The sequence below is a fragment of the Parabacteroides sp. D25 genome, from assembly GCF_000307475.1.
GTDB lineage: Bacteria > Bacteroidota > Bacteroidia > Bacteroidales > Tannerellaceae > Parabacteroides > Parabacteroides distasonis.
Genome location: NZ_JH976500.1, coordinates 178873 through 236543, shown reverse-complemented (window position 1 = coordinate 236543; position 57671 = coordinate 178873). Strand labels below are relative to the sequence as shown.

46 protein-coding genes, 4 tRNA genes and 1 pseudogene (1 of these 51 running past the window's edge) are annotated in these 57671 nt (G+C 46.0%); 18 read left to right on the top strand and 33 right to left on the bottom strand.

Going from position 1 to position 57671, the window contains the following annotated elements:
* Both HMPREF0999_RS00935 and HMPREF0999_RS00930 read left to right on the top strand, forming a co-directional pair.
* Positions 1 to 1521, top strand: the 3' portion of a protein-coding gene (locus HMPREF0999_RS00935; protein ID WP_009274928.1) for a DNA topoisomerase 3. Its footprint begins 573 nt before the window's first position; 1521 of the gene's 2094 nt are visible here — the last part of the coding sequence; its start codon lies beyond the left edge, outside the window; the stop codon is at positions 1519 to 1521.
* 3 nt (positions 1522 to 1524) lie between these two features.
* Positions 1525 to 2016 (top strand): NUDIX hydrolase, encoded by a 492-nt coding sequence (locus HMPREF0999_RS00930; protein ID WP_009017132.1) that lies wholly within the window; start codon positions 1525 to 1527, stop codon positions 2014 to 2016.
* Between the two features lie 342 nt (positions 2017 to 2358).
* Here the strand turns inward: HMPREF0999_RS00930 and HMPREF0999_RS00925 are convergent, their stop codons facing one another.
* The 11 genes from HMPREF0999_RS00925 to HMPREF0999_RS00880 form a co-directional block, all read right to left on the bottom strand.
* Entirely contained in the window at positions 2359 to 3741 is a 1383-nt protein-coding gene (locus tag HMPREF0999_RS00925) for a DUF1080 domain-containing protein (protein ID WP_009274927.1), read from the bottom strand.
* 149 nt (positions 3742 to 3890) lie between these two features.
* The gene (locus HMPREF0999_RS00920) at positions 3891 to 5546 is read right to left on the bottom strand and encodes a DUF6377 domain-containing protein (protein WP_009274926.1); all 1656 of its coding nucleotides are present in this window, start codon (positions 5544 to 5546) and stop codon (positions 3891 to 3893) included.
* A gap of 113 nt (positions 5547 to 5659) precedes the next feature.
* A complete protein-coding gene (gene glmM, locus HMPREF0999_RS00915) occupies positions 5660 to 7048 on the bottom strand; it encodes a phosphoglucosamine mutase (RefSeq protein WP_009274925.1) in 1389 nt (462 codons plus the stop codon).
* Positions 7045 to 7620, bottom strand: a complete 576-nt coding sequence (locus HMPREF0999_RS00910) for a DUF4827 family protein (protein ID WP_009274924.1) — start codon at positions 7618 to 7620, stop codon at positions 7045 to 7047. The genes glmM and HMPREF0999_RS00910 overlap by 4 nt, the downstream gene beginning before the upstream one ends.
* A gap of 52 nt (positions 7621 to 7672) precedes the next feature.
* Complete coding sequence (locus HMPREF0999_RS00905) at positions 7673 to 8722, bottom strand: DHH family phosphoesterase (protein ID WP_005866290.1); 1050 nt, start codon at positions 8720 to 8722, stop codon at positions 7673 to 7675.
* A gap of 38 nt (positions 8723 to 8760) precedes the next feature.
* On the bottom strand, positions 8761 to 10047 hold the full coding sequence (locus HMPREF0999_RS00900) for a ComEC/Rec2 family competence protein (protein ID WP_009274923.1): 1287 nt from the start codon (positions 10045 to 10047) through the stop codon (positions 8761 to 8763).
* Positions 10048 to 10079: 32 nt separating this feature from the next.
* Positions 10080 to 10730 (bottom strand): ribulose-phosphate 3-epimerase, encoded by a 651-nt coding sequence (gene rpe / locus HMPREF0999_RS00895; RefSeq protein WP_005858155.1) that lies wholly within the window; start codon positions 10728 to 10730, stop codon positions 10080 to 10082.
* A 78-nt stretch (positions 10731 to 10808) separates the two neighbouring features.
* A complete protein-coding gene (locus tag HMPREF0999_RS22585) occupies positions 10809 to 10982 on the bottom strand; it encodes a hypothetical protein (protein ID WP_009274922.1) in 174 nt (57 codons plus the stop codon).
* Between the two features lie 75 nt (positions 10983 to 11057).
* Positions 11058 to 11651: an RNA polymerase sigma factor gene (locus HMPREF0999_RS00890; RefSeq protein WP_005858157.1), complete on the bottom strand. Its 594-nt coding sequence runs from the start codon at positions 11649 to 11651 to the stop codon at positions 11058 to 11060.
* 206 nt (positions 11652 to 11857) lie between these two features.
* Positions 11858 to 13468 (bottom strand): OmpP1/FadL family transporter, encoded by a 1611-nt coding sequence (locus HMPREF0999_RS00885; RefSeq protein WP_008779585.1) that lies wholly within the window; start codon positions 13466 to 13468, stop codon positions 11858 to 11860.
* A gap of 30 nt (positions 13469 to 13498) precedes the next feature.
* Positions 13499 to 14788, bottom strand: coding sequence for a hypothetical protein (locus HMPREF0999_RS00880; protein WP_008779584.1), 1290 nt, complete (start codon positions 14786 to 14788; stop codon positions 13499 to 13501).
* 287 nt (positions 14789 to 15075) lie between these two features.
* On the opposite strand from HMPREF0999_RS00880, the gene HMPREF0999_RS00875 reads away from it, so the two are divergent.
* On the top strand, positions 15076 to 17142 hold the full coding sequence (locus HMPREF0999_RS00875; RefSeq protein WP_009274920.1) for a cation:proton antiporter: 2067 nt from the start codon (positions 15076 to 15078) through the stop codon (positions 17140 to 17142).
* A 3-nt stretch (positions 17143 to 17145) separates the two neighbouring features.
* Here the strand turns inward: HMPREF0999_RS00875 and HMPREF0999_RS00870 are convergent, their stop codons facing one another.
* From HMPREF0999_RS00870 to HMPREF0999_RS00845, 6 genes are all read right to left on the bottom strand, one after another.
* Positions 17146 to 18141: an Acg family FMN-binding oxidoreductase gene (locus tag HMPREF0999_RS00870; protein ID WP_005858161.1), complete on the bottom strand. Its 996-nt coding sequence runs from the start codon at positions 18139 to 18141 to the stop codon at positions 17146 to 17148.
* A 114-nt stretch (positions 18142 to 18255) separates the two neighbouring features.
* A tRNA-Ser gene (locus tag HMPREF0999_RS00865) sits at positions 18256 to 18340 on the bottom strand.
* Positions 18341 to 18355: 15 nt separating this feature from the next.
* Positions 18356 to 18428, bottom strand: a tRNA-Lys gene (locus HMPREF0999_RS00860).
* Between the two features lie 116 nt (positions 18429 to 18544).
* Entirely contained in the window at positions 18545 to 19348 is an 804-nt protein-coding gene (locus HMPREF0999_RS00855) for an MBL fold metallo-hydrolase (RefSeq protein WP_005858162.1), read from the bottom strand.
* 49 nt (positions 19349 to 19397) lie between these two features.
* Entirely contained in the window at positions 19398 to 20462 is a 1065-nt protein-coding gene (locus HMPREF0999_RS00850; protein WP_005858163.1) for an asparaginase, read from the bottom strand.
* 22 nt (positions 20463 to 20484) lie between these two features.
* Complete coding sequence (locus tag HMPREF0999_RS00845; RefSeq protein ID WP_009274919.1) at positions 20485 to 21096, bottom strand: trimeric intracellular cation channel family protein; 612 nt, start codon at positions 21094 to 21096, stop codon at positions 20485 to 20487.
* Positions 21097 to 21268: 172 nt separating this feature from the next.
* Between HMPREF0999_RS00845 and HMPREF0999_RS00840 the strand changes: the two genes are divergently transcribed.
* Complete coding sequence (locus HMPREF0999_RS00840) at positions 21269 to 22750, top strand: DUF3943 domain-containing protein (RefSeq protein ID WP_005858165.1); 1482 nt, start codon at positions 21269 to 21271, stop codon at positions 22748 to 22750.
* Here HMPREF0999_RS00840 and HMPREF0999_RS00835 read toward each other — a convergent pair.
* Entirely contained in the window at positions 22747 to 24384 is a 1638-nt protein-coding gene (locus HMPREF0999_RS00835; protein ID WP_009274918.1) for an ABC-F family ATP-binding cassette domain-containing protein, read from the bottom strand. The two genes, HMPREF0999_RS00840 and HMPREF0999_RS00835, sit on opposite strands and share 4 nt — an antisense overlap.
* A 345-nt stretch (positions 24385 to 24729) precedes the next feature.
* Between HMPREF0999_RS00835 and HMPREF0999_RS00825 the strand changes: the two genes are divergently transcribed.
* Positions 24730 to 25278, top strand: a complete 549-nt coding sequence (locus HMPREF0999_RS00825; RefSeq protein WP_005858168.1) for a 30S ribosomal protein S16 — start codon at positions 24730 to 24732, stop codon at positions 25276 to 25278.
* A gap of 82 nt (positions 25279 to 25360) precedes the next feature.
* On the opposite strand, the gene HMPREF0999_RS00820 is transcribed toward HMPREF0999_RS00825, so the two are convergent.
* Together HMPREF0999_RS00820 and trxA are read right to left on the bottom strand one after the other, a co-directional pair.
* The gene (locus HMPREF0999_RS00820) at positions 25361 to 25693 is read right to left on the bottom strand and encodes a CGGC domain-containing protein (RefSeq protein ID WP_005866270.1); all 333 of its coding nucleotides are present in this window, start codon (positions 25691 to 25693) and stop codon (positions 25361 to 25363) included.
* Between the two features lie 84 nt (positions 25694 to 25777).
* Entirely contained in the window at positions 25778 to 26251 is a 474-nt protein-coding gene (gene trxA / locus HMPREF0999_RS00815) for a thioredoxin (protein ID WP_005858169.1), read from the bottom strand.
* Between the two features lie 192 nt (positions 26252 to 26443).
* On the opposite strand from trxA, the gene HMPREF0999_RS00810 reads away from it, so the two are divergent.
* Together HMPREF0999_RS00810 and HMPREF0999_RS00805 are read left to right on the top strand one after the other, a co-directional pair.
* Positions 26444 to 26528: transfer RNA gene (locus tag HMPREF0999_RS00810), tRNA-Ser, on the top strand.
* A gap of 1141 nt (positions 26529 to 27669) precedes the next feature.
* Positions 27670 to 27757: transfer RNA gene (locus HMPREF0999_RS00805), tRNA-Ser, on the top strand.
* 80 nt (positions 27758 to 27837) lie between these two features.
* Here the strand turns inward: HMPREF0999_RS00805 and HMPREF0999_RS00800 are convergent.
* Positions 27838 to 28713 (bottom strand): DMT family transporter, encoded by an 876-nt coding sequence (locus tag HMPREF0999_RS00800; protein WP_008779581.1) that lies wholly within the window; start codon positions 28711 to 28713, stop codon positions 27838 to 27840.
* A gap of 158 nt (positions 28714 to 28871) precedes the next feature.
* Here HMPREF0999_RS00800 and HMPREF0999_RS00795 point away from each other — a divergent pair, with 158 nt between their 5' ends.
* Both HMPREF0999_RS00795 and HMPREF0999_RS00790 read left to right on the top strand, forming a co-directional pair.
* Positions 28872 to 30221, top strand: coding sequence for an MATE family efflux transporter (locus HMPREF0999_RS00795; RefSeq protein WP_009274916.1), 1350 nt, complete (start codon positions 28872 to 28874; stop codon positions 30219 to 30221).
* Positions 30218 to 30808, top strand: a complete 591-nt coding sequence (locus HMPREF0999_RS00790; RefSeq protein WP_009274915.1) for a Crp/Fnr family transcriptional regulator — start codon at positions 30218 to 30220, stop codon at positions 30806 to 30808. Before HMPREF0999_RS00795 ends, HMPREF0999_RS00790 begins: the two co-directional genes overlap by 4 nt.
* A 64-nt stretch (positions 30809 to 30872) precedes the next feature.
* Here HMPREF0999_RS00790 and HMPREF0999_RS00785 read toward each other — a convergent pair.
* From HMPREF0999_RS00785 to HMPREF0999_RS00775, 3 genes and pseudogenes are all read right to left on the bottom strand, one after another.
* A pseudogene (locus HMPREF0999_RS00785) lies at positions 30873 to 31167 on the bottom strand (hypothetical protein); the annotation flags it as partial.
* A 237-nt stretch (positions 31168 to 31404) separates the two neighbouring features.
* Positions 31405 to 32364 (bottom strand): hypothetical protein, encoded by a 960-nt coding sequence (locus tag HMPREF0999_RS00780; protein WP_008779577.1) that lies wholly within the window; start codon positions 32362 to 32364, stop codon positions 31405 to 31407.
* 87 nt (positions 32365 to 32451) lie between these two features.
* Positions 32452 to 33096 (bottom strand): Crp/Fnr family transcriptional regulator, encoded by a 645-nt coding sequence (locus tag HMPREF0999_RS00775; RefSeq protein WP_005858175.1) that lies wholly within the window; start codon positions 33094 to 33096, stop codon positions 32452 to 32454.
* Positions 33097 to 33210: 114 nt separating this feature from the next.
* Here HMPREF0999_RS00775 and hcp point away from each other — a divergent pair, with 114 nt between their 5' ends.
* From hcp to HMPREF0999_RS00755, 4 genes are read left to right on the top strand one after another with little or no spacing between them, the layout of a single operon-like run.
* Positions 33211 to 34857: a hydroxylamine reductase gene (hcp, locus tag HMPREF0999_RS00770; RefSeq protein ID WP_009274914.1), complete on the top strand. Its 1647-nt coding sequence runs from the start codon at positions 33211 to 33213 to the stop codon at positions 34855 to 34857.
* Between the two features lie 55 nt (positions 34858 to 34912).
* A complete protein-coding gene (locus HMPREF0999_RS00765; protein ID WP_005858177.1) occupies positions 34913 to 35770 on the top strand; it encodes a pyridoxamine kinase in 858 nt (285 codons plus the stop codon).
* Between the two features lie 50 nt (positions 35771 to 35820).
* A complete protein-coding gene (locus tag HMPREF0999_RS00760) occupies positions 35821 to 36759 on the top strand; it encodes a ketopantoate reductase family protein (protein WP_009274913.1) in 939 nt (312 codons plus the stop codon).
* A gap of 11 nt (positions 36760 to 36770) precedes the next feature.
* Positions 36771 to 37343, top strand: a complete 573-nt coding sequence (locus tag HMPREF0999_RS00755) for a DNA-3-methyladenine glycosylase I (protein WP_005858179.1) — start codon at positions 36771 to 36773, stop codon at positions 37341 to 37343.
* 74 nt (positions 37344 to 37417) lie between these two features.
* Here the strand turns inward: HMPREF0999_RS00755 and HMPREF0999_RS00750 are convergent, their stop codons facing one another.
* On the bottom strand, positions 37418 to 38395 hold the full coding sequence (locus tag HMPREF0999_RS00750; RefSeq protein ID WP_005858180.1) for a type I phosphomannose isomerase catalytic subunit: 978 nt from the start codon (positions 38393 to 38395) through the stop codon (positions 37418 to 37420).
* A 22-nt stretch (positions 38396 to 38417) separates the two neighbouring features.
* Positions 38418 to 40436 (bottom strand): alpha amylase C-terminal domain-containing protein, encoded by a 2019-nt coding sequence (locus HMPREF0999_RS00745; RefSeq protein WP_009017118.1) that lies wholly within the window; start codon positions 40434 to 40436, stop codon positions 38418 to 38420.
* Between the two features lie 98 nt (positions 40437 to 40534).
* Here HMPREF0999_RS00745 and HMPREF0999_RS00740 point away from each other — a divergent pair, with 98 nt between their 5' ends.
* Together HMPREF0999_RS00740 and HMPREF0999_RS00735 are read left to right on the top strand one after the other, a co-directional pair.
* A complete protein-coding gene (locus HMPREF0999_RS00740) occupies positions 40535 to 42823 on the top strand; it encodes a cation:proton antiporter (RefSeq protein ID WP_008779573.1) in 2289 nt (762 codons plus the stop codon).
* A 29-nt stretch (positions 42824 to 42852) separates the two neighbouring features.
* The gene (locus HMPREF0999_RS00735) at positions 42853 to 43437 is read left to right on the top strand and encodes a nitroreductase family protein (protein ID WP_008779572.1); all 585 of its coding nucleotides are present in this window, start codon (positions 42853 to 42855) and stop codon (positions 43435 to 43437) included.
* A 2-nt stretch (positions 43438 to 43439) separates the two neighbouring features.
* On the opposite strand, the gene HMPREF0999_RS00730 is transcribed toward HMPREF0999_RS00735, so the two are convergent.
* The gene (locus HMPREF0999_RS00730; protein ID WP_009274912.1) at positions 43440 to 46421 is read right to left on the bottom strand and encodes an AAA family ATPase; all 2982 of its coding nucleotides are present in this window, start codon (positions 46419 to 46421) and stop codon (positions 43440 to 43442) included.
* Positions 46418 to 47668 carry an exonuclease SbcCD subunit D gene (locus HMPREF0999_RS00725; RefSeq protein WP_009274911.1) on the bottom strand — a complete coding sequence of 417 codons (1251 nt, stop codon included), beginning with the start codon at positions 47666 to 47668 and terminating at the stop codon, positions 46418 to 46420. Before HMPREF0999_RS00725 ends, HMPREF0999_RS00730 begins: the two co-directional genes overlap by 4 nt.
* A 295-nt stretch (positions 47669 to 47963) precedes the next feature.
* On the opposite strand from HMPREF0999_RS00725, the gene HMPREF0999_RS00720 reads away from it, so the two are divergent.
* The gene (locus HMPREF0999_RS00720; protein WP_009274910.1) at positions 47964 to 49214 is read left to right on the top strand and encodes a TonB-dependent receptor; all 1251 of its coding nucleotides are present in this window, start codon (positions 47964 to 47966) and stop codon (positions 49212 to 49214) included.
* Positions 49215 to 49261: 47 nt separating this feature from the next.
* Here HMPREF0999_RS00720 and HMPREF0999_RS00715 read toward each other — a convergent pair whose 3' ends face one another.
* The 3 genes from HMPREF0999_RS00715 to HMPREF0999_RS22835 form a co-directional block, all read right to left on the bottom strand.
* Positions 49262 to 50182 (bottom strand): sensor histidine kinase, encoded by a 921-nt coding sequence (locus HMPREF0999_RS00715; protein WP_010184961.1) that lies wholly within the window; start codon positions 50180 to 50182, stop codon positions 49262 to 49264.
* Positions 50183 to 50583: 401 nt separating this feature from the next.
* Positions 50584 to 50907, bottom strand: a complete 324-nt coding sequence (locus HMPREF0999_RS22840; protein ID WP_228002668.1) for a DUF4469 domain-containing protein — start codon at positions 50905 to 50907, stop codon at positions 50584 to 50586.
* Positions 50873 to 51310: a DNA-binding domain-containing protein gene (locus HMPREF0999_RS22835; RefSeq protein ID WP_229058993.1), complete on the bottom strand. Its 438-nt coding sequence runs from the start codon at positions 51308 to 51310 to the stop codon at positions 50873 to 50875. The genes HMPREF0999_RS22840 and HMPREF0999_RS22835 overlap by 35 nt, the downstream gene beginning before the upstream one ends.
* Before the next feature lie 366 nt (positions 51311 to 51676).
* Between HMPREF0999_RS22835 and HMPREF0999_RS00700 the strand changes: the two genes are divergently transcribed.
* Positions 51677 to 52030, top strand: coding sequence for a hypothetical protein (locus tag HMPREF0999_RS00700; RefSeq protein ID WP_009274905.1), 354 nt, complete (start codon positions 51677 to 51679; stop codon positions 52028 to 52030).
* Between the two features lie 161 nt (positions 52031 to 52191).
* On the top strand, positions 52192 to 52371 hold the full coding sequence (locus tag HMPREF0999_RS00695; RefSeq protein ID WP_083865942.1) for a hypothetical protein: 180 nt from the start codon (positions 52192 to 52194) through the stop codon (positions 52369 to 52371).
* Positions 52372 to 52700: 329 nt separating this feature from the next.
* Here HMPREF0999_RS00695 and HMPREF0999_RS00690 read toward each other — a convergent pair whose 3' ends face one another.
* Both HMPREF0999_RS00690 and HMPREF0999_RS00685 read right to left on the bottom strand, forming a co-directional pair.
* Complete coding sequence (locus tag HMPREF0999_RS00690; protein WP_010184970.1) at positions 52701 to 54332, bottom strand: SusD/RagB family nutrient-binding outer membrane lipoprotein; 1632 nt, start codon at positions 54330 to 54332, stop codon at positions 52701 to 52703.
* 24 nt (positions 54333 to 54356) lie between these two features.
* Positions 54357 to 57575, bottom strand: a complete 3219-nt coding sequence (locus HMPREF0999_RS00685; RefSeq protein ID WP_009274903.1) for a SusC/RagA family TonB-linked outer membrane protein — start codon at positions 57573 to 57575, stop codon at positions 54357 to 54359.
* Positions 57576 to 57671: the final 96 nt, after the last annotated feature.

Sequence of the window (57671 nt, the reverse complement as noted above, 5' to 3'; positions counted from 1 at the left end):
GTGCAAACCCCAACGCTCGCCTTGATCGTAAACCGGCAAGCCGAGATCGACAATTTCAAGCCGGAACCCTATTGGGAATTAAAGACCATTTACAGGAATACGACTTTCTCCACCACGAAAGGTAAGTTCACGAAGAAAGAGGAAGGCGAGGCTTTTCTGGAGAAGGTAAAGGAACAGGATTTTACTGTTACCAGTATCACCGAGAAGAAAGGGAAGGAATTCGCCCCCCGCCTATTCGACTTGACCTCGTTGCAGGTGGAATGTAATAAGAAATTCGCGTTTACGGCGGACGATACGCTAAAGTTGATCCAATCGCTCTACGAGAAGAAGGTGACAACCTACCCACGTGTAGACACGACTTTCCTTAGTGATGATATCTATCCGAAAGTTCCCAATACCTTGAAAGGGTTGGTGGATTATACGGAGCTTACCGCTCCTTTGATGAATCAGAAATTGCCGAAAAGCAAGAAAGTGTTTGACAACTCGAAGGTTACCGATCACCATGCGATCATCCCTACCGGAGTCCCCGCCCGCAATCTTACGGATACGGAACGGAAGGTGTACGATTTGGTAGCCCGTCGTTTTATCGCCGCCTTTTATCCGGATTGCGAGATATCGACCACTACGGTCTTAGGTCAAGTGGATAAGGTAGAATTCAAGGTGACTGGAAAGCAAATCCTCAAACCGGGTTGGCGTGTCGTATTCGGAGCCGAGCAGAAAGATCCGGAGGCTGAACCCACCGAGGAAGAAGGCGTATTGCCCGATTTCGTGAAAGGAGAAAGTGGCCCGCATAAACCGATCTTGAAAGAGACTTGGACCCAGCCTCCGAAACCTTATACGGAAGCTACTTTATTGCGGGCGATGGAAACCGCCGGTAAATTAGTGGATAATGACGAGCTGCGGGATGCCTTAAAGGAAAACGGTATCGGCCGTCCTTCTACCCGTGCGGCGATCATCGAGACTTTATTTAAGCGTAATTATATACGAAAGGAACGTAAGAATCTTTATCCCACCGCTACCGGTGCGGAATTGATCGGCACGATCCATGAGGAACTGCTGAAAAGCGCAGAGTTGACGGGGCTTTGGGAAAAGAAACTACGCCAGATTGAACGAGGGACTTATGAGGCCCGTACTTTTCTGGATGAGTTGAAGCAGATGGTAAACGAGGTCGTCATAAACGTCCTTTCCGACCAAACCCGGCGAACGATTACGATTGAGGATACGTCTAAAGCAGCTAAAGAAACTCCCAAAGACGAACCCAAGGAGAAAAAGGAAAAGAAACCTCGTAAGCCTCGTGCCAAGAAAGAGAAAGCAGAGGCTACTCCCGAATTGGAGCTTCCATCAACGGATAAGCCCGTTTGCCCCATCTGTCACAAAGGCTCTATCCTCCGGGGCAAAACCGCTTATGGCTGCTCTGAATACAAGAATGGATGTACGTTCCGCTTGGATTACGCTACGTATGGAAATAATTTAACGGATGAGGAGTTAGGTACGGTTATCAGTAAATTAAAGTCTATTTAAAATATGAGAACAGAATGGTTTCCTCTGGTAAACGAGGAAGGTGAGACGATCGGAAAGGCTACTCGCAAGGAATGTCATAGCGGAAGGAAGTTGCTACATCCCGTAATCCATTTACATATCTTTAATAAGGATGGAGATCTATATCTCCAAAAACGTTCCATGAACAAGGATATACAACCGGGAAAGTGGGACACGGCCGTAGGTGGGCATATTGATTATGGAGAAAGCGTGGAAGAGGCCCTGCGCCGTGAGGTTCGTGAGGAATTGGGCATTACTGATTTTACGCCTGTCTTCATCAAACGTTATATATTCGAGTCTTCCATAGAGAAGGAATTGGTAAACAGCTTCCGGACCACTTACGATGGCCCCATCACCCCCGATCCCGAGGAACTGGACGGAGGACGTTTCTGGCCGATCGAGGAGATCAAAGAGAATCTGGGGAAAGGCGCATTCACCCCGAATTTCGAAAAGGAATTCACCGCTATTTTCCTATAAGATAAAACGCTACACTTCAGCTAAAATAGTTATTCAAGAGCCTGTTCATTCTTCGTAAGATACAGTTACATTCTACAAACTACGGCGTGAACCGTACAGACCACAGCATGGTTTGTATAATTCACGTCGTGGTCTGTACGGTTCACGTCGTGGTTTGTGGAATGTAACTATATATGATTATCTTTATATATAGTAAATAAGATGTTTTGTCCTATAGTAATCGACCTATTATATTATAACTGTAACTCCATATGTATCTTACCTCGAAACCTAACAATCTTTGCCTAAAGCACTAATACCTCTACCTTAAATCTAATGTTTGTTCAGACCTTAAAACTAATCTTATATATTAATGTGTGGTTTATACATATCTTGCGCCGTCAAACCGCATTCCTTTTTCATACGGATGCAATAATCGAGCGTTCCTACCTCCGGCGTGATATTGTTGGAACCGAACGTGAACTTTACACCCGCGGCTTTCGCTTTCTGAATGATCGCTTTATTCGGAATATGATAAAGCTCGTTTATCTCCAAAGCCTTTCCGCTTTTTGCCAAGGCATTCACGAAACGGTCGATACGCTCTTCTGTCCAAAACATATCATATCGGTCACTCATCGCATCGGGAAGGAAACAGGAATTCACGTACATATCGACCGGCTCTTCCAAGACAGAACAGATACGGTCCAACATCATATCCATATATGCTTGCTCATCATCGATAATCACTTCCTTGTTTACCCATAGGTGCGTACGCCGCCCCTTATGATCCAGAAACGTCATGGCATCGGTAAACACATAGTCAAAGCTGTTGCGGGCCGCCTCCGAAAAGGTTGTTACCCACTCACGTCCTTCCGCTTGCATAGCCAAGATAAAGGGTTGGGTACGCATGGTATCCAGATAATTATACAACTCCGTATCGTTCGTGATCGAGAAGCCGATGCCACAATTGATAGCCAAGCCATAATTAACACCCGTCTGGCGTGACTGCCGTGCGGCTACTTCCTTCGTCAATCCACCTTTTAAATGAACATGATAATCAAGCACGGGGAAGTCCTCTTGGTGCAAACGAATAATCTCGTCCGTCTGCTCATCCACGGCATTCGCCCATTGAGCGGGAATGTCTATTCCTTTCGCGCTGAACGCCTCTAAAGAGATATTCTTAAACTGAAGATTTCCACGTCCCGTACCCACCAGCGAGATAGTACCTTGGGATAACAATGCTTTAGCGTTCTCCTTCAAACGGAAAGGTTTGGAAGGCTCTATATATTCTACGACAGTCTCACCATTAATCCGCACCCGGACAAGCCGTCCTTCTACCCGGATATTCATCTTGAACCATTCGTTCTCTTTCACGAAACTCTTCGTCAGGTTCCGGACCGACACCAAGCTACCCGTCATCCGCCACCAAACCGGATCTTCCCGATCGTTGTTCAAGGCGATACGGTATCCTTTACGATCCGTAGCGTCCGTATGGATACCAATATAACCTTTGCCACCGGTCGTGGTACGTACATCCATATCTAACTCGAAGTTCGTATAGCCTTTGCCATCGTTCAACAAAGCACGGGCGTTGGAACCGGCCAACGTAAAGACATCATTTTGTATGACCACGACGCCGGATGTCTTCCATGCGTTGTGATCGACCGTATCGGATACGTTCTCTTTCGTAAATCCCGTGAACACCAAACAGGCGATCACGACGGCAATCATTAATTTAATCTTCATGGCATCTCTTTTTAAAAGTTATGCCGCAAATGTATCCGGGAATAAGAAGCAAAAAGAAGATTGATATAAAAATGTAGACAGTATGATCCGCTATCCTATTAAATACAAATCAGTTAATAAAGATCACCATCCTAAAAAATGTAGATTGATTATAACGGATTCCGGTTAATCCCGATCCTCATCACCCAACCTTCAAACTCATCACGAGGCACTAACGCCTTATTACGTACCTTGGTCCGGTAGTTATAGATCGTACTCAACGAGCAACGAAGAAAAGCGGCTATCCTTACGCTGTCCGTAACCCCCAACCGCATCAAGGCGAATATACGAAGTTCCTTATTCAACAGATCCTCCGATTTCAAAACGATACGTTCCTCGGGCTGCAACAAAGCGTTGAAGTCCTTGACAAACGTAGGATATAATCCAAGAAAGATTCGATCGAAGTTAACATAAAGCGCTTCCACCTCATTCTCCACCATACGGGTCGAACGGAGCATCTTGAATAACTCGTCCAACTGTTTATTCATCGCCTTCTTCTGTAGCGATTTCTGGTAATCCTCCAGTTTATTAATATAGGTGGAGCAGAGATCGAGGAAATGAGCGATGTATTCCTCCTTGATATGGTTTGACTCCGATAGCTGTATATTTCGCTCTTGCAATAAATCATTCGTCTCGCTTATCTCTCTATTCAACTTTACCAAACGGGCATTGGTATTAACCAACTCTTCTCGTATCGCTGAGATCTTCCGCATCTGCCTATACACATAGGCAAGAGAAAGGATCAGAAAGAGCGTCAATAGGCTGATCGACAAGAAATAAGTCATCAATTGCCTTTTGCCCTGAGCTTCCCGTGTCTGATAGGAAGCATTAATGATAGGATAGAATTTAGATATCTCATTCATGCGGAACTGTATATTGCAAGTAACGGCACCTTCTATAGCTAGCTGCGCATATTTAAGGGCATTGGATAGATCACCACTTTCATAATAATTCAACGCCAGCTTTTGGATAGAACCACTATCCAAGAAGGCCCTCTTGATATCGGCGATAACCGACAAGGTATAATAGTCTCGGGCGAGATCGGTACGCCCATCCATATCATAAACATCTCCCAGCAGATAAGTGATCATCGCGAAATTCGGGTTATACCGCTCCTCTTTCTCCAATAAAGGGATGAGCACCTTCTCCGCAGACCTCGCCTGTCCGTGAGCCAGATATTTCTGCGCCAGATTTATCTTATACCGATAAGAGACCGTATCTAAGACAGACAATAACGAATCCTTGTATAAATCAAGTTGTTTCCTATATTCAAAAGAATCCAGATTCGTACTGTAATAAGAGAAAAACGAATAATAAGCCTCATAGAAATCCTGTTTCTGCTCTTTAGACAGCAATTCACGGTCTATGCTTCGCAACAGACTTTCCGACTCACGGTACATCCCGGAGAAAGCATAAAGCGTAGCCAGTCGTAAGCGGGAAGTATAGATGCGTGCCGTATCCTTCATAAATGACGCTATCTCCATATTCCGCTTTATGTAATAGATGGCCGAGTCTTGTTGTATTTTCTTGAATTCCTCGTATAATTGGTGGTTGATCTCATATTCCTGCCACAACGATATCTTGCTCAAGAGAAACATGTCCTTTAGCTGCGTGATCCGTTGCTCCCGTTGCTGCAGATAAAAAGATCTATTCAAGACAGCTTCATCCAGCTCCTTGGCCAACGTGTCCCCTCTCAGCCCTCCCCATGCGAAGGCTTGAACCATCCCGACAATTAGAAATAAGATTACCTTTATTAGTTTATTCATTACACGAACCGAGAATTATCCAAAAGAAAAGGGTTCAGTCAAATCAACAGAGCATAAATAGCTTACCTCGGCTGAAGACTGAACCCAATATTTTAAAACGCCCCGAAAGGGTGTTATTTACACATCTCGTTGATGATCTGTATTAATTGACCGCCTAATTCCTCGGCTTCCTCCATCGTATGGGCCTCAGAGTAGATACGGATGATCGGTTCCGTATTGCTTTTACGCAAATGAACCCATTTATCCGGGAAATCGATCTTCACTCCGTCGATATCCGTAATATCATATTGAGAGAACTTCTCTTTTACTTTCGCTAAGATAGCGTCCACGTCGATCTCCGGCGTTAACTGGACTTTTTGCTTGGAGATAAAATACGGAGGATAGGAAGCCTTCAACTCGCTCGTCTTCATCTTCTTCTTTGCCAGATGAGTCAGGAACAAGGCGATACCTACCAAAGCGTCGCGTCCGTAATGGCTGGCCGGATAGATCACTCCACCGTTGCCCTCACCACCGATCACGGCATTCGTAGCCTTCATCTTGGCAACCACATTCACCTCGCCTACAGCGGCGGCATTATATTCGCAGCCATGAGCACGGGTAACGTCGCGAAGCGCACGGCTGGAGCTCAGGTTACTTACCGTATTACCCGGAGTATGGCTTAATACGTAATCACTGACAGCGACCAAGGTGTATTCCTCGTTGAACATCTCGCCATTCTCGCAGATAATCGCCAAACGGTCTACGTCCGGATCTACTACGAAACCGACATCCGCTTTCGCATGTCCCATCAAATCGGAGATCTCTGTCAAGTTTTCCGGAATGGGTTCCGGATTATGAGAGAAGTTTCCATGAGGAGCGCAATGCAGCTTGAAGATTTCCTTCACGCCCAACGCATATAATAAATCAGGGATCACGATACCGCCTACGGAGTTCACGCAATCGATAGCTACACGGAAATTAGCGGCCTTAATAGCCTCCACGTCCACGAGATCCAGATTCAAGACGCTCTCGATATGTTTTTGCTTATAAGTCGTATTCGGGATTACCTTGCCCAAATGATCCACGTCGGCGAACTCGAAGTCCTCGGCAGCGGCGATACGTAATACCTCAGCCCCCTCAGCGGCATTCAAGAACTCACCTTTCTCATTCAAAAGCTTCAAGGCATTCCATTGCTTCGGATTATGACTGGCGGTAAGGATTATACCTCCGCAAGCCCCTTCCATAGCTACGGCTAACTCGGTTGTCGGGGTCGTGGCCAGATCGATATCCACCACATCAAATCCCATACCGGTAAGCGTTCCTAGGACGACTTGTTTTACCATCGGACCGGAGATACGTGCGTCACGCCCTACAACGATCTTATTGGTCTCCACTTTTGTGTTTTTTCGGATGAATGTAGCATAAGCGGCTACAAACTTAACAATAGCTAACGGATTCAATCCGTCTTCCGGGCTACCGCCTATTGTACCGCGAATACCGGAAATAGATTTAATTAGTGTCATAAGTTTTCTTCAAATATATATTCTAGAATTTCGTAATAAGCAGGCTCACCGTTTGATTGGTCGTTATAAGTACCTCGCTTAAACGGGACTATAAGTTTTACCTTAGCCCGATCTCCGACGTACTTTAAAGGCTCTTGCAATCCTTCACTCACTAAATACGGATTGGCTTGACTGGCATAATCTCCATATGTAAACTCCCAAGGACTAGTTCCGTTACTATGGGGACCATAGTTCTGGATGTAATAAGGAGTACTATTTATATAAGCAGAATCCATCGGATAGGAAACATTACATCTGTATAGAATCTTTGTCTTGTACTGAACAGCTCTTTGGCTTGTACCCTTTTCAATTATATTCAGATATGTACCATTCTCCAATTCGACAAACTGATTTTCCTTAAACACACTATCCTCCGGAAAATCTTTCAGAATCTCAAAATCATTCTCATCAATCAATCGATTGATTGCCTTTTTCTCATCTTTCAACATATCCGTGTACGACTTTGTCTTGCTACAAGAGATAGCAACTAATGCGGCACACAGAATCAACAGGATATTAAAACCTTTCTTCATTTGTTAGTCTTTAATTGAATGAATCGCAAATGTAAATAATCTTCGTCAAACCTTACGCATGTTTGCCTAAATCTTCTGATTTATTAGGATTAAATTCCTGTAAACCTTTCTCAAACACGGCTACGGCCTCAGATAAAGAGCCATAGAACTCACCTCCGGACGCATTTTTATGTCCACCTCCGTTGAAATAAGTAGAAGCAAACTGATTGCAAGGAAAATCGCCCACGGAGCGAAGCGATACCTTTATGTAATCGCTGTCCTCACGAATAAAGACACTAAAGCTTACGTTCTCTATGCTTAACGGCAAGTTCACGAAACCTTCCGTATCTCCAGTCTGGTACTGAAAACGATCCAGTTCCTCTTTCGATAACGTGATAAGAGCCGCCTGTTGTTCCGGATAGACCCTCATCTTCTCATACAACACATATCCCATCATACGTAAACGACACTCGGAATAGACCTGATTCACCTTACGATAGATCAAATCCTTATCAATCCCCTTCTTGATCAATTCGCTGACGATCGTATAAATCTCCGGTTTATTCGAATTATAGGTGAACGATCCCGTATCCGTCATCATACCCGTATAGATACAAGCGGCGGCATCCCGATTCAATAAATCGAACATCCCCATACGACAAATAAAACGGAAAATCATCTCACTGGTAGAAGACATCTCCGGATACGACATCGTCACACGGCAAAAATCCGCGGGGTTCAAATGATGATCAATCATCACCTTGCGGCCTTCTGAGGCGATCACCGCCGGAGCCAGTTTCTCGATACGTTTGGGTTCATTGAAATCGAGGCAGAAAATAACATCCGCTTCCTTGATCAATTTCTCGGCGAAATCCGGATATTTCTCATGTATCACGACATCCTTAGCGCCCGGCATCCATCTATAAAAAGAGGGAAATGCATTCGGTACCACTACCGCTACATTATCCTTACCGTAAGCGGATAGGAAATGATATAAACCAAGGGATGAACCTAATGCGTCGCCGTCTGGTGAGACATGCGTCACGATAACAAAACTCTCGCCTTTCTCTACGTATTTTTTGGCTTTCTGAATCTTCTCTTCTTGAATGATTTTAGTGATCATATAATCTTTTTGTTTTCACCTCCAAAGGTACGACTTTTTTAGTTTCCGGCTATCAAAAAAAGTTCAATAAGGATCTTTACTGATATTATTAACAAAAGGGTTAAGGCGGCTAACAAAACTTTTGGTTCCCGTATCTTCATATATATCAAGCATAAAACAAGAAACCCATAACCTCCTAGCATCTCAAAGAAGCTAAAACGACCCGTAATCGTCGCATAAGGCATAACGCTAAACACGTCCACTACCCTTACCATGCCATGAACCAGCCCTTCTACGATCTTCTGTATCCAGTCATATCCATAGAAATCCACCGGATAGCCTAACCACAAAAAGGCAAAAGGAATCAAAAACATAGCCAAGAGAGTGACCGGTAGATTCGTAAACAAGAAAACTGTCGAAAATTGTCCAAAATAATAAAAACAGAGCAAAGCAGTACCTATCTGTGCAGCAATAGACACCGTAATCCATTCCCAAGGCATGGCCAACAAAGGATTTCTCACCACTATCCATTCCTTGAAACGAGGCACTAGGAATAAAATAAAAAACACAGCCAAATAGCTTAACTGAAAACCGACATCAAACAGATAATACGGATTATAGGCCAGCATACAGAAAGCGGCGGCGGCCAATGTATTATATCCATCCGTAACACGCCTAAGCGCCCTTCCTGTTAAATATAAAGATAGCATCAAGGCTGCCCGTACCGCCGAGGGCGCTAATCCTGTGATAAAGACAAACCCCCAAAGACTTCCCACCAGAATGATATAACGAATCCAACGTCCTATCCCCCATCTAGGCATAAACGAGCAAAAGAAAGATAAGAATCCACAAATCACGGCAACATGAAAACCGCTCACCGCTAATATATGAGACACGCCCGCCAAAGAGAAGCGCCTTTTCGTATCCCGGCTCATCGCTTTCTTATATCCCAATGTCAATGTAGCCAAAATAGATTTCTCCTCATCAGATAAACGCAAACGATCAAATGTATTTACCAAAGAATATTGAGCCTTGGTAGCCAATAAATCTAAAGAAGAAGCAGGCTCATTTACAAGCGCTATACGCCGGTCACTATACCAACAGACCTCAACCGCCAAACATACAATCAAAACGGAGACTATAGCTCCCCATATCCAACGGGAATCGTATTGCAACTCAGCATGCCCTTGCCCCCACGAGAACCCCAAAAAAAGAAAAACCAAAGCAGATAAAACCCCTAAAACATATAGGAGCGAAGAGGCAGGTAAAAACGCATAGCATAAAATTCCGGTTATCCATAAAAAAAGCGGCCGTACAAAAGGCCGCTTTTGTATTTCCTCAATCATGATAGTTAGGTTTTGTGATATATTAATGTGTTCTACAAAGCTTTCAAGTCTTTAATTGTTTGTATCGGATCTGGAGATTTGAATACGAAGTTACCGGCGACTAACACATTGGCACCGGCGTCAACCAAGCGCTTCCCCGTCTCTAAATTCACCCCGCCATCTACCTCGATCATAGTACTCAATCCCTTCCGGTCTATCATTTCTCGTAAACGAGCCACCTTATCTACGGAATGCTCAATGAAACGTTGACCACCAAATCCCGGATTCACGGACATCAATAAAACCATATCCACATCTTGGATAATATCTTCTAATAAGCAGATGGGCGTATGCGGATTCAAGGTGACACCCGCTTTCATGCCCGTTTCCTTAATAGCCGCTACCGTCCGATGCAAATGGGTACATGCCTCATAATGCACGTTCATCATATAGGCTCCCGTAGCCGCCACTTCGGGGATAAACTTCTGGGGCTCCACGATCATCAAGTGCACATCCATCGGCTTCTGGCATATAGGCTTTAATGCGTTAAGTACCGGGAAACCAAACGAGATATTCGGCACGAATACCCCATCCATAATATCCAGATGCAACCAATCGGCGTCACTTTTATTTATCATCTCCATCTCCTTCCGCAAATCCAGAAAATTAGCGGAAAGCAGGGAAGGCGCTATCAAATGCTTCATAATCTTGTCTTTTGTTTTTACAAAAGTACACAAAAAAAGAAAGAGAACCTAATAATATAGATTCTCTTTCCGTAATTCTTAGTTCAACACATACCCGCAGAGCTCCGGATGTACAGCCGGTTCCGCTTGATAAGCCCTCGCAAACTGTTTCAAGAAATCCATCGTTTGCTTCCGAGGCGAACTTTTCGCCTCCGGGGCACTTTTCACTTTTTTCTCCAAATCATCCATGCATTGCGTAGAAAGCTTCCTCATAGGCACCTCTATTTTTATCTTGTTTGCTAATAAAACGTAGGGACCTAAGACTTATTGCATGGAAAGAAAATTATTTTACACCATAGATAGCTCGATACGGTTCTCATCGGCCATACGACGCATATTCAAGATAGCGTAACGCATACGCCCTAAGGCCGTATTGATGCTAACCCCCGTGATATCGGCGATTTCCTTAAAACTAAGGTCTTGATAGTAACGCATCTCCAACACTTCACGCTGGTTATCCGGCAAATGCTTTACCAATTTCTTCACGTCAGACAATACTTGATGGCGCACGATATTATCCTCTATCGTACCATCGCAAAGCTTGATATTATTAAATAAGTCGATTTCTACCTCATCATTCGAGATCGTGTTTTCGCAACGTTCTTGACGGAAATTATCGATAATCAAGTTATGGGCAATACGAGTAATCCATGCCTTAAACTTGCCGTTCTCAGTATAGCGACCTTGTTTTATAGTCATGATAACCTTCACGAAGGTCTCTTGAAAGATATCCTCCGTAAGCTCTTTGTTACGTACTATGAAATAAATGTAAGAATGAATGCTACTTTTGTATCGATTTAATAAAATATCGAAAGCGGCATTATTACCTTCTGCATAAAGGACAACCAATTCCTCGTCGGTCATCATTTTTAAAGTCTTCATTACTTTCACATTTTTAGTTTATTCGAGTAATGTTTATGCTATAGGCGATGGGGTTTTAACTGTTATACAATGTTATTTATGGAAGCAAAAGAACGAAAAATATTTTAAACCAACAAACATTTTATTTCAAATTATAAAAAGAATGTCCCCTGCCCGCACCTTTAACGTACGAACAGGGGACTTTACTGATCTAAAATATATGTATATTAGAACTTGTATCCCAATGTCAAAGCTACACGAGTCGTGTTTGTTTTCATCGTGGCGGGTTGGGCTTCGAGGAATGGTTTCGGATCATCTCCCGCAAACATATTAGAGAACGCATAAACATCTTCCTTATGCGTACGGAATACACAAGCCAAGTCCGTATAGAAGTTCGGGGTGAAGCGATAACCGATACCTACCGTATAATTCATGACCCCTTTATCGATCGTATAATTAGGAATCGTACCAACCGTAAAGACCTCTTTCTCTCCATTCTTCAGTTTATCCTTGATCGGACTATCGCTGTAGGCGACACCTGCTCTTACGGCAAATTGAGGAGTAACCTTTACCTCCGCACCTACACGGATCGTATTCATTGACTTGAAATTATCCGTTATATCTTGGTTAGTATACACGTTACTGCTACCATCCGTTTGATACATACGCATATTCTTATAATTCATCAACTCGTAATCAACGCTTATCAAAGCGGTCGTACCCAAGATAGCGGCGGCACTAAAGATCCATTTATCCGGAGAACGGAATTCATAGTCATAATAAGCATTATTAGGGGTAGCGGCATCTAGTTTACGCTCTTTCATCTCCCCTTTATCCATAAAGGTCAGATAAGAACCGGCCTCACCATAATAACGATCTGTCATCTTATACCACGTAGGTGAATTATAAGCCACACCCAAGCGAAGAAAATCGGCGGGACGGACGATAGCACCCACATTAAATGAATACCCGGTACCATCCGTATCCAAGTAATTATCTAAGTATAAATTATTGCCGTTCGTAAATTCCTCATCATACGATGACTGATATCGATAGTTCAGATCCGTAATCGCAACCGTAGCGCCAAGCATCACAAGTTCCGATATATTTATACCGAAAGCCAAATCATATTGATCCACGGAACCTCGCTCTGAAACTTTTAATTGACCTCCTTGCAATAAATATGGACTCCATTGCCCATCCGCATTATTATCTCCGAACGCACTATAATACTCTTTATCATTATCGTTATATGAATCCATATAACCGGCATTGTATCCTAGAATAGATAGCCAATCACCCAAGTCTTGATTGTTATAAGGATTATAGTCCTTATCCTCCCCTAACAGTCCGCTAGGCATTCCTGCCGCACGCATGGCCACATAATCAGAAAGAGAAGTATTCAAATCACCTCCTGTAGCCATCGTATAATTCCGGCTATAATTCTTCAAGCGATTATAAGAGAAACCAACGTTCCAGCTCACGATACCCTCATCATTCGCTGTCGGGAAATATCCTACGTAAGCGATATTATCGAAACTCACCTTCGTACGGCTGTTATCCACCTTCGAACCAAGCCAATCGGTCTTCGCCGAGGCCGAAGACAAACTCAATGTCGTAACCACCTCCGAGCTTTTATAAATCGCCAAGCCTGCCGGGTTCGTATTCATAGCGGAAATATCACCACCTAACGCACCAAAAGCACCACCCATTCCTAAATAACGAGCCGTACCATTCAACTCCGTCTGGGAATACTTAAAGGCATCCAACTGTGACTGCGAAAAAGCGGTGCCGCCACACAGGGCAAGCACCGACATTATAATTCCTATCCTTTTCATCGTATCTCTAATTTTATCAACCTAACACTTTTACCTGCGACCACCACCGGCACGGCCACCTCCGCCACCAACAGAGCCTCCACTAGAACGACCTCCACCGAAGCTACCGGAAGAAGAACCTACCGAACTACTACGAGAAGGAGAGGAACTTCTAAATTGACTGGAAGAAGAGCGACTATTTGAGAAATCGCTACTGCTCCTAGAAGAGGAACGTGTTACCGGAGCTGAATATTGACGTCCGGAAGAAGATGCGGCTCCAGAACTACTTCTGGAAATCCTTGTTCTCGCCGAGCTATTACTTATGCCCGAGCTACTTCTTGTCGTTGCCGAATTTCTAACAGAAGAAGAGGAACGACGTCCCGCACCAGAGGATATAGCAGATTCCCTACGGGTAGATCCCGCACGTCCATTGCTCAATGAACTTGAAGACGAAGGTCTTGTAGTCGATCCTGAATTTCTCAAGGAAGAAGAGCCACTGCTCCGCCCACCTGTATAACCGGAACCTCTGCCACTCGCATAAGAGCGATTATCTCGATAAGAGGAACGTCCGTTTGAATAATGTCTACTTGGAGTCGAGTAGTAACCGGGATAGTAATGGTGATGATGTCCCCAATGGCCACCCCAATAGCCTCCACCCCAGCCCCAAGACGGGCCATACCATGGATCGTACCACGGACTATAATAGCCGGCATAAAAGCCTCCCCAGCCCCAGCCGAATCCCCAAGACGGGCCGTAGAAGCGAGATGAATAAGTCCACCAAGGGCTATAGCTATAGAACCAAGGATCGTACCAACCTGTATACCAAGGCGAGCCCCAGCCGTTGCCGACATTGATATTAAAATTCACGTTCGCGCTACCGTTCGAATAATCCGTATCATAGCCGTAACCATAATATCCGTCACTCAGATACAAATCGACTTGATCCGCTCCGGCGATCGTAATCTTACTCGGCGAATGATAACGAATGATACGTTCCGTATATTCAGTATCCGAACGACGCTCGGAAGAAGACTCATTCTCATCGCTATCCTCATAGATAACGGAATCATCCTCACGATAAGGCTCCTCTACCTCGACTGATGTATAACGACGGTTATATTCATCCACATCCCGGCTGTCTGAAGAAGCTGGGCTCTTGGCTGTAGCGACCAGGGCCCTAGACTCCTGTTTCGGCTGAACAACCTTTTTCTCTTCAACCTGTTCTTTCTTTTTCTTGTTTTTGGAAGAGAAATACACATCATCAAAGAACTCCTCCTGAGCCGCGGCACTAAACGCGATCAGAAGCATCATCACTAAAGATGTTAATTTCATGGGTTTCATATTTGTTTCTCCTCTACATTAAATAAATATTTTTCTCTTTTCATGTTTGACACCCTTTTATGCAAAGGGTTTAAACGCTTTTTAGTTTTATAACAATAAACTCAATGCAATGTATGTACAAATATAATCGGTTCACGCTAATGTCCCAAGATTTACATATACTTTAACTTATAAAACTCACACATTCATTGTTATCTATAAAAGAAGATGCAAAGTTGGCGTAAACGCTGCAATCTCCGCAAATTCTTATTATTTTTGTTTCAAATTATAACGAAAAAATTACGCATATGGTATTAGCCTCGACAATAGATTTCACATTGCCCTTAGCGGACCCGGTATTAAAATTTCTCTTGATTCTTTTAATTATCCTGGCCGCTCCCCTTTTATTAAACAAGCTGAGAATCCCTCACCTGCTTGGACTGATCATTGCCGGCGCAATTATCGGACCGCACGGCTTTAATCTCGTATTACGGGATAGCAGCATTATCTTGTCCGGGACGGCGGGATTGCTTTATATCATGTTTCTCGCCGGATTGGAAATCGATATGGCGGACTTTAAGAGAAATAGTACGAAAAGCCTAGTATTCGGCATGTACACATTCCTCATTCCGATGATCCTAGGAACGGTTGTCGGAATATGGGTCCTGCGATTCAACGTATTGACCTCCGTTTTACTCGCCAGTATGTTCGCCTCCCATACATTGATCGCCTATCCGATTATCAGCAAACTGGGTATCAGCAAAAACAAAGCTGTCAGTATCACCGTAGGAGGAACGATGATCACTGATACCTTGGCATTGCTCGTCCTAACGATCATTGTCGGCATGGCCACCGGACAGGTCAACGATATGTTTTGGATTCGTCTGGGCGTTTCCATCTTGATATTCGCATTAATCGTATTATTCGGTTTCCCTTTCATTGGGCGTTGGTTCTTTAAGCATGTACACGATAATATATCACAGTATATATTCGTGCTGGTGATGGTATTTCTGGGATCTTTCCTAGCTCAGGTAGCGGGTATGGAGGCGATCATCGGGGCGTTCTTATCCGGACTAGCCCTAAATCGCCTTATCCCGCAAAGCTCACCCTTGATGAATCGTGTAGAGTTCGTAGGAAATGCCATATTCATCCCATTCTTCTTGTTGGGCGTAGGTATGTTAATAGATTATCGTACGTTCTTTACCAGTTTCGAGACCATTAAAGTTGGGCTTATCATGATTATCGTAGCTACGGCCGCCAAATACATAGCCGCTTGGATGACCCAAAAGACTTTCCATCTGTCCACGGATCAGCGAAGCGTTATTTTCGGCCTAAGTAACGCACAAGCCGCCGCTACATTGGCCGCCGTGATGGTCGGATATAACGTAATCACCGGAACAGACGCTAATGGGGAACCAATCCGGTTATTAAATGAGAGCGTGTTGAACGGTACGATCCTGATGATACTTGTCACTTGCACCATCGCCTCTTTCGCCGCCCAAAAAGGCGCTCATAACATAGCGGCCCAAGATATATCCGATAAGGAGGAAAACAAAAAAGAATCAGAGCATATCTTGATACCAGTCAGCAATGAAGAGACCGTGGAAGAGCTGGTCAACCTCAGCTTGGCGATCAAATCTCCCCAAAACAAGAACGGCTTGTTTGCCCTAAAAGTGATAGATAACCATCATTCAGACGAGAAAGCGTTAAAACAATCCCGCAGGGTTCTACAGACCGCAGTCAATACGGCTGCCGCCACGGATACCCGGATGAAAGATTTATTAAGATATGACTTAAGCGTATCGAATGCTATCGCCAGCGTGGTAAAAGAGCGGGAGATCACAGATCTGGTAGTGGGATTGCACAAGGAAAAAGATATACCGGCGGCCTTCCTAGGCCATATCGTGGAAAGTGTATTGGCGGAAAGTAGTGTAAGTACATTCATATACAAGCCCGCACAACCCATCTCTACCGTTAGACGGCATCTGATCATCATCCCGGAATTGGCCGAAAAAGAAATCGGTTTCAACCAAATCATCTTCCGGTTACGAAACGTGACCCAGAACACAGGTGCAGCGACAGTCTTTTACGGTTCGGAAGCGACCTTGAATGCCTTAAAGAAATTATTAGCCAAGAAAAGCGGAGAAGCCAGTTATATCGAATTCAACGACTGGGATGACTTCCTGATCGTTTTCCGGGATATAAAACCGGACGACACGATGTGGATTATCCTTAGCCGCAAGGAAGGACTTTCCTACGCTCCCGCCATGGCCCGTATCCCCAAGTACCTCAACAAATACTTCCAGGCAAACAGTTTCGTATTGGCATATCCCGTGCAGGCTGGCATGAACGAGGGTACTCGCTATCTGACTTAACCATTACGGAACCAGCCTCTCACGCCAAGACTTTCGAGGTGAGTACGGCATTTTCCGCTTGGCGTATCCCAGACGGAGGATCAAGGCTGGAATCTCGTTGGTGAAAGACAAGTCTTTCGCCAGCAAACCGGAAAGATCACGCACCTCACAAGGCTGGTTCAAAAAGGCGAAAGCGATATTCTTTTCCGTAGCTCTCAAAAGAAAACGTTGCAAACTCCGGCCTAGCGCAAACCATTCCGGTAGCGTATTTATCCGTAAGGCGAACAAGGCTAAATGAGAAGAAGAGTCCAGCTTCTTCTTGTCTCCCCTATTTTGTATGCCGGCTTTCAAGACACTTCCCATGATTGTCTCTGAGATAAGACGGGGAAGGTTCGGCGCCCCGAACACCGCATAACTCAGGCCGTCCGATGTAGCTCGTACATGATTCTTATTAAAACGCATCCATGATTTCAGCTCTCGCTTAAACAGACGATCGTTCATTTGCCGGTTATTCCCCGCAAATATATAAGAAGAAAGCGTATCGAACTCCCACTCTCCTTTCGACCACAAATGCAGACTGATATTTTCCTCCAAAGGCGTATTCCTCAAATAGCTCAGTTGATCCGATGGAATCATTTCCCCGGAATATATGCCTCGATTCGTCTGTCTCACCGAAATTTCCTCGATAAGCCCACTCGTCTCCTTAATCATCGATGCCTCCGACAAGAGTACGGTGATCTCCCCCGATCCTGAAAAAAACGGTAGCGGAGTATATCCTTTTGCCTCAGCCGCAATGCAAAGATTCTCGGTGGCGCATCCTAAGCTAATAAATAACTCACGGTTATCCGGATCTACGGCCGGAAGGGACTTACTCATATCCGGAAGAATCTGTATCCTATCCTTTTGCACACGAAACAACCAAGGTTGGGTATTATGCCCCGATGGGGCTTTCACGGCTTGTTCCATCATATAGATAAAATCCGGCCGTATATCACTTATCCGCAATGATCCTGTTTCCATATTATTATACACTTTCTCATTCTAGCGATGCCCGCTACCTCTTTCCGTTTGTGCCCGGACAAACGCCTCAAAAACAAAAAATCCCGTAAAGCTTTCGCCTTACAGGACTCTCTGCGGAAAGACAGGGATTCGAACCCCGGGAACCTCTCAGTTCAACGGTTTTCAAGACCGCCGCAATCGACCACTCTGCCATCTTTCCAATAAGTAAATCGTGTGACCTGGGAGGGGCTCGAACCCTCGACCCAATGATTAAGAGTCATTTGCTCTACCAACTGAGCTACCAAGTCATTCTGTTTCGCTATCGTTACTTTTTCAAACCACCGTTTGTTTCTCGATTGCGGGTGCAAAGATAGAGGTTTTATTTTTCCCCGCAAACTTTTCGACTACTTTTTTTCATAAAATTTTAATCAAACTCGTAAATATCCGAGGGTGTAGTCCGCTTCAACGCTACCAATGAGACATCTTTCCCTACCCTTATGCCCTCTTGGAAAAGACGTATATCCACTGTCTTATAGGCCAGTTCGGGATGGTTATTGTCCCGGCTGAGATGGCAAAGCCAGATATTCTTCAAACCGGTATTATAATGGGTCGCCAAGAACTCCGCGGCCTCCCTATTACTCAAATGCCCGGTCGGGCTCGCCACCCGCTCTTTCAAGAAAGCAGGATATGTACCGAAACGAAGCATCTCCTCGTCATAGTTCGCTTCCAATATTAAATGGTTCGCCATGCAGATATATTTCCCCACCGTGTCCGTGATATGGCCTACGTCGGTAGCGAAAGTGAATTTATGATTACCATACTCGATATGGTACCCCACATTATCAGTACTATCGTGAGGCACCTCGAAAGCCGTGATACGGAAATCACGGATAAGGAATGGAACTTCTTTTTCTATAACCTTGCGAGAGACACATAAGGTCTCCTCCACATACCGGCTCTTATCAATCCCCCGGTGCACGTCGGCTGTCGCATAGACAGGAATGCAAAGCTTCTCGCCCAAATACCCGACCGTCTTGATATGATCCGCATGATCGTGGGTAATCAACACGGCCACGATCTTGGTAAAATCGATCGACCGGTCCTTCAATACTTTCTTTATGGTCCGGATTCCGATACCTGCGTCAATCAGCATACCGAATTCCGAAGTCCCCAAATAATAGCAGTTCCCACTGCTCCCACTAGCTAAACTCAGAAATGATAGTTTCATACTCTCCTATTCCGCAACACTGCTTTTTTTCTGTTTTACATAGTATACACTAGGGGCGGAACGTCTCAGGGATCGATACCTCCCCGATCAACGAGCAGTTCATATGCTCCTTCACCTCGTCGGGTGTCAGCCCATGGCCGAAGAGGAACATTAGCTTCGTCACGGCGCTCTCCGTCGTACTATCGAAGCCGCTCGTCACGCCTGCCTCCAACAATTTGTGCCCCGTCTCATAACGGTGCATCTCCACACTTCCGGCCCTACACTGAGTAACATTCACGATAACGATACCACGGTCTACAGCCTCCTTCAACATATTCAAGAACCATTCCTCGCACGGAGCATTTCCGCTTCCGAATGTTTCCATCACCACACCTTTCAGACCCGGGATATTCAGGATACTTTCCACTACTTGCGGAGAAATTCCGGGGAATAGTTTTAGTATAGCGATATTTCGGTCCAACAAATAATGCGGCTTCAGCGGCTTACGCGATACCGGATGATATACCTGCGGCAGATCATACTTGATATAGATACCCGCATGAGCCAAAGCCGGGTAATTGTACGAACGGAACGCATTAAAATTATCTGCATTTATCTTACTCGTACGATTCCCCCTCAATAAATCATTCTCAAAAAAGATACAGACCTCCGGGACCAACGGTAAGCCGTTCTCCTTGGCAGCCGCTATCTCGATCGCCGTAATCAAGTTCTCCTTCCCATCGGTACGCAACATCCCGATCGGTAATTGCGATCCCGTAAGGATCACCGGCTTACTCAGGTTCTCGAGCATAAAACTCAATGCCGATGCCGTATACGACATTGTATCCGTGCCATGCAGTACCACGAAGCCGTCGTATTTCTGATAATTATCGGCGATGATTTTCACGATCTTCATCCACGAGTCCGGCCCCATCTCCGAGGAGTCCATCGGAGGATCAAACTGTATCGTGGCCACCGAATACCCCAGTTTCTTCAACTCCGGCATATTGTCCTTCAAATGCTGGAAATTAAACGACTCTAACACTCCAGTCTCCGGATTCTCGATCATACCTATCGTCCCACCCGTATATATCAACAGGATGGAAGCCTTTTCTTGTTGAGTATGCATGTCCATATAATTATGCAAAGTTAATAAATTATTCTTCTCCTTTCAACACCGGAACACTTATATGATATTTTACGGCGATTATACGTGCGAGGAACACGCTCAACGCCGATACGAACTGTATCATCGCCGCCGACATAGAAGTTTGCATACATATATAATATATCAAACCGCCAAAGACACAAGCCAACGCATAAATATCTTTCCGGAATATCAAAGGTTCCTCATTAATCAATATATCCCTCATCATACCGCCAAACGAGCCGGTTATGGTTCCCATCACGATCGCCACCCACATGGGGAACCCGAAATCCAAGGTCTTGGCGATACCTACCACCACAAACAACCCCAATCCGATAGCATCGAATATAAAAAATGTATTGTTCAAACGGATCACGTATTTTCGGAAAGCGATAACGAACAACAAAGCCAAGGCCGAGACAACCAAATAAGAGGCTTGTTCCATCCAAAAAGGCACCGCGTTCAATAAAATATCACGAATCGTACCTCCTCCTACAGCGGTCACGACACCCACCACATAGGCGCCAAACCAATCAAATTGTTTCGCAGAAGCCAATCTTATGCCACTTATGGCAAACGCAAAGGTCCCTGTATAGTCACAAAAGGTGATAAAATCTATCATTTTGTTTTTTTCGCAAAAATACGGAATAGTTCGCAAATAACAGCATTTATAGAAAGAATACCTAACAATAATTTAAACCAAACGAATCCCTTAATGTTTATTATATATAAGTTTGCGGAGTGGTTATAACCGTAACCTATTGATTTTTATTTACAAAAGAGAATTGAATTAGATGAGGATGAAAAAATGCATGTTGATCGGGTTGATCTGTCTGCTATCCAGCCAATGGATGTGGGGGCAACACTTCCCTCAGATGGATGCCCGCAATTACGTGAGCGACACGGCCCTTTTCATTCCACGCCGCCCTTGGTTGGCAGCAAGCGAGGTATTCGGAATGAACATGGCCGTCTGGACTTTCGACCGTTTCTTAATGAACGAGGATTTCGCGAAGATAAACGGACATACGATTAAGCAAAACTTCAAGACGGGGCCTGTTTGGGACACGGATAAGTTCTCTACCAATCTGGTGGCCCATCCCTATCACGGATCGTTATATTTCAACGCGGCCCGTAGCAACGGACTGAATTTCTGGCAATCCATTCCATTCGCGGCGGGAGGCAGCCTAATGTGGGAATTCTTTATGGAAACGGAACCGCCCTCCATCAATGACATGCTTGCCACCTCTTTCGGCGGTATAGAATTAGGTGAGATTACCTACCGGCTCTCCGACTTATTCATCGACAACCGCTCCCACGGGGCGGAACGTGTGGGACGGGAGATCTTATCCGGTTTGATATCTCCGATGCGGGCGATCAATCGTATCATCACGGGAGAAGCTTGGAGACACAGCAGCTCCAAGGGGCGTGTCTACACCTCGGTTCCCGTAAACTTCATCGTGGGTGTTGGTCCTCGCTTCCTTGCCGAGCAGGAAGGCTCCAAGCATGGCACTACGAGCATGCACGTATCCTTCAGGTTGGATTATGGAGATCCTTTCAATGATGATTTCTATTCGCCCTATGAATGGTTTCAGTTGAAGGCCGGGTTCGATTTCTTTTCGAGCCAGCCGCTCATCAGCCAAGTCAATGCCGTTGGGGCTATCTGGGGGAAACAGGTCTGGAGTAAAGGCCCTCGTAGTCTGGCCGCTGGAATCTTTCAGCATTTCGACTACTATGATTCCGAGTTAAAATCCAATAGTTCCCAAACGGTAGCTCCCTACCGCATATCGGAAGCGGCGGCGGTCGGTGGTGGATTGATCTATTACAAAAGAGGCACGCCGGACAATAAGGTAGATGTTTACGCCGAATTATACGGAACAGGAGTCGCCTTGGGCGCAAGCATCTCCGATTACCTCCGGCTGGAAGAGAGAGATTATAATCTGGGAAGCGGTTATAGCGTGAAAGCGTTTACCGGATTGGCCTACGATAAACGCTGGGCGTTCTTGATCGATTTGGAGAACTACCATATCTTCACATGGAAAGGATACGAGCCGGATATAGACTGGAATGCGGTGGACCCTACAAAGTTAAACGTACAAGGCGATGCCGGCAACGCACGTTTAACGGTATTTTCCACCACCTTAGCCTATATGTCCAAGCATAAATGGAATATTGCGTTGCGAAATCGTTATTTCTCCCGCCGTACCCATTATAAGTATCATAAAGATATAGATAGCTCCACGTATGATATTATGCTGACGCTTGGGTGGAGGATTTAATTCTTCCGCTCAAGCTCACGCAGATTCTCCATCTTCTTGCGCTGCATAAACTCATAGATGCCTTCCAAATGCTCCGTCACTTTTTGGTTTCCGAACTCATAGACCTTAGAGACCAGCCCATCCAAGAAATCACGGTCGTGGGATACGACGATCAACGTCCCGTCAAAGTCAAGCAACGCCTGCTTCAAGATATCCTTCGTCTTCATATCCAGATGGTTTGTCGGCTCATCCAGAATCAGCAAGTTCACAGGCTCCAACAATAGCTTAATCATGGCCAGACGTGTGCGCTCGCCACCGGAAAGCACCTTCACCTTCTTCGCCGAGTTCTCGCCGCCAAACATGAACGCACCCAGCAGATCCTTGATCTTATTACGGATATCGCCTTGCGCCACATCGTCTATCGTCTGGAAAACCGTAAGATTCTCATCCAGCAGGGAGGCTTGGTTCTGGGCGAAATAACCGATCATCACGTTATGCCCCAGCGTCAACGTCCCCTCATGCTCGATCTCTTTCATGATACACTTCACCAAGGTAGACTTACCCTCGCCATTCTTCCCGACGAAAGCGATCTTATCCCCTCGCTCGATCATCAGATTAGCGTTTCGGAAAACCGTATGATCGCCATACGCTTTCGAGACATTCTCGATCGTCACCGGATAAGAGCCCGAACGAGGCGAAGGCGGAAACTTCAAGCGCAAAGCCGAGGTATCTTCCTCATCCACCTCCAAGATCTCCAGTTTCTCCAGCATCTTCACACGGCTCTGCACCTGCAAGGTCTTGGAGTACGTGCCCTTGAAACGCTCGATGAACTCTCTCGTCTCGGCGATCATCTTCTGTTGCTCGTCATAAGCCTTCTGTTGTTGCTCACGACGTTCCTTCCGTAATTGCAAGTATTGGCTATAGTTTACCTTATAATCATAAATCCGGCCCATCGTCACCTCGATCGTACGAGTCGTGATATGATCCACGAACGCACGGTCGTGGCTGATCACCACTACGGCCTGACCGTTATCGATCAAGAAATCCTCCAACCACTGGATAGACTCGATATCCAAGTGATTCGTCGGCTCGTCCAGCAAAAGGACATCCGGTTTCTTCAACAGTAGTTTCGCCAGCTCGATACGCATACGCCAGCCACCGCTGAATTCACTGGTTTGCCGGTCGAAATCCTCCCGTTTGAAACCCAGTCCCAACAAGGTTTTCTCTATATCGGCGTCGTAATTGATCTCCTCTATGGAATAGAATTTCTCGCTCAAGGTAGAGACCCGCTCGATCAGCTCCATATAACTATCCGACTCATAGTCCGTACGAGTCTCCAGTTGCTTATTCAATTCGGCGATCTCCGCCTCCATCTCGTGCAGATGGGCGAAAGCCTGCGCCGTCTCCTCGAAAACGGTACGGCCATCCTCCGTCATCAAATGCTGCGGCAAATAAGCGATCACGGTATCTTTAGGGGCGGACACTTTTCCACGGCTTGGCTCCCGCACGCCGGCCAATATCTTCAACAAGGTAGATTTACCGGCACCGTTCTTACCCATCAAGGCGATACGATCTTTCTCGTTAATCACAAAAGAAACATCCGAGAAAAGGGCGCTTCCACCAAACTCTACTGTTAGTCCGTCAACTGAAATCATATGTTTATTTTAATACATTAATATAATGAAGCCGCGAAGATAAGAAAAATCCCTTTCATTAGGGATGTACAGGAGATTTCATACGATCTTTCCGGGGCAAGACTAGGAAGAAATTGGTTGCCGATGCCGTCGGCAATATTTTCGACGCCGTCAGCAATATTTCCGACAGCGTCAGCATTATTGCCGACGGTGTCGGCAACCAATTGCATAAGGGACTAATCCCTTAAACTACCTTTAAAAAAAGCAGAAGCATCCACATATTTTCCAACAAAACGCTTGTTTTATAAACAGAAACTCCTATCTTTGCACCCGCTAATACAAACAGCTTAAATTAATTATTCAAACATGGCAACAAAAATTAGATTGCAAAGACACGGTCGTAAAGGTTACGCCTTCTACCAAATCGTGATCGCAGACAGCAGGGCTCCACGTGATGGAAGATTTATTGAAAGGATAGGTTCTTATAATCCGAACACTAATCCTGCTACAGTAGATTTGAACTTCGAAAGAGCTTTGTATTGGTTACAAGTAGGTGCTCAACCTACAGACACAACTCGTAACATTCTTTCTCGCGAAGGCGTTTGCTTGAAAAAGCATTTATTGGAAGGTGTTAAGAAGGGTGCGTTCGACGAAGCCGCAGCTGAGGAGAAATTCCAAGCTTGGTTGAAGAACAAACAAGCTTCCGTACAAGCTATCAAAGAAAAAGACAGCGAAGCAGCTAGAGCAGAAGCTAAAGCACGTCTTGAGGCTGAAAAGGAAGCGAATAAGGCAAAAGCAGAAATCGTAGCTAAAAAGAAAGCAGAATTGGCAGCAGCTGAAGCTGCTAAGCAAGCTGAGGAAGCAGCCGCAGCGGCTCCCGCTGAAGAAGCTCCGGCAACTGAAAGCGCTGAATAATTCGTGCGATGCCAAAATAAAAAAGAGGACATTTTTCAATGCCCTCTTTTTTTATGCCTTTTCCACCAGCTACCGGATCTTCCTAATGCGTATAATCGATCAGCCGGATGCCATCGCCTAAATCGTTCTGGATAACATCCTTCATCCTTTTGGCGAAAGGACAGGCATAACCTATCGGCGTCCCTTTTTGGATACAGGAAGCAAAAGCGATACTATCCGCCCCTCTATTCACCAACTCCCTCGCCCTTAATACGGCCTTTTTTCCGGGACAACCTCCGCAATTGATAAACCCGATGATCTCAATATCTTCCTCTACGCCCTCAAAGGCTCCCTTTTTCTCACGGATCATCCTAAAATCAGTAGTACCGGGGCAAAAATCCTCTGTTTGCATACATCTGATAATTCCTACTTTCATAAAGCATCCCTCCCAATTAAAAAAGCCGTAAAATCTAAAATTCTACGGCTTTCCGATCTATAAATGATGATTAACTAAGTCGTGTTACTTCTTCTTCAACAAGAAAGTATCGATCTGTTTCACAAACTCCTCACGGGGAAGAGCTCCCATCGATATCTGAGGCTGTCCTTCCTTAGGGATAAACAAGAACGTAGGAATACTTTGTATACCGAAAGCGGCAGCCAACTCCTTTTCCTTATCCACATTTACCTTATAAACTACGATATCATTCTTATACAGGATAGCCAAATCCCTTAAAATAGGAGCCACTTGCTTGCAGGGACCACACCAGTCCGCATAAAAATCGATGATACAAGGCTTATCACCTTCATATACCCATTTCGTTGCGTTCTTCTCGTAATTGAATACCTTTTGCAAGAACTCTGCCTTGTTCAAAGTAACGACCTCTCCCTTGGAGGCGGTACCAGCCTCACTTGATTTATCTGATTTAGCGGACATCGAGCAGCTTACTAATAGCAGCACAACCGAAACCAGCCATAAACTTTTCAACTTTCTCATATAGAAACCTTTTACTTGATTGATAAATTATTTGCTACAAAAATAGCAATAAAAAGGGGATTCCCACACATTCTATTCTTAAAAGAAAAGAATAAACAAAAAGAAAAAAAGCGCATAAGACTCTTGTATATTCCAAAAGAATGACTACCTTTGCAAAGCAATTAAACGAAACGTTTGATCGCAAAACATATTGGAAAGATGGCAGAGTGGTCGATTGCGGCGGTCTTGAAAACCGTTGAACCGAGAGGTTCCCGGGGTTCGAATCCCTGTCTTTCCGCAGAACCTACTGAACAAAACAAGAGAGTAAGTGGACAAAAACCTACAAATCGCTGATTTGTAGGTTTTTTATTGCCTATAAGTCTTGTGTCCAATGCCTTATCAGAAGAAAATTCGGCTCACCTGATAATCAGTGGGGGTATCTTCAGGCTCATCTATATTTCAGCCGGCAACCTAAGACAAGTCGACCTACAGAAATATAGAAGTCGGCCAACAGATGAGATCATGGGATAACCATTGCCATATAAATCGCTGTCTTATATCCTGTTAATCAACAGGCCAACTCACTTGAGAAAGGCTTCCCAAGTGAATAACTAACCACTTCCAGACTCGTAAGCTTACGGCTACCCCCAGCCGTAAGTTATTCACTTGACAAGCCGTAAGTTATTCACCTGACAAGGCATAAATTATACATTAACCGTCTCTCCCCCGATGGTTATCGGGAAATGGCAGAGGAACTATAGATACAAGTGCCCCATTTGTCTTTTTGACAACTTGTAATCTGAAGTCCCGGAGAAACGATTATTCCGTACCCAAGTGCGTCTCGCTTCCAAATTCGAGAGAAAAAAACAGCAATTCTCTGTTTGATAGCTGTTTGCTGAAAAACGGCCTTTCGTTCCAGCCGAAATAATTCACCCTAGTTCATGTTTTACGGTCGTAAGGCGGTAATAATGCCCAACGCTACCGCATGTGAGGGCCGATACCTATATATGTGTAGGCTTACGCCACTATATGTGTTGCTTGACGCGACTATATGTGTGGGTTAACACTGCTATATGTGTGAGCTGATACAGCCATATGTGTAGGTTGATACGTATATATTCGTTAAAAAGCGACGCTTATCGTGTTAAAAAGCGGTGGTGGCAGCTTGTTCGCGCTCCCCGTTTACGCCCGTTGGCTTTTATAGCCAGAGAGCCGTGTCGTGAAAAAGAAGGCATTTCAATCAAAAAGATACCATTCATCGCATTAAGCTGACATCCGCGATTCTTGTCTTATCCCTTTGAATTAAGTCTGTCCCCAATAAATATCGGGTGAGCCAAGTAATCGCATCCAGACATTGCATCTCTATGTAAATTCGCAAGCGAAACTCTTGCATAATCAAAAAAAATCAATACCTTTGCACCCGGTTTCAACAAGACCTTGGAGAGATGCTCGAGTGGTTGAAGAGGCACGCCTGGAAAGCGTGTAAACCCCTAAAGGGTTTCGCGGGTTCGAATCCCGCTCTCTCCGCAGAACTAACCAGATAATGAACAGTCAAGTCCCACAAATCCAACGATTTGTGGGACTTTTTAGATTTTTTGTTACCTACACTAAATCTTCTTGTTTGATCGAATAACACTTAGTGTTTGTAAGATGACAGACAATATTATTACCCCTAGCCCTATATAAAAAGCGGCGTTCAACTCTTTAGCCTCACTAAAAAGAAGCATAGCCAAGATAATGCTATAAATAGGTTCCAGATTATAACTCAAGTTTACCGTGAACGCAGAGATCTTTTTCAAGACTTGTATCTGAAGTAAATACAAACCAATCGTACAAACAGAAGCTAAAAGCAATAAATAAGTAAAATCTAATAGCCCGGGAACAATCGTCGATACAGGAATATATCGCAAATAGAACGGTAAAATACAGGAAAGCCCGATAAAGCCACCTACCATTTCATACAAGAGCATGGTACTTGTTGAATAATTATTTCCGATCTTCTTATTCGTGATCGTGAACAAAGCCGCTAAAGCGGATGATATAATACCCAAACCTATTCCTAAACGATAGCGAGTATCGAAATGGAAAATCAGTACCACCCCAAATAAAGTCAACAAACTAAAAACAACCTCCTTGAAAGACACTCTATGACAATTAATCAATGGCTCTAGAAAAGCCGTAAAGAAACCTACCAGAGAAAAACAAACCACTCCAATAGACACATTCGAAGCCTTTATACTCCCATAAAAGAAAACCCAATGCAATCCCAGCAATAACCCTACTCCCCCTATTCTCAAGGCATCCCCGAAAGAAATTCGATTCAATCTTTTGCTGACGGATAAAACGAGTAAAAACAACAAAGACGCAAGCATCATACGATACCAGACCAATAGGGCTTCATTCAAGCTAATCAATTTTCCAAATATGCCCGTCGCACCTGCCAAAATAATAGATATATGCAGTTTTATAAATGCGTCTTTCATTATGTCACTATAATATTTAATTATGGACAAATGTATAAAGGAAATATAAGCTATCGAATTCAAACTTGATAAATACTCCGTTTTTTACCCTAATGGTAACTTTTTTCTAAATGGAGAAGCCTACTTTTGTGCCGCAAAAATAAAAAGAAAAGAAACTGATGATGCAAGACAGTATTGATTTTGGAACAATGAACATTCCGAAGTTGTTCCGTATGATGTTTATCCCTACCTTATTAGGTATGATCCTTTCCGCCACTATTAATATCGCCGATGGAATATTCGTAGGAAGAGGCGTAGGAAATGACGCCTTGGCTGCGGTAAATATCGTGGCTCCTTTTTTCATGTTAGCAACCGGAATCGGGCTTATGTTCGGAGTAGGCGCTTCTATCGTCGCCTCGATCCACCTTTCACACCAGAAAGTCAAGGTAGCGAATATTAATATCACGCAAGCGCTTTCGATCTCATTATGTATTATGTTATCGCTTTCCTTGTTAGTGATGACATTCCGTGCTGAGGTCGCTCTTTTATTGGGTAGTTCCGAGCAATTATTGCCCTCCGTATTGGAATATATGAACTGGATCGTCCCGTTCCTTGCCTTTTACATGTTATTGAATATCGGGTTATTCATTATCCGGTTAGACGGATCACCTACATACGCCATGTTATGCAGCGCTATCCCGGCCCTGATAAACCTAACATTAGACTATATTTTCGTTTTCCCATTGCATTGGGGATTAATGGGAGCCGCTTTAGCTTCCGCTATTTCCGTAATCGTAGGAAGTATTATGATCGTGGTTTATATCGTAGGTTTTTCTAAAGTATTACATCTTTACCGCCCTAAATTCTCGCTTAAAAGTATCTTATTGACAATCCGCAATATCGGATACATGGTAAAGCTTGGTTCTTCCGCGTTCTTAACTGAGGCAGCTATCGCTTGTATGATGCTGGTGGGTAATTATATATTCATGAGATACCTTGGGGAAGACGGGGTTGCCGCCTACAGTGTAGCCTGTTATTGCTTTCCTATCGTATTCATGGTGAACAATGCGATCGCCCAGTCTACCCCGCCGATCATAAGCTACAACTATGGCATACAGCAGTGGAAAAGAGTACGGCAGGCGTTTAAGTTAGCCCTGCTATGCGCTGTCGTGTGCGGAGGACTCGCCTGCGTGGGTACTATTTTATTCTGCCCGGAAGTCTCCTCCTTATTTCTCGGTAATCATGGCAACGCTTACGAGATAGCGGTCTCCGGCATTCCCTATTTTTCTTTGGGATATGTCTTTTTCGCTCTCAATATCGTTTGTATCGGGTACTACCAGAGCATAGAACGTTTCAAACCCGCTACGCTATTCACTATTCTACGAGGAATCGTGATTATCACCCTAAGTTTCATGTACCTACCTGTTGTCTGCGGAATTAAAGGTATTTGGCTGGCCGTACCTTTGTCGGAATTAATTACTTTTGTAATCATTGTGGTATACTATCTATTGAAACGTACAAGAGCATGAAAGAGGAAGTTCGCCAGAAAGTGATGGAACGGTTTTCAATCTCTGAGCAGGCCATGCGGTTATTGCTGGAAAGCGCAGAGATGATGTCGTTTGTCCCCAAAGATATAATCGTACATGAAGGTGAGATAAACACGAATATGTATATCTTATCCAAGGGAATCTGGCGGGCTTATACATTTAAAGATGGGACGGAAGATACCTTTTGGTTCGCCGTGGAGAGCGAGATCGCACTCCCGGTATGGGGATATACTTCCGGCTCTCCTTCTCTTTATACCATAGAAGCCGTTACGGAAAGCGAGGCGTATTGCCTATCCAAACAGAAACTAGAAATCCTATTTCAATCCTCCGTGCAATTAGCAAATATCGGAAGAAGGATTCTAGAGAATTTTATGCTTGAGATCGAGACTTCATGGTTAAGTTCTTACAAACGAACCGCCATTGAACGTTACGCCATTCTATTGGACAAGCAGCCCGAAATCATCCAATCCGTCCCCCTAAAATATATAGCTTCTTATCTAGGTGTCACGGCTCAATCCTTAAGTAGAATCCGGGCGAAATTAGCTAGTTCTTTAACCTTTATCGTGTAAAGCCTCTTCATTTTTATAACGCATCGATAACCAACCTCTGACTTTTCATAAAGTCAATACGTTAAATCCGTAAATAACGATCAATAATCTCATAATAACTTTCTATCGCATTAGCGGATCGGAGCAAGTTCATATCGAAAGTCACTCTATTATACAAGTGATTTCCTATGATCTGATCCCAACTTACAGGAAATTTGCGCAACCTCATCAATCGTAAAAGCGACCTCCCCACGAAGCCTGCGGTACACCGCCTCTCTCCCGATACATAAAGTATCCGTCAAGAAATTAGCAAGATTTTGTCCGGGAGGAAGCCTATCTTTCATTGCGGTTATCAATTCATTTACAATACTATCTTTCATTGCCTTATACCTTATTTCCAACTATTAATATTCCTTAATACATTTGGCAAATGTAAAACATGTAAACGATAGTTTTGTACGATAAAGCAAGCCTATGAGAATTGTTCCTTTTCTAATTAAAGCAAACACAGACAGAAAAAGATAGAAAACGAAATTAAACTAAAAAAGCACCTATAAATTTCGAATCGCGCAATCGGAAGATCTAGGTTGTTTCATTTATCGAAACAGGTTCAAACCCTAAAGCGTATTTATAATCTCCCTTTGTCTATTGAAAAACTGGATACGTTGCATCTCTCCACTCTCGGAGATCATGGTAGAGAACTTTTTTAAAGATTGAATCCAGTCTTTCAAGCTATTAAACATCTCAGTATCCTGTGTCGTAATAGAATTTATCGAGTAAACCCGTATCATACTTAACTGCAAAGAACTTGTTTCCAGATAACTATACGTAGCCTCAAAGTTAATATGCGATACATAAATTCGTACACTATTGCCAGCCTCGGTCTTTCCTCTCATGGCAAGTTCTTCCAATTCATCCACCAACACTAATAACTCCTCTTTGATACGTTGTATATCCTCACAGGAAATAAGATGGATATCGGAGAAATATTTAATGTCATTGACCAAATGATGGAAGATCATATTATCCCAAATATAATCCGTAGAATGGATATACTGTGTCAACGATACAAATTCTCTTTGGGTATCAACCAGTTTTTCCGGCATCTTCAGATTCTCAAAATGATTGCATTGGATATGCTTATTCTGATACATCCACTTAAATAAACGAAACTTTGACAAAAGGTCATGCTTCAAATAAAGGGTCTGAGGAATAGTATTGGAAGAGGTACCCAAAGCCGTAGTAGGATCATCCTGAAAGGCCCTAAAGATCTTCACATATCTAGACAAGATCGTAAAATAAGCATTAAAAGGATCATCGTGATCTACCACATTCAAGTCGAACACGGCATTGGCACTAAAACTAACCCCTACTATTTTATCCAATGACACACCCAATTTCCTTGAGATAAGAGCTGCCTCTTCCAAGGTGAAAGGAACCTCGCCACGTAAGCGCCTATAAATGGCTTCTCTGCCAATACAAAGGGTATCCATCAACAGATTCGCCAAATTTGTCTTAGGGGGAAGTTTTTCTTTTAAAGCTTCAATCAAGCCTGTATTTAATTCATTTATCATCATAACCATGTCGAATGAAAAATCATCTACTCTAGTAACATATATAGAGAGGAAGTTGTTTCGAGAACAAGTACATTCGTAGATGGATTTTCAAAGCACGTAGCTTTTCAGCTTATTCATATCAACTATTTTCCCTTCCCGGGAAATAGCCCCTTCCTCTATCATTTCCGAGAAACTACGGGCCAATGAAGGACGGGCCACTCCAAAATATTCCGAAAGCTCTGTTTGATTACGATCCTGCTTATAATGGTCTCCTTGAATACGTTTAAGTATATAGTAAGCCAGTTTACCTTTAATGGTCTTAATCGATAATAATTGAAGACGTTCAGAAAGAAATTGTGTTCGGTTGGCGTTAAAAGCCATATAGCTTTGAAGAAAATGCTCGTTTGTCGCCAGCAAACGCATCACCGCACTCTTAGGTATTAAAATGATCTCGCATTCCTCCAAGGCGATAACATCTACCGGGAAGCGATTATTTTCCGCAAACAAAAATGCGGAGGCCAAAGGAGTAGGCGCCGATAAAGTCTCCACTTCCAGAATTGTCCCGCTTTCGGTGATCATCTCAGTCTTTACCCGTCCTTTACTCAATAGATAAAGCGAAGATAAGGCATCTCCCTGACGAGCCACCCAGTCACCTTTCTTAAACGACCTTGTCGAATAATCCAACGAACTGAAAAGAGCGGTTTGCTCTTCCTCAGACAATTTTCCGCAAATAGGACACAAGCTCAGGTTCATAAAACTTCCTTTTGCGGATAAAGATAAAGAAAATAATCAAAGAGTGTAACAACTGTTACAGATTAAACGACCTTCTCCCCCCTACATTCGCGATAAACTTTAAAAATAAAAGCTATGTTCTGTTATCAATGTCAAGAAACCGCCCAAGGAAAGGGCTGCACATTAAAAGGTGTATGTGGTAAGACCGCCGAAGTGGCCGGATTACAAGATTTACTGATGTACTTAATGAAGGGAATCTCCAAATTAACAACGACTTTACGCAAACAAGGCGTGGAATCATCCACGGCCAATAAGTTTATCGTAGACGGACTTTTCATGACCATCACAAACGCCAATTTCGATTCATCCAGGTTCGTCTCAAAGATCAAGGAAGCCTATCAGCTACGGGAGAACCTTCTCAACGAATTGCATCGACTGGGAATCCATCTTTCCTTAACCTGCGACTGTCTGACTTGGAAATCGGATAAAGTAGAGGAAATGGAGGTCAAAGCGAAAGAAGTAGGTATTCTTGCCACAGAAAACGAGGATATCCGTTCTCTATGCGAATTACTCACTTATGGGGTTAAAGGTATGGCCGCCTACGTGGAGCACGCTTACAACCTAGGTTTCGAGGATACCAGCCTCTATGCCTTTATGCAAGATGCCTTGGTAACGACGACTCGATCAGACCTGACTGTCGCCGATTTAACCCAATGGGTACTTACCTGCGGCGAATACGGAGTAAAAGCCATGGCCTTATTAGATAAAGCGAATACTTCCACCTATGGCAACCCGGAAATTACGAAAGTGAATATCGGCGTAGGAAAGAACCCGGGTATACTTATCAGTGGGCACGACTTGAGAGACATTCAAGACTTGCTGGAACAAACCGAAGGTACAGGCATAGATGTCTATACACATAGCGAGATGCTTCCCGCACATTATTACCCGGCTTTCAAGAAGTATAAGCATTTTGTAGGAAACTACGGTAGCGCCTGGTGGAAACAAACATCCGATTTCGAGACATTCAATGGAGTTATCCTGTTTACGACCAACTGCCTTGTCCCTCCCCGTTCTTCCGCCACTTATGCCGATCGGGTCTATACGACCGGCTCTACCGGGTTCGAAGGATTCCCACATATCGCCGATCGTAAGCCCGGAGGCTCTAAGGATTTCTCTGCGTTAATCGAACACGCAAAGAAATGCGCCCCTCCAACGGAAATCGAACACGGGGAAATCATCGGTGGATTCGCTCATGAGCAGGTATTCCAATTAGCCGACAAGGTTATCGATGCCGTAAAATCAGGAGCGATACGTAAATTCTTTGTCATGGCAGGTTGCGACGGAAGAATGAAGAGCCGTAGCTACTATACCGAATTCGCCGAGAAATTACCGAAAGATACCGTCATATTAACCGCCGGTTGTGCCAAATATCGTTACAACAAACTGCCTTTGGGTGAGATCAGAGGTATTCCACGGGTATTAGATGCCGGACAATGTAATGACAGTTACTCATTGGTGATGATCGCCCTCAAGTTAAAAGAGATCTTCGGGCTGGATGATGTCAATGAATTACCTATCGCATACAATATCGCATGGTACGAGCAAAAAGCGGTAATCGTATTACTCGCCCTACTCTACCTAGGCGTAAAAAACATTCACTTAGGACCGACATTGCCAGCGTTCTTGTCGCCGAATGTAGCCAAAGTATTGGTCGATAATTTCGGGATCGCCGGAATAGGTAGTGTAGACGAAGACATGGAACTATTTCTAGGAAAGTAAAATAAACCTTTACCGATCCGCTCTTGTTTTCCTATCACATTTTAATCGATTCAAGATGAATAAGGAACAACAAAAAAGAGTAGCCGCCATTCATGACCTATCGGGATTCGGCAAATGTTCATTGACAGTTGCCCTCCCGATCCTCTCGGCGGCAGGAATAGAGACAAGCGCCTTACCTACGGCCATACTTTCTACACACACAGGAGGTATTCTCGGCTATACATATAGAGACTTGACGGAAGATATGCGTCCGTTCATGAAGCATTGGAAAGAATTAGATATCCGTTTCGATGCCGTCTACAGCGGCTTTCTTGGATCTTTCGAGCAATTAGATATCGTAAAAGAGTTCTTCTCCCTTTTTAAGCGGGAAGATAACCTGATTCTAGTCGATCCTGTCATGGGCGATAACGGAGAACTGTACAAGATATTCACCCCTAAATTCGCCAAAGGAATGAGATCCCTTTGTGAAAGAGCGGATATCATCGTACCGAACCTGACGGAGGCCGCATTATTGTTGGGCGAACCCTACCAAGCAGGTCCCTATACCAAAGCTTATATCGATGGTATTTTACATAAGCTAAGTCAGCTAGGCCCTAAGCAAGTTGTCTTGACCGGTGTCTATTTCGACGAGAAAGAACTGGGAGCCGCCACTTTCGATATGGAACGAAATGCGACAGAGTATGTTTTAACAGAGAAAATACCCGGTTATTATCATGGTACGGGAGATGTTTTCGCAAGTGCTTTACTGTCCGGTTTGTTAAATAATTTCAACTTGGAGAGATCTGCGGAAATAGCCGTTCGCTTCACGGCAGAAAGTATTCTTCGAACATTCAAGGCGCAAACGGATTATCGCTTTGGCGTGAACTTCGAACAATCCATTCCGGATTTACTAAAAGAACTGAAACTGATATAAATGAGAGCCTTTTTTTTCTCATATTTGCAAATAATAAGGAATATAATAGTATGGCTAAATTAAGAATAGCGTTTTCTGGTATCGGTGCGGTGGGTGGTTATTACGGAGGTATGGTCGCCGCCCGCTATCAAGGAACAATAAAAGCAGATATCTTTTTTATCGCCCGTGGAGAAAATCTAAAGGCTATCCGTGAAAAAGGTTTACAAATGCAACTAGGCATCCGGACAATCCATACGGCTCCGGCACTAGCCACCGATAATCCCGCCGAGATAGGGCCGGTAGACTACCTTTTCTGTTGTACAAAAAGTTACGATCTAGAAGAAAACATCCAGCAGCTAAAGCCTGTTATCGGACCTGAGACCGTTATCATCCCCTTGCTAAACGGATTGGATATCGAAGAACGAATCCATAATATACTACCCGGACAAGAGGTCTGGAAAGGATGTGTTTATATCGGTTCCCGCTTGACAGAGCCGGGTGTTGTCGAGAAATTCTCCTTGAAGGAACGTATTTTCTTCGGCAACAAAGATGCAAACAAAGATAAGCAAACCGAGTTGCTTAAATTACTTATGTATGCCCGGTTAAACGCTTTTAATCCAGCGGATATAGACCTACGCATCTGGAAGAAATTCTTCATGATCTCTACGGCGGCTACGGCTACGAGTTTCTTCAACCAGCCCATTGATGAAGTACTAGCCCAACATATTGATCTATTCATCGCTTTGGGTACGGAATTAAAAAGCGTAGCGGAGGCTATGGGAGTCTGTTTACCCGATGACATCGTCTATACTTCCATCGAGACGCAAAAGATGATGCCGGCCGGCTCCACGACTTCCATGCATAGTGATTTTCTCGCCGGGAAAAAAACAGAGTTGGAAACATTGACCGGATATGTTATTCGTCAAGCGGAGAAGCTCGGCGTTGATGTCCCTACTTATCGATTTATGTATAACGGATTGTCTTTTTATCCCTATCCGAAAAATCAGTAATATCATACATTATGGAAGATCTAATAAACGGGCGTTGCGGTTGGTGCGGAACTGACGAGTTGTATATGGCGTACCACGATCAAGAGTGGGGAAAGTTGGTGACTGACGATAAAACACTGTTCGAGTTTCTTGTATTGGAAAGCTCTCAAGCCGGATTGAGTTGGATAACAATCCTTCGGAAGCGTGAGGGATATCGTAAGGCTTTTTGTGACTTCGACACCGAACGGGTAGCGCAAATGACCGATGAGGATGTTGAACGGTTGATGCGGTTTGAGGGTATCGTGAAAAACCGCCAGAAAATCAAATCCACAATCACAAACGCAAGGCTGTTCCTCGCCATACAAAAGGAGTTCGGCAGCTTTTACAATTACACCCTGTCATTCTTTCCCGACAGAAAACCGATTATCAACACATTCCGGTCATTGAGCGAGATCCCTGTCACGTCGCCTGAATCCGAAGCCATGAGCAAGGACATGAAGAAGAGGGGCTTCAAATTCTTCGGACCTACAATTTGTTACGCCCACCTACAGGCTTCGGGATTTATCAATGATCATCTGATAGACTGCGTTTGCAGGAAAGGATAATAAAAAGGGGATGTGTCAAAAGTCCGGTTTATTAGATTTGACACACCCCCTCATTATTATTTAGCGCATCGATCTTATTGACCGATATAAGTCTCCATGAACTTAGCGCCCGGAGCCGGAGAGATGGTTATTACCTCCGTGTCCGCAGGGATCAAGACAGTTTGACCTTGGTGTACAAAGATCTCGTTTCCTTTATTATCACGGATGGAAGCCTTGCCTGCCATACAGATATAAACGACAAAAGAATCCAGTTCCGAGAAATTACGAACCATAATCGTATCCAGATCCAAAAGGTTTGTCGTGAAATACTTACAGTCCGCCAACTCTACCGTGGCATTCGTATGACCTTTGTAGTGAGTACGGTAATCCGGATACAACGTATAATCGATCGCGTCTTTCGCCAATTCCGTATGCAGCTCACGGCCATTACCGTTCGCATCTTTACGGTTGTAATCGTAAATACGATACGTGATATTACTAGTCTGCTGGATCTCTGCGATAAAACAACCCGCTCCGATCGCATGCACACGTCCCGCCGGCAAGAAAAATACATCACCTTCATTTACGTCGTAACGTTGAAGCACATCCATGATCGTATTGTTCTCCACCCGTTTCACGTATTCCTCTGCGTCGATTTGCTCAGAGAAACCGGAATATAGGCCAGCGCCTTTCTCCGCCTTGATCACATACCACATCTCCGTCTTACCGAAAGAGTTGTGGCGCTTTTTCGCCAGCTCATCGTCCGGGTGAACTTGAATAGATAAATTATCACGGGCATCGATAAACTTGATTAGCAACGGGAAAGTCGTCCCGAATCTCTCCATCACCTTCTCTCCCAGCAACTCCTTGCCATAAGAGCGGATCAACTCATCCAAAGACTTGCCTTCCAACTCGCCATTATCGACAATAGAATAATTTCCCTCAACATGAGAAAGCTCCCAGCTCTCGCCTACACCATTCTCAACCGGAGTAATACCCTTAAACGGGCAGATATCTGAACCGCCCCAAATCACCTTCTTGAGGATCGGCTTAAATGTAAATGGATATAACATAACGTGTTTTGTGTATAGAGTTTTACTTTTTGACCTTCACTTTCCTTAATACGACGGCGCTACGTGCCGGGATATAAAGTTTCAGCCATTCTTTCTTTTCTTTCTTATATAACGGATCAAATTGCGTGAAATGCCTTATGGTATCATCAGCCAAGCCAAACCCCCCGAAACGGGTAGCGTCAGTGTTCAATACGACCTCATATTCTCCCTTCGGAACCAAGAAACCGTAATCCGTGAACGATTTCGTCGGGCTAAAGTTGAACACAAAAACCAAGTCTTTACGCATATAAGCCAATATCTGATCGCCATCATTATCCCAAACCTTCTGGATAGGGGTATCTTGGAAATTCTTCACATCCCCGATCAATTCCAACATCTCACGGTCGAAATCGCCCAAGAAATGGTACTTCAAATCCAAGTTGTCCACCAAATTCCATTGGCGGCGAGCGTATTTATAAGACCATCCATTGCCCTCCCTTGGGAAGTCGATCCACTCCGGATGCCCAAACTCATTTCCCATGAAGTTCAGATAACCGCCATTAATGGTAGAAGCCGTAACCAAACGGATCATCTTATGCAAGGCGATACCTCTATCTACCATGAAATTATGGTCATCTTTTTGCATATGCCAATACATATCGGCGTCGATCAAGCGGAAGATGATCGTCTTATCACCCACCAAGGCTTGATCGTGGCTCTCGGCATAACTGATCGTCTTCTCATCGGCACGACGGTTCGTCGTCTCCCACCAGATCGAAGACGGATGCCAATCCTCATCCTTCTTTTCCTTGATCGTCTTGATCCAATAATCCGGGATGTTCATGGCCATGCGATAATCAAAGCCATAACCACCATCTTCGACCTTGGCTGCCAAACCCGGCATGCCACTCACCTCCTCGGCGATCGTTATAGCGCCCGGATTCACCTCATGGATCAATTTATTGGCCAAGGTTAGATAAGCGATAGCGTCGCCATCTTGGTGGCCATTAAAATAATCGCCGTAATTACAGAAAGCCTCGCCCAAGCCATGGCTGTAGTAAAGCATGGAGGTCACGCCGTCGAAACGGAAACCATCGAACTTATACTCCTCCAGCCAGAACTTACAATTCGACAATAAGAAATGAAGCACCTCGTTCTTTCCATAATTGAAGCACAGGGAATCCCATGCCGGATGCTCACGGCGTTCGCCACTCAGGAAATATTGGTCATACGAACCGTCAAAGCGGCCTAATCCCTCCACCTCGTTCTTTACGGCGTGGCTATGTACGATGTCCATGATCACGGCGATACCCATCCCGTGCGCCTCGTCGATCAGTTGTTTCAACTCGTCCGGCGTACCGAAACGGGAAGAGGCAGCGAAGAAGCTACTTACGTGATAGCCGAACGATCCATAATAAGGATGTTCTTGTATAGCCATGATCTGAATGGCGTTATAACCATCCTTCGCTACACGAGGCAATATATTTTGACGGAATTCATTATACGTCCCCACCTTCTCCTCGTTAGTGCTCATACCGATATGGCACTCGTAGATCAAAAGGGGAGACTTCTTAGGTTTGAATCGTTTATTCTTGAATTTATAAGGTTTCTCCGGGTTCCATACTTGAGCGCTAAATATCTTAGATTGCTCATCTTGCACCACCCGGCGAGTCCATGCGGGAATACGTTCTCCGCTACCGCCGTCCCACTCGACCAGCAACTTAAACAAGTCCTCATGACACATCTGCGCATCGGTCAAAGCGATCTCCCATATGCCATTCGCCTTACGTTTAAGCTTGTATTTATTATCTTTCTGCCATCCGTTGAATGTTCCGATCAAATAAATAGCGGTAGCATTCGGCGCCCATTCACGGAACACCCAGCCTTTCGTGGTTTTGTGTAACCCAAAATAAAGATATCCGGAAGCCATCTCGGATAAAGTTAGTTTACCATTATTCGTCAAGCTCTTTTCTTTATCAATCACGTATTGATACCGGCCTTCTATAGCCGCCTCATAAGGGGCCAGCCACGGGTCATTTTTTATCAGATTTAGAGACTCCATGATTTATTATAATTTGGTTCTCGGCAAAGATAAAAGAAAAAAACATACCCATTGATAATATTAGGATATTTCTTATATTCGCGGTAAACCGTATAAAGATGAGCAAAGGAACAAAAAGTATAGCCTTTTACCTAATGATGATCCTCATTTTCGGTTCGCTGATGTACTTTATCGCCAAAGAAGGGGAAAGTCAGCAACTGGAAAATTCGATTGCGTCCATTCAAAACGCACCTAGTAATTTAGAAGAGGGATTTACCATATTTACTCAATTATTAGTACATAATATCGAGTCTTCCATAGGAATTCTGCTTTTACAAATCATCACGATATTGCTTACGTGCCGTTTGTTCGGTTGGTTATTCCAGAAGATCGGGCAACCCACCGTCATCGGCGAGATCGTTGCCGGAATCGTGCTAGGGCCGTCCGTATTAGGCAATTTATTCCCGGAGGCTTCCGCCTTCCTTTTTCCTGTGGAATCGTTGGTGAATATAAATATGCTGAGTCAATTCGGACTTATACTCTTTATGTTCGCTATCGGGATGGAACTTAATATCTCCGAGGTAAGGAAAAAGCTGAAAGAGACGATCTTAATCAGTCATACCAGTACGATCGTCCCCTTCTTTTTCGGTATGCTGACCGCCTATTTCGTGTACGACAAATATGCGGATAAGAGTACGCCTTTCCTCTCTTTCGCCTTGTTTATAGGTATCGCCATGAGTATTACCGCCTTTCCCGTATTGGCACGTATTATCCAAGAGAAAGGACTTACCAAGACACATTTGGGTACCATCTCGTTGGCAAGCGCGGCGAATGGGGATATCACCGCATGGTGCTTGCTAGCGGTTGTCATAGCGATCGCACAAGCGGGTTCGATGCTAAGTGCCGTTTACAACATCTTATTCTCAGTTCTTTACATAGTGTTTATGTTTTTGGCGGTGCGGCCATTCCTGCGGATGATCGGACATATCTACCACAACAAGGAGGTAATCGACAAGGGGCTGGTCGCTTTCATCTTCTTGCTATTGATCACCTCGGCTTATCTGACAGAGATATTGGGATTGCATGCCTTATTCGGCGCTTTTATCGCAGGAGTGGTGATGCCGGGAAATGTCAAATTCCGCAAGATCATGACCGAGAAAGTAGAGGATGTATCCCTTGCGCTATTTCTTCCCTTATTCTTCGTATCCACCGGATTACGTACGGAAATAGGTCTTCTAAACAAGCCTGAATTATGGTGGCTATGCCTTATCTTCATAGTCGTGGCCATCGCAGGAAAGTTTGGGGGAGCGATGTTCTCCGCCCGATTCGTGGGTGAGAGCTGGAAGGATAGTCTCTATATAGGGGCTCTCATGAACACCCGTGGGTTGATGGAGCTGGTCGTATTGACGATCGGGTACGAGATGGGGATATTGACGCCTTCCGTATTCGTGATCTTAGTGCTAATGACACTGGTCACCACCTTTATGACAACCCCATTGGTCTCATTCATCAAATTCTGTTACCGGGCGCATGATAAGCTGATGGAGCAAAAAGAAAGAATGCCATTGGAGGGAATATTCAAGGTACTGCTATCCTTCGGACGAGCCGGAAACGGACAGATCATGCTGGACGTGGCCTACCAGATGTTCGCCCAAGGCAAAAACAAACTGGAGCTGACGGCACTGCATTTGACGGTTGGCTCGGATGTAAACCCGCTACACACGGATAATTTCGAGGAAGTCAGCTTCGGCCCGATCCTTTACGGGGCCAAGAAGCTGGGCATTCAGATACAGACTCGCTACGAGGTATCGAACAACGCCGGAGTGGATATTTGTAGCATCGTAAACAATGAGGGGTATGATTTCCTTCTGGTCGGTTCCGGGATATCGATGAGCAACACACCGGACGATATAGCGGCAAGCCATTACCGGGCCTCGTTCTACAACCGTTATTTCAAACGCTTCAAGGCTCCGGAATCCTGGTTTTATCCGGGTGCCTTATTGAAAGACAAGACGAAGATGTTTATCGAGCAAAGCAATTGCCCGGTAGGTGTATTCGTGAACCGGAATTTCGTCAAGGCATCGAACGTGATCGTGGTCATCGACTCCGAGGAGGATTTATTCCTGTTGGGATACGCCCAGACCTTATTGAAGTCTACACACGGCTCGGCCAGCGTACTTGATAAATCCAGCAGTACGACCCCGGGGAACGAGGTGATCAAGGAAGGAATCCTGCGATTCACGGAAGACGTGAAGCAGACCACGCTTCTACGAGAGAAAGACCTTACGCCCCAGTCTTTCAACGGCTTCAACTTCATGCTGATCAGTTATAAGACATGGAACGATGTCTCCGAGCACCGGAAAGAAGCCTTGCAGAAGATGCCTTCTACGTTGATATTAAGTAAATAATCCGTTATAAACCATATAAACCCGTCTTTATGAGAATCTGTCTTTTCTTCTTGATCACCGTTTTCCTCATGGCCTGCTCCTCTACGGGGAACCAGCGGCAGGAACCGGAAAACCAGACCTTGGAAACGATACTCAATCGCAAAAGCGTACGTAAGTATAAGGATCGCCCGGTAGAAAAGGAAAAGATAGACAAACTGATACGAGCCGGAATGGCCGCCCCTTCCTCCCGTGACAGGCGACCTTGGGAATTCATTATCGTAACCGACCGGAAAGCCTTGGACACAATGGCCGAAGGTCTCCCCTTCGCCCGGATGCTGAAAGAGACAAGGCAAGCGATCGTCGTTTGCGGCGATACGATCAAATCCTCCAACGCTTGGTTTCTGGATTGTTCCGCCGCCTCGCAAAACCTGCTACTTGCCGCCGAATCCATGGGATTGGGAGCCGTATGGACGGCTGTTTACCCCTATCCGGACCGGATTGAGATCGTCCGGAAAGAGCTTCGGCTACCGGATCATATCATGCCGTTGAACGTCATACCTGTGGGATACCCCATGCAGAAAGAGACTCCCAAAAACAAATACAACGTCCAACAGATCCACCACAATGGCTGGTAAAGCTATATGACTTCCAGATAACTCCGTCCGTTTCCCGCCCGGTTCACCCGGATCTGCACGGGAATACGTTCCGTCATTTCCTGTACGTGCGAGATAACGCCGATCTTGCGCCCTTGCGTACGCAGGCTCTCCAAGGCATCCATAGCGACCCGCAACGTCTCCGCATCCAAAGAGCCGAAGCCCTCATCGATAAACAAGCTCTCTACCTTCATCCGGTTCGAGGAGAGAGAGGACAAGCCTAGCGCCAAGGCCAGCGAGACCAAGAAAGATTCCCCTCCGGAAAGGCTATGCACGGTACGGATCTCGTCGCACATATCTTGGTCGATCACCTGCAAAGCCAAGGTATCCGGCACACGCTCCAACCGGTAACGCCGGGATAGTTGCCGCAATTGCACATTCGCGTAATTCAACAAGACATCCAAGGTGTACCCTTGTGCGATCCTACGGAACTTGGCGCCATCCGCAGAGCCTGCCAGCTCATTCAGCTTCGCCCAACGCTCGCTCATCGCCCTCCGCTCCGAGAGCTCTTGCTGGAAGCCGGCTATCTTCCGCTTATTCTCCTCGTGCGTACGCAGACGGAAGCTACATTCAGACTTTTGGGCCGTCATTTCCGACAGGGATTCCTCCAGCGTCTTCCCCTCGGAGTTCTCTTGATAGGCGACCATCCAGTTATCCAGCTCCTGCCGGCGTGCGGAAAGGAGACCGGAAGTCTCCGCCAGATCCTTCTTGATCTGTTCCGTAACCCCCCGGTATTGCTCCACCTCGCCGGCGTGCCTCGTTGTACTCTCTTGCAGCTGCTTCAAATGGCTCTTCAAGGCTTCCACCCGTTCGTGGAAGGTACGTTCCACCTGGTCGGCTGGCTGGCCTCCCAGCAGGAGATTCCGCTCCGAACGCAAGCGGGTATAGGATTGATTCTTCTCGTCGTAGGCTTTCGCGGCGTCCTCGTACTGCTTGCGCAAGGGAGGGAGGAAAGCCTCGTACGACTCCCGTTCCGCTTGATGGGCGCTCCGCTCCCGTTCCAGTTCCCGCAGGCGTTCCCCGTTGGCTTGCCACTGGCGGGCGAAATCCGTCAAGGTCTCCCGGAAGCTTTCCGGGTCCTTGTTCCAGCCCGTCTGCCATGCGTCGTTCCCGAACAGGGCGTTGGCCGCTGATAGGGATTGGGACAGCTTCTCCTGCTGTTCCCGCTTATCCAGTTCTTCCCGGTCGATTTGCTCGGACAAGGATTGTAACTGGTTCCTTAATTCCGTCCGTGCGTTCTCGTCCGCGGCGAGTTGTTTATGCAGCTCCAATTCTTTCTGTTGCAGGGCGGCGAGTTGTTTCCCGCAGGCCTCCTGCCGTTCTTTCCGGTCGAGAAGCCGCTTGAGGCGCAGGGTAGCTTCCGAGATGCGATCCGCCAAGGCCAACAGACGCTCATGCGCCTCGTGAGAGGCGAAAGGATGCTCAAGGCTTCCGCAGACCGGGCAAGGCGTTCCGGCGGTCAGCTTGTCCCGCAGGCTTTTGATATCGCCAGTCGTCACGAACTGGGCTTGCTCTAGCAATAAACGCTCCCGTTCCGTACGGCAGGTCTCGATCGATCGATCCAAAGCCTCCGGTTCCAATTCCTTGAGGGCAAGCGCTACGGACTTCCGCTCTTCCTCGATCTTTACCTGTTCCTTGGCGTGCGTCTCCGCTTCCCGCCGCAAGGATTGCCTCCGAACCTCCAACCGCTGGATTTTCTGTCGGATGGCTAGCAAGGCCTTGTCCGACCGCTCGACTGCCCGGCGAGCCGTAAGGCAGGTATCCAGATGAATCAACAAGGCCGACAGTTGCTCGGCGATCCCCTCCTTGCTCCGGTAACGTTCACGCCACGACGTCAGCTTGTCCCATTCCTCCGAGGCTTTCTTCTGCCGCTCTTCCACCTTCCTGAGTTTCTCTTCCGCCTCCTGCTTCCGCCGGGAGAAGTCTTTCATCCGTTCATCAGCCTCGGAGCGGGCTTTCAAGGCCGATTCCAGTTGCACGTCCAGTTTCCGGGCCTGTTGCAATTCCAGTCGCAAGCCCTTAGATTCCTCATCCGTCCTCGCCAATCGCACCTCTCCTTGCTCATACTCCTTCCTTGAGGTTTCCAGCGATGCCAACGCCCGTTCCAAGAAACGGGCGTTCTCCTCCCGCTGTTTTTCCTTCGAGGCGATCTGGACCTCGGCCGCTTTCACGGCCTCCCGCAGGCTTTGCCGCTCGGCCCTCGCCTTCTCCAGACGGGCCAGCTCCACCTCCAAGGCCGAAAGGCGGGTTTGGGAGGCTTCCACCTCCTCCTCCGACAGAAGCTCTATGTCTTGTACGCGGGCGTATAGCTGCTCGTAGGCCTCCTTCGCCTCGGCGTTCTTGGCGAAGATCCGGCGGGAGATCTCCGAGTATTGCTCCGTACCGGTCAGTTTCTCCAGCAAGGAGGCCTTCTCGCCCTGCTCCGCTTTCAGGAAGGTAGAGAAATCGTTCTGGGCCAAGAGCACCGAGCGGGTGAACTGATCGAAAGTCAGGCCGATCAGCTCGATGATACGGGCTTGCAGGTCCTTGTTGGTTCCCGGCTCCTCTTTCCCGGCATCTATATTATATAATGTAAGGCGGGCGGCCTGCAAACGTCCGCTCTCCTTCTCCCGGGCCCGGGATACGGACCAGCGGGCGCGATACCGACACCCGTTCAGCGCCACGAAATCCACCTCGGCATAGCCCGAGGCCGTCCCGCGGCGCAAGAGGAAGCGGGGGTCGCTTTGCGGCAACACATCCTCTTGCACGTCCCTCAGCCGCACGTTATTCTCCTTCGCCAGCTCCGTTCGCGGCGTACGGGAGAAGAGGGCGAGGCACATGGCATCCAGCAACGTGGATTTTCCCGCCCCCGTAGGCCCGGATATAGCGAAAATACCCGCCGAAGCCAAAGGCTCTTCCGTAAAATCAATGGAAAACTCTCCTTCCAGCGACGCCAGATTGCGTCCTCTGATCGCCAGCACTCTCATAAAGAAACCTCCCTCATCACCTCATTAAACAATGTCTCTATCTCCTCGGGCAACTCGCCTCCGTATCTCGCGGCAAACGTATGCCTCAGCATATCCAACGGAGCTATCTTTTGCAAATCGTTATACGACAAGGCCCGCTCCTCTGCCTCCCCTTCCCGCCGGGGATACGAAGGAACGATGGAGGTGAGGCGGACCGCCTTCCCGACCAACGCCTCCTCTACCCGATGACGGAACGTAGGGTCCGGCTCCGTCAGCAGGACCCGTATCTCCACGTAAGGCCAGCGGCTCTCGTCCTCCCTGCCCTCCTCCGGCTCCGGAAGCCCGGCGAGGCATCGCAAGACCTCCTCCGGTGGTAACGGGCTGTCCGGTATACGCATCAAGTCCGCGACTCTAGGAATCCCGATCGCCTCGATCTCCGTGACACTCCCCTCCTCGATCTCTACAGCTATCACTTGATGCCGGTAATTCTTCTCCGAGAACGACATGGGAAGCGGGCTTCCGGCATAACGTACCGCCTCGCGCCCGCCGATCCGTTGCGCCTTATGGATATGCCCCAGCGCCGTATAAGCGATCCCGGCGTCGAAGGTATCCGCGGATACGGACTCCAGACCTCCCATGATCGCACGCTCGCTCCGGTCATCCTCCGATAGTTCGGCTCCGGTAGCGTGGAGGTGTCCCAAGGCTACGATCGCCTCGCCGGGATTCCTCCGGGCATCCGCATAAGCGTAGAGCCGCCGGTACATCCGGCCGATACCCGCCACATACGAGTCGGGCTCTCCCTCGGGTACCGCCGGGTAATCCCCTTGGCGGAGGAAAGGCACCGCCAGGCAAAGCGCCTCCCGTTCTCCCGCCCGGTTCCTCAAAGGGACGACGAGCGAAGCGAGGTCGATCTCCCCGGAATCCGTCCTCCCCACGATACCGACAATCGAGGTATTCAATTCCTCCAGCAAGGGATTCGGGGCTTCCAGACGGATCGCGGAATCGTGGTTGCCGGCGATGATCACGATCTGCAAGCCCGGATTCAGGCGATTCGCCTCCCGCAGGAAACGATAGAAACGGCGTTGCGCCCCCGCGGAAGGGTTCGTCACGTCGAACACATCGCCGGCGATCAACAGGACATCCGTCTGCCGCTCCACCAATAGATTTGTCAGAAAACCGAGGAAAGCCTCGTGCTCCGCCTCCCGGTCGTAGCCGAAAAAGGTCTGGCCCAGATGCCAGTCGGCGGTATGGATAAGTTTCAATGCCATATATTGTCATATTTATAAAAGCAAAGGTACAATTTTTTTCTAGGTTCTTTCTTTTGCCGTCAACATAGCCAAAGAGACATATCCGCGTCAAGGGAATAAGTTGTCGTTTCTTCTTTTTCAGGTCTATTTCAGCAATATACATCATAATATATGTATTTTAGTCCTAAGTTTATAAATTCTTTTGTTACATTTAGAGCGAAGAATGATCATCAACCGTTTTTCCCATAGCAACGGAATATCATAGATTTCCTAAAGGCAATGACATAGTTTACAATAAAAAAACTAAATAAAAATCATGTACCATCTGATACTAAACGTTCTAGTTTTCTTTCTCCCATTGCTTCACGGGGATAAATCGACCGCATCAAATCCGGATATCAAGGAGGGAAATGAGGCTTACACAGTCTCATTCTATCCGGAAGGGGGCCGATTGATATTAAATACCGCCTGCGTAGTCGCATTCAAGGCAGAAAGCAGAGATGGTAGAACATTAGATATCTCAGGAGAGATCGTGGATGACAGAGGTAATATTGTACAAAACGTAAAATCCTTATATAACGGATTAGGATATTTCAATATTTACCCAGATGAAGGAAGGACCTATTATCTGAACTGTAAAAGCACAGAAGGTATAGAAAAAAGCTTTATATTACCTGCCGCAACCCTGTCAATAGGGATAAAAGTACATTTCAAGGAAGACCAAATATTAGTCTCCGCCTTAAAACCAGAGCATTTGCAATTTAAAGACACTTTATATATACTGTTACAATCCGAAGACTCCATCGTTTATAAAGACATTTGGGATTTCTCAAGGAGATGGATCGTATTCGAGAAAAAAAACATCAAGACCGGCCTGTCTAGTTTTCTTTTAGTCGATAGTAATGGCGATCTACTTTCCGGGCGACCGTTTTTCAAGCTAGAAAATATCTCATCACTCCAATCTTTGCCTCCGGACTTCAAGATAAGGCTACTTCCTATCATGAACGATCCGGGAACTGACTCCATACGGAAGAATCTCGTATTGGATACTTTGGCCAAGACTTTAACAATCGACCAGGAACAATCGGAACCTGATAAAAGGCCAGATGATGATATATGGAAGACCATCGAGTTGGAGAATGTAGAAATCAAGGCATTCAAGAAAGACAAACAGAATCAAGGACTCTATTCGCCCGTCCAAGCTTCCAGCCGTATTTATAGCTCCCAAGATATAGAACGGTGGCATATAAATGAGATGAAATCGTTATTATCTCGCTTTAGCGGGGTTAAATTTATCTTCGATGACGTTAAGCAAAAATATTATCCGGTACTCCGTGACGCGATAACTTCCTTTAGATCAAAAAATGAAGGGAAACCCCTAGTCGTGATCGATGACACGCCTTTTATCGATTTCGACATCCTAGATTACCCCGTCAACGACATAGAAGAGATATTTTTACTAAAAGGATCAGACGCTGCCATATGGGGACCTAAAGCTAGCAATGGAATCATCGTCATTATAACCCAAAGGGGTAAATCCACAAAAACCGAGCAAAAAGAGGAGTAAAATGAGAATCCCGTCCGGGGGCGGCAAGACATCCGTTTCCCGCTCCACTATCCCCCCTTATATACCGGCAGCACGACCGAGAAGCGGCTTCCTTCTCCCTGCTTAGAACTCAGCGCTATCCGTCCCCCCAAGTTTTGTACGATTCCTTGGCAGATAGACAACCCTAGACCGGCCCCTTGGCTGAATTCATCTTGCTTGAAAAAACGGCTGAACACCTTCTCTTGTTCCTCCTCCGATAGACCGATCCCGGAGTCCTCGACAAATATCGCCGCCTCATCCGTGCCCCTCAGATGCTTAAATCCCAACTTTATATATCCGCTATTCGTGAATTTACAAGCGTTTGTCAAGAAATTGGTTATAACTTGAGAAAGTCTCTTTTTATCCGTATAGATAAACAAATCCCCCTCCGCCTCTTTCGAGAATCGTAGGTGGGCGGGGACCAATAACTGATGGGCGAGGTAAAGATCGTCTACCAACTCCTTGACGGAGCAGCTCTCTTTCTCGAATTTCATTTGTCCCGATTGAAGTCTCGAAACCTCCAGAATATCATTGATGAGCACCAACAGCAGATCGCAGCTCTGATTGATCGTCTTGGCAAACAGCTGCTTGTCGGCCTCGTCTAAGTCCTTCTCCGAGGCCAGCAGGTTCGAGAAGCCTACGATAGAGTTCAGCGGCGTACGTATCTCATGGCTCATGTTCGCCAAGAACTTTTGCTCATATCCCCTCATGAGGATAAGCTCTTTTTCCCGTTTCTTCATGTCATTGATATTGATAAGTATACCACTCACGTCTTTGCCTCCCTCCGCATTATCTACCGCAGGCATGGCGCTAAAGCGGAATTCCCACCATTCATAATCAGATCCGGTAAAGCGGGCACGGCATTGGAATACCTCCTTGTCCGCTTTCCATAAAGATTGTCTCAGTAACTTGAAAGAAGTGAGGTCATCGGGATGTATATGCCTCCACACTGTATGGCCAAATCCAAGAAGAAATACTTTTGAGACAGACGGGAAAACATCACTCCTGTTTGCTTCTTCTCCCGCCTATACAAATATAAGACACCGATTAATAGGGTGATAGAAGCTGTCTCAAAAACAGGTCTTAGCCTATAATACTCAAATAAGGGCGTATGCTTAGGTAACAAATATATCCCCGTAAACAAGGTTGCTAAAACTAAAAATATATAAAGTAGATATTTCATGATTCCATGGTTTAAAAAAGTATTTCACCCTATGCTCTACCCCAAGTTCCCATTGTAAGGAGATCTAAACGAGCGTTTAGGGACATCCTAAATGAGCGTTTAGGGACATCCTAAATGAGCGTTTAGGGATGCCCTAAATGGGCGTTTAGGATATCCCTAAGTCCAAGGTCAAATCTCATCGGGACTTTCGCTATCCGGATTTCCAGTTCCTACTGAGAGAGGATAAGGAAAACGATTCCTGCGGATTTCCTTCAAGAAAAACTTGTTATTTCCCCCATACTGCGTGGCCACTTCCAAATAATAAGATCCATCAGCTAAGGCAGGGATAATCAACGAAAAAGCGGAAGGATCGTTTCTTATCAGGGAAGTCATCGGTACGGCTGTCTCCGTCTCGTCTTTTGCGTTGACGAAGAAGAAACCAACCGCCTTACCTTCTTCTCCAGCTATTTTTATACGGTTACCCGTACCGACCAAACCACCACCGGGGGGCAATTTGCCGTTTTGAGTCCCAGTAGAGACATCCGTCACTAATGATCGTAGGGAGTCCTTCCTCTACCGCACTTACGATCACGCTAATGCCCTTCATATCCTCCTTAATCTCGGCACGGGGGGAACTCCATAGAACAACGCTGTTACGTGACGGGTCAAACTGGGCCTTAGGTCCGATGAAAGAGCCATCCACGCCTAATGAGTTATTCGTAAATCCAAATTCCACGGTAGAAGCTGAGTAAACTTCTTGTTTAGCGACAGCAAACAAATCGTTATAGGCACTTTCTAATTCAGAGGCGGAAAACTTGCTACCATTTTGAGCAGCCAGTTTACAAAGGTCTTTGATCGTACGGTTCGCCACATAAGTTACCTTGTAAGTAAAATCGTCTTCTCGCTCTGTTAACATATTTGTGACTAGTTTACCGGTTATACTACGCATTTTGGGGTCTGTTGAAGTCATAATAATCTTGAATTATGAGTCCTCATGGAACGATGTCGAAGCACTATCTTTGGTTTTTCTTTTTAACTTTCTGATTAACAATAGTTTGAATTATATTGGAGAGTTCGTGATTGTAGTACTTGAATACTGTAATTGTCGAAATCTTCGGTTTATTGACGACAAATAACAGAATAGAGCTGTATCTTAAGAATTGTAGTAACATCGCGATCTCGGATTTTAAGTATTATTATGATGGATTTCCCGCGATATGTTTTATCCAGTCCCGATATCAACGAGAAGACTTTGTGAATTTTATCGAAAGAGAAAGATGGGATGGTGATTCTTGAAGCACCGGAATGGAGTCCGATCCGACAGGTCAACTTCGTAGCTTCACTGGATAAGATGGCTGCTGACCAGACGAAGAAACGCTATCCGGAAATAGAAGTCCCGAATGAACGACCATTTAAATGTCTTTCTTTTGCCCGTAAGTCTTTTGTCTATTTCCTGGATCTGGATAGAGTCTTGTACTTACATGCCGATCGTTCACGGTCATATCTGTTTATACTCTCAAAGGCCAGTTTATCCATGAATTCTCCACTAAGGGGGGAGATTCAGCCATTCCGTTACCTCGAGGAGTCTATATCCTGCGTATGGATGGTGAAACTTATAAAATTCGTCTTTAAATGAACGTAACAGAGATCGTGAAAAGTGTGATTTAATGATCGATTGAGGAAGGCATCCTTACGGATGCCTTCTTTTATGTTGCATACGTGCGTTTGATCATTAATGGATAAATAATCCTTTTTTTGTTGTCTAATTTCTTGATTATTAGCGGCATTTGTTGTAAAATGGATGAAGTTATAGCGTTACTGAAGGAACATTTGTCGAAATCTAAAGTAAAGGAAAAAGAACTTGCTTTCCGCATTGACCGTCTGCTAGAAGAAATTACTTCCCTGAAAGATGATCTCCTTCAGGAAGGCAAGTGTTCTTACATTCTTGTCCCCATAGCTAAAGATTTTAATTCATAATGTTTTTTGTAGTTTCATGAAAAATGCTTTTTTCGAGAACAAGTACCTGTTTCGATAGAGAATAGTAAGATAATCACACCAAAATACAGTGTACATTATTCTATGTAACTAAACAGGCTAATCGAATATACAAAGAGGGGATAAGATGATGCTCATTCTTATCCCCTCATGCCATCAGTTATTCAAAAATAGTACCTTATACTACTACCATCCGCACAATTAATGCGTCAAGCAATAATATGGCTCTTTCTTGGCTTTATAATAATAATTTGTAACTACTTAGAGTAGTCATTTTCTTTCTTTTTATCTACTCTGATCAATAGAGTGGTTTATTTCGCCACGTCCCACCATATGCGAGAACTGAAGTGATCGCCACCGGACAGACGGCTAACAGCTGTCTCGTAATTAGCCGCATTGTCTTGCGACTCTTTCGATGGGTAGCGGAAACGACGGGGGATCTCTCCATTCGTATCTGCGTTAGGATACGGATTGGCCGGGTCATAGGTCGATTTCAATTCCGGATAGCCGGAACGACGCCAGTTAGCAAAGGTCTCGTATTCATCGCAGAAACAGTTGATCCAATATTGTGTGTTGATCTGTTCCAACGCTTTCGATGCATTGAACGGATTCTCCGTCAAATAGCGGTCGATCGCGGCCTGCGTCAGATACTGATTGTACAGCGCCGTGCCGTTGGGGAACTGTGCGAACTGCCGCATGGCAGCGCGTACGCCATTCTCGTAGTAGGTCTGCGCGCTCCCGTCTACCCAGCCGCGTACGGCGGCCTCAGCCAGCAACAATTGCGTCTGGGCATAGGTGCAGACGAACGTCGGGCCCGTCGGGTCGGAATAGGTATAACGGTTTATCGTGGAATAACGGCTCCTATACGTGCTGCGGTAATCCTCGTCCTTGAACTCGGGATATTTGTTTCCTACGAACCACGGGCTATCGGGGCTGTCGGAGAAGCCGCTAGGCAATCCTTTCTGGACGGCCGGGGCGGAATCGCCATATTGGAAGTCGCTACCCGCCTGCACCGAGATGGTCGGGTCCTCGCACACCGTACCGATCAACGACAGGCGCGGATCGTTAGTACTTTTCAGCAGATCCACGAAATACTCGGTCAGGAAGAAGTTGCCGCGATCCTCGTGCGAGTAGATCTTGGCGTATGGCTCGGAGGAGTCGTTCGTTGTCAAGCCACCCGCATGCATCAGCATGCAGTTGTCCGCGTCCGACTCAAACACCCCGTTGGCTACCGCGGTCTTCACCCATTGCTCCGCCGCGGCCGGGTCTACCTTCGACATACGCATCGCCACGCGCAGCATCAGTGAGTTGGCAAACTTCCTCCACTTCGAGGCATCGCCTTGATAGAAGTTGTCCGCCGATTTCATCGCCGCCGCCGATGCGCCGTTCAAGGCGGCCTGTGCCTCGTTCAATTCCTTCAGCAAATCCATATAGATAGATTGTTGCGTGTCATACTCCGGAAAGGAATACAACTCCGGCTGTACCGCCTGCGAGTAGGGGATATCCCCGTAAAGGTCGGTCATGCGGTGCATGCCGTAGGCGAGCATGATACGGGCGATTTGGTAATCGGTCTGCCGTGACGGATCCTCTTTCCAAGCCTCCACCGCATCTTTCATGTCGCGGAGCGCCCCGCGCGTGTCACCGTTGTAGATTTCCCAATACGCACCTGAGTAGCCGTCGTTCCAAGTGTAATTCGCATTACCCGACCAATTGAACGATGCGGTATGGCTCATCCATTGAGCCGCATAGATACAACCGTTTCGCCATACGTCCCAATCAGATCCCAACATCTGATGCTGACCGTTGGTGAACAATAACTCGGTCGGGATATTCTCCGAATTCAGGTGCTCCGGGTCCATATTCACATCCCCGAAATCGCTGCAACCCGTTCCCCCGATCATGGCCGCGGCGGCGCACGTCATATATACTAAATACTTTTTCATACTATTATACTTCTTCAAACGTGATTAGAATTTGACATTGACATTGAAACCGACATTTCTCGTGGCCGGATAACCGTTCAACTCCAAGCCCTGTCCGTTCGTGTTGTTGTAAGCTGACTCGGGATCGATGTTATCGGTATGCTTCAAGATAGTCCATAGGTTACGTCCCACCAACGAGACGCTCAAGCCCTTCACCACCTTCATCTTGTTCAAGACAGACTGCGGGAAGGTATAGCCGAGCGACAACTCACGCAACTTGATGAAGCTGGCATTGTAGACGAACTCCTCGGCGATATTATTGTTGACGATCCCCTTGTGATAATCCTGCGCGTTTACCGCCACGTTGTTCTCTCCAAGGATCTTTCCATTGTCATCTATCATGACACCGGCACCGATAAAGCCACTGCCTCCCGGGTTATCGACCGTACGGCCAAGCAACGTACCCTTGTGCAGACCCTCGCTGTAGAGCGAGTAGTTCGTGCCGGAGAAGAGGCTTGCGCCTGCCTTGTAGTCAATCAAGAACGACAAGGAGAAATCGCGGAATCTCAACGTGTTGCTCCATCCTCCGGTATATTTGTAGACACCGTTGCCTAGGTTCTGCAACTCGTCGGTCGCTTGCGGGATACCGTTCTTATGGATGATCCGGCCTTGCTCGTCACGGGCGTATTTGTAGCCCACCAACATACCGTAAGGCTGGCCTACGATGTTGCGGACGGTCACGTTGCCCGAGCGTGCGGAGGCTCCGTCGATAGACAGGGACTCTACGCCTCCCAGGTATTTCACCTCACTATCGTTGTATGCGAAGTTGAAGGTCGTCTCCCATGAGAAGTTCTTCGTATGCACCGGTGTCGCATTCACCATGAACTCGAAACCTTGGTTCCGGATCTCGCCCACGTTCATGTATTTCGATCCGAACCCGGACGCGCTGGACGTGGTGACAACAGCGATATCGTCTGTCGTGTTCTTGTTGTAGTACGCCATATCGAACGATAGGCGGTTGCTCATAAACGCTAGGTTCAAGCCCACCTCGTACTCCTTGATGCTGACCGGTTTCAAGTCTGGATTCGCAAATTGGTTACTGTTTGCCGTACCTCCGGTCTGTCCGTTGATCTGGAAATTCTGAACCTTATACACCATCAAGGTCTTGTATGGATCTGTACCATTGGAGGAGCTTGCCCACGAGCCGCGGATCTTACCGAAATCGAACCAATCCGGCATATTGTCACGGAAGGTATCGGAGAATACCCACGAGAGCGTCACGGACGGATAGAAATAGCTGTTGCTATCCGGGTTCAAGGTGGAGAACCAGTCGTTACGTCCCGTCAGATTCAAGAACACTTGGTTCTTCCATCCGAAGTCCGCTGTAGCGTATATGGAGTTCACCCGGTATTCCGAATAGTCCTTCTTCGATCGTTTATCGCTGAGATTATTTACAGACCACAGTCCATCGACGATAAACGGACGGCCTCCATCCGTCGTATAGAACATCTTGTTGATCGTACGCTGACGGTTACCGCCCAACGTGGCGCCAACCGACCAGTCGCCCCACTCCTTATTGAACCCGATCAAGTAGTTCAAGTTCATCTCGGAGAAGCTACGGGAGTATTCCGTCATCCAGCCTTGTGGATCCGCAGCAGCTCCAGTCGGCTGTATCTGTTTGAACTCCAAATTGTAACCATCGCGTTGAACGGCACCTTGCACATACAACCAATCCGTGATGTCGTATTTCAAGGTCATTGATCCCGTCAAGCGGTTCTTCTGCATATCGTTGGTTTTCCGATACTGCAACCAGTAGGGGTTGTTGAAATATACATTGCGGTTACCATTACCGTTCATTTCCGAGCCGTCCTCAAAGGAACCCCAAGGAGCGTTCGCCGAGCCTCTTTCCAACCAACGTACATCGAACGAGTTCGCCAAGTGCAGCAAGGTAGCGTTGGTATTACCGTTGCCATCGGACAGGTTCGAACGGCCTTTCGACTTCTCGAACACATAGTTGGCGTTCACGATCAAGTGCAGGTTCTTCAAGATATCATACGTCGTATTCATATTGATACCTTGCTGGCTGTTACTAGAGTTCGGTAACTGTCCCTTCTCTGCTACGTTGGATACGCCGAAGCGGTAGGTGATCTTGTCTCCCGCGCCGCTGAGCGAGGCGGAAGTTGAGTTGTTGATACCCGTGCGGTAGAAATTCGGCCAATTGTCGATATACTCGTAAGGCACCTCATTTCCCAGGAAGTTGGTCGCCGTACCACCTAAAACGTCTCCCCAGCTACTAGTCTGCGTGGTCTCAGCTCCCGCTACGGAGGTAGGACGTACGCCATAATCACCCTGCCCGAATACATTTTGAAAGTCTCGGTAGTCGTAGATCATGTTAAAAGTCAAGTTGTTGTTGAACTCGATGTTCACAGGCTTACCTTTCTTTCCGGACTTGGTCGTGATCAAGATCGCACCGTTACCACCGCGATATCCGTACAATGCGGATGCGGCGGCACCTTTTAACACCTGTATGCTCTCGATATCGTCCGGGTTGATGTTACTCAATCCATCACCCATATCTATACCGCCCCATGTGCCGGCCGATCCTAAGTTCTGGTTACTGAAGGGCACGCCATCCACCACGTATAGCGGCATATTATTACCTGTCAGGGAGGCGTTTCCGCGGATGATCACACGGGAGGAACCACCCGTACCGGTCGAGTTACCGCCTACGCTAACACCGGCCACCTTACCGGAAAGGGCGTTACCTAGGTTCGGGTCACGGGCCATCGTAAAGTCCTCGCCACCCACTTGCGTCGTGGAGTAACCCAACGAGCGGCTTTGGCGTTTTATACCCAATGCGGTGACTACCACCTCATCGATCTTCTGCGTGTCCTCCGTCAGTTTCACTTGCAAGCCCGTCTGCCCGCTCGCCGTGATCTCCTGTGTCGCATAACCGATATAACTGATCTCGATTACCGCCCCATTGGGAATCTCCAAAGAAAAGTTTCCGTCTAGATCCGTAATCACGCCGTTTGTCGTACCTTTTTGGATCACGTTCGCACCGATTACGGGAATACCCGCTTCGTCTACGACCGTACCTGTCACCTTCTTGTCCTGCTGTACGCCCATCACCTCATCAACCGTGCCTACGGAAGCAGGAACGGCCATCGCCGCGTTTACAGAAAAAGCGGAAAGCAACAAACAGAACGCCGAGGTTTTAGCTATCCATTGAAGGGATAATAGCTTAGATTCATTCTTTGTCATCTTGCTTTTGTTTTAAAATTAAGTTTAAGTTTAGATTGATTACATTTATTCCTGTAATGTTATATCACAATATGAACATGGTTCCAGCGGAACTAA

What these genes read in the sequence shown, in the direction of transcription:
- HMPREF0999_RS00930 (WP_009017132.1), top strand. Translation starts at nt 1,525, where the DNA reads ATGAGAACAGAATGGTTTCCTCTGGTAAACGAGGAAGGTGAGACGATC.
- HMPREF0999_RS00925 (WP_009274927.1), bottom strand. Translation starts at nt 3,741, where the DNA reads ATGAAGATTAAATTAATGATTGCCGTCGTGATCGCCTGTTTGGTGTTC.
- HMPREF0999_RS00920 (WP_009274926.1), bottom strand. Translation starts at nt 5,546, where the DNA reads ATGAATAAACTAATAAAGGTAATCTTATTTCTAATTGTCGGGATGGTT.
- glmM (WP_009274925.1), bottom strand. Translation starts at nt 7,048, where the DNA reads ATGACACTAATTAAATCTATTTCCGGTATTCGCGGTACAATAGGCGGT.
- HMPREF0999_RS00910 (WP_009274924.1), bottom strand. Translation starts at nt 7,620, where the DNA reads ATGAAGAAAGGTTTTAATATCCTGTTGATTCTGTGTGCCGCATTAGTT.
- HMPREF0999_RS00905 (WP_005866290.1), bottom strand. Translation starts at nt 8,722, where the DNA reads ATGATCACTAAAATCATTCAAGAAGAGAAGATTCAGAAAGCCAAAAAA.
- HMPREF0999_RS00900 (WP_009274923.1), bottom strand. Translation starts at nt 10,047, where the DNA reads ATGATTGAGGAAATACAAAAGCGGCCTTTTGTACGGCCGCTTTTTTTA.
- rpe (WP_005858155.1), bottom strand. Translation starts at nt 10,730, where the DNA reads ATGAAGCATTTGATAGCGCCTTCCCTGCTTTCCGCTAATTTTCTGGAT.
- HMPREF0999_RS22585 (WP_009274922.1), bottom strand. Translation starts at nt 10,982, where the DNA reads ATGAGGAAGCTTTCTACGCAATGCATGGATGATTTGGAGAAAAAAGTG.
- HMPREF0999_RS00890 (WP_005858157.1), bottom strand. Translation starts at nt 11,651, where the DNA reads ATGAAGACTTTAAAAATGATGACCGACGAGGAATTGGTTGTCCTTTAT.
- HMPREF0999_RS00885 (WP_008779585.1), bottom strand. Translation starts at nt 13,468, where the DNA reads ATGAAAAGGATAGGAATTATAATGTCGGTGCTTGCCCTGTGTGGCGGC.
- HMPREF0999_RS00880 (WP_008779584.1), bottom strand. Translation starts at nt 14,788, where the DNA reads ATGAAACCCATGAAATTAACATCTTTAGTGATGATGCTTCTGATCGCG.
- HMPREF0999_RS00875 (WP_009274920.1), top strand. Translation starts at nt 15,076, where the DNA reads ATGGTATTAGCCTCGACAATAGATTTCACATTGCCCTTAGCGGACCCG.
- HMPREF0999_RS00870 (WP_005858161.1), bottom strand. Translation starts at nt 18,141, where the DNA reads ATGGAAACAGGATCATTGCGGATAAGTGATATACGGCCGGATTTTATC.
- HMPREF0999_RS00855 (WP_005858162.1), bottom strand. Translation starts at nt 19,348, where the DNA reads ATGAAACTATCATTTCTGAGTTTAGCTAGTGGGAGCAGTGGGAACTGC.
- HMPREF0999_RS00850 (WP_005858163.1), bottom strand. Translation starts at nt 20,462, where the DNA reads ATGGACATGCATACTCAACAAGAAAAGGCTTCCATCCTGTTGATATAT.
- HMPREF0999_RS00845 (WP_009274919.1), bottom strand. Translation starts at nt 21,096, where the DNA reads ATGATAGATTTTATCACCTTTTGTGACTATACAGGGACCTTTGCGTTT.
- HMPREF0999_RS00840 (WP_005858165.1), top strand. Translation starts at nt 21,269, where the DNA reads ATGAGGATGAAAAAATGCATGTTGATCGGGTTGATCTGTCTGCTATCC.
- HMPREF0999_RS00835 (WP_009274918.1), bottom strand. Translation starts at nt 24,384, where the DNA reads ATGATTTCAGTTGACGGACTAACAGTAGAGTTTGGTGGAAGCGCCCTT.
- HMPREF0999_RS00825 (WP_005858168.1), top strand. Translation starts at nt 24,730, where the DNA reads ATGGCAACAAAAATTAGATTGCAAAGACACGGTCGTAAAGGTTACGCC.
- HMPREF0999_RS00820 (WP_005866270.1), bottom strand. Translation starts at nt 25,693, where the DNA reads ATGAAAGTAGGAATTATCAGATGTATGCAAACAGAGGATTTTTGCCCC.
- trxA (WP_005858169.1), bottom strand. Translation starts at nt 26,251, where the DNA reads ATGAGAAAGTTGAAAAGTTTATGGCTGGTTTCGGTTGTGCTGCTATTA.
- HMPREF0999_RS00800 (WP_008779581.1), bottom strand. Translation starts at nt 28,713, where the DNA reads ATGAAAGACGCATTTATAAAACTGCATATATCTATTATTTTGGCAGGT.
- HMPREF0999_RS00795 (WP_009274916.1), top strand. Translation starts at nt 28,872, where the DNA reads ATGATGCAAGACAGTATTGATTTTGGAACAATGAACATTCCGAAGTTG.
- HMPREF0999_RS00790 (WP_009274915.1), top strand. Translation starts at nt 30,218, where the DNA reads ATGAAAGAGGAAGTTCGCCAGAAAGTGATGGAACGGTTTTCAATCTCT.
- HMPREF0999_RS00780 (WP_008779577.1), bottom strand. Translation starts at nt 32,364, where the DNA reads ATGATGATAAATGAATTAAATACAGGCTTGATTGAAGCTTTAAAAGAA.
- HMPREF0999_RS00775 (WP_005858175.1), bottom strand. Translation starts at nt 33,096, where the DNA reads ATGAACCTGAGCTTGTGTCCTATTTGCGGAAAATTGTCTGAGGAAGAG.
- hcp (WP_009274914.1), top strand. Translation starts at nt 33,211, where the DNA reads ATGTTCTGTTATCAATGTCAAGAAACCGCCCAAGGAAAGGGCTGCACA.
- HMPREF0999_RS00765 (WP_005858177.1), top strand. Translation starts at nt 34,913, where the DNA reads ATGAATAAGGAACAACAAAAAAGAGTAGCCGCCATTCATGACCTATCG.
- HMPREF0999_RS00760 (WP_009274913.1), top strand. Translation starts at nt 35,821, where the DNA reads ATGGCTAAATTAAGAATAGCGTTTTCTGGTATCGGTGCGGTGGGTGGT.
- HMPREF0999_RS00755 (WP_005858179.1), top strand. Translation starts at nt 36,771, where the DNA reads ATGGAAGATCTAATAAACGGGCGTTGCGGTTGGTGCGGAACTGACGAG.
- HMPREF0999_RS00750 (WP_005858180.1), bottom strand. Translation starts at nt 38,395, where the DNA reads ATGTTATATCCATTTACATTTAAGCCGATCCTCAAGAAGGTGATTTGG.
- HMPREF0999_RS00745 (WP_009017118.1), bottom strand. Translation starts at nt 40,436, where the DNA reads ATGGAGTCTCTAAATCTGATAAAAAATGACCCGTGGCTGGCCCCTTAT.
- HMPREF0999_RS00740 (WP_008779573.1), top strand. Translation starts at nt 40,535, where the DNA reads ATGAGCAAAGGAACAAAAAGTATAGCCTTTTACCTAATGATGATCCTC.
- HMPREF0999_RS00735 (WP_008779572.1), top strand. Translation starts at nt 42,853, where the DNA reads ATGAGAATCTGTCTTTTCTTCTTGATCACCGTTTTCCTCATGGCCTGC.
- HMPREF0999_RS00730 (WP_009274912.1), bottom strand. Translation starts at nt 46,421, where the DNA reads ATGAGAGTGCTGGCGATCAGAGGACGCAATCTGGCGTCGCTGGAAGGA.
- HMPREF0999_RS00725 (WP_009274911.1), bottom strand. Translation starts at nt 47,668, where the DNA reads ATGGCATTGAAACTTATCCATACCGCCGACTGGCATCTGGGCCAGACC.
- HMPREF0999_RS00720 (WP_009274910.1), top strand. Translation starts at nt 47,964, where the DNA reads ATGTACCATCTGATACTAAACGTTCTAGTTTTCTTTCTCCCATTGCTT.
- HMPREF0999_RS22835 (WP_229058993.1), bottom strand. Translation starts at nt 51,310, where the DNA reads ATGTTAACAGAGCGAGAAGACGATTTTACTTACAAGGTAACTTATGTG.
- HMPREF0999_RS00700 (WP_009274905.1), top strand. Translation starts at nt 51,677, where the DNA reads ATGGTGATTCTTGAAGCACCGGAATGGAGTCCGATCCGACAGGTCAAC.
- HMPREF0999_RS00695 (WP_083865942.1), top strand. Translation starts at nt 52,192, where the DNA reads ATGGATGAAGTTATAGCGTTACTGAAGGAACATTTGTCGAAATCTAAA.
- HMPREF0999_RS00690 (WP_010184970.1), bottom strand. Translation starts at nt 54,332, where the DNA reads ATGAAAAAGTATTTAGTATATATGACGTGCGCCGCCGCGGCCATGATC.
- HMPREF0999_RS00685 (WP_009274903.1), bottom strand. Translation starts at nt 57,575, where the DNA reads ATGACAAAGAATGAATCTAAGCTATTATCCCTTCAATGGATAGCTAAA.